Origin of the sequence: Luteimonas saliphila (assembly GCF_016774335.1) — a bacterium.
Lineage (GTDB): Bacteria > Pseudomonadota > Gammaproteobacteria > Xanthomonadales > Xanthomonadaceae > Luteimonas > Luteimonas saliphila.
In genome coordinates this window covers 1-55,391 of the sequence record NZ_JAETWA010000018.1, presented here as the reverse complement: position 1 = coordinate 55,391, position 55,391 = coordinate 1, and the positions used below count along the sequence as shown (strand labels likewise).

At 68.8% G+C, this 55,391-nt stretch carries 54 protein-coding genes and 4 tRNA genes; 26 read left to right on the top strand and 32 right to left on the bottom strand.

Annotated features, from left to right (window positions below; genetic code table 11):
- Window positions 1-573: 573 nt before the first annotated feature.
- Window positions 574-954 carry a DUF3693 domain-containing protein gene (locus JMO03_RS04815; RefSeq protein WP_202840867.1) on the top strand — a complete coding sequence of 127 codons (381 nt, stop codon included), beginning with the start codon at window positions 574-576 and terminating at the stop codon, window positions 952-954.
- 14 nt (window positions 955-968) lie between these two features.
- Window positions 969-1,262 carry a DUF3653 domain-containing protein gene (locus JMO03_RS21610; RefSeq protein WP_202840858.1) on the top strand — a complete coding sequence of 98 codons (294 nt, stop codon included), beginning with the start codon at window positions 969-971 and terminating at the stop codon, window positions 1,260-1,262.
- 295 nt (window positions 1,263-1,557) lie between these two features.
- Here the strand turns inward: JMO03_RS21610 and JMO03_RS04805 are convergent, their stop codons facing one another.
- From JMO03_RS04805 to JMO03_RS04755, 11 genes are all read right to left on the bottom strand, one after another.
- Window positions 1,558-1,737: a hypothetical protein gene (locus tag JMO03_RS04805; RefSeq protein ID WP_202840857.1), complete on the bottom strand. Its 180-nt coding sequence runs from the start codon at window positions 1,735-1,737 to the stop codon at window positions 1,558-1,560.
- Entirely contained in the window at window positions 1,734-2,396 is a 663-nt protein-coding gene (locus JMO03_RS04800; protein ID WP_202840855.1) for a TraX family protein, read from the bottom strand. The genes JMO03_RS04805 and JMO03_RS04800 overlap by 4 nt, the downstream gene beginning before the upstream one ends.
- Window positions 2,393-3,577 (bottom strand): zonular occludens toxin domain-containing protein, encoded by a 1,185-nt coding sequence (locus tag JMO03_RS04795; protein ID WP_202840854.1) that lies wholly within the window; start codon window positions 3,575-3,577, stop codon window positions 2,393-2,395. Before JMO03_RS04795 ends, JMO03_RS04800 begins: the two co-directional genes overlap by 4 nt.
- Complete coding sequence (locus JMO03_RS04790; protein ID WP_202840847.1) at window positions 3,577-3,879, bottom strand: DUF2523 family protein; 303 nt, start codon at window positions 3,877-3,879, stop codon at window positions 3,577-3,579. Before JMO03_RS04790 ends, JMO03_RS04795 begins: the two co-directional genes overlap by 1 nt.
- A complete protein-coding gene (locus JMO03_RS04785; RefSeq protein WP_202840845.1) occupies window positions 3,879-5,504 on the bottom strand; it encodes a hypothetical protein in 1,626 nt (541 codons plus the stop codon). The genes JMO03_RS04790 and JMO03_RS04785 overlap by 1 nt, the downstream gene beginning before the upstream one ends.
- Before the next feature lie 144 nt (window positions 5,505-5,648).
- Window positions 5,649-5,888, bottom strand: coding sequence for a hypothetical protein (locus tag JMO03_RS04780; protein WP_202840843.1), 240 nt, complete (start codon window positions 5,886-5,888; stop codon window positions 5,649-5,651).
- 279 nt (window positions 5,889-6,167) lie between these two features.
- Window positions 6,168-6,464: a hypothetical protein gene (locus JMO03_RS04775; protein WP_202840836.1), complete on the bottom strand. Its 297-nt coding sequence runs from the start codon at window positions 6,462-6,464 to the stop codon at window positions 6,168-6,170.
- Window positions 6,465-6,590: 126 nt separating this feature from the next.
- Window positions 6,591-7,256, bottom strand: coding sequence for a rolling circle replication-associated protein (locus JMO03_RS04770; RefSeq protein WP_202840834.1), 666 nt, complete (start codon window positions 7,254-7,256; stop codon window positions 6,591-6,593).
- A gap of 3 nt (window positions 7,257-7,259) precedes the next feature.
- Complete coding sequence (locus JMO03_RS04765; RefSeq protein ID WP_202840832.1) at window positions 7,260-7,478, bottom strand: hypothetical protein; 219 nt, start codon at window positions 7,476-7,478, stop codon at window positions 7,260-7,262.
- Entirely contained in the window at window positions 7,475-7,618 is a 144-nt protein-coding gene (locus tag JMO03_RS04760) for a hypothetical protein (RefSeq protein WP_202840830.1), read from the bottom strand. The genes JMO03_RS04765 and JMO03_RS04760 overlap by 4 nt, the downstream gene beginning before the upstream one ends.
- Window positions 7,615-7,773: a hypothetical protein gene (locus JMO03_RS04755; RefSeq protein WP_202840828.1), complete on the bottom strand. Its 159-nt coding sequence runs from the start codon at window positions 7,771-7,773 to the stop codon at window positions 7,615-7,617. The genes JMO03_RS04760 and JMO03_RS04755 overlap by 4 nt, the downstream gene beginning before the upstream one ends.
- 137 nt (window positions 7,774-7,910) lie before the next feature.
- On the opposite strand from JMO03_RS04755, the gene JMO03_RS04750 reads away from it, so the two are divergent.
- From JMO03_RS04750 to JMO03_RS04735, 4 genes are all read left to right on the top strand, one after another.
- Window positions 7,911-8,360 carry a helix-turn-helix domain-containing protein gene (locus JMO03_RS04750; RefSeq protein ID WP_202840826.1) on the top strand — a complete coding sequence of 150 codons (450 nt, stop codon included), beginning with the start codon at window positions 7,911-7,913 and terminating at the stop codon, window positions 8,358-8,360.
- On the top strand, window positions 8,357-8,539 hold the full coding sequence (locus JMO03_RS04745; RefSeq protein WP_202840824.1) for a hypothetical protein: 183 nt from the start codon (window positions 8,357-8,359) through the stop codon (window positions 8,537-8,539). The genes JMO03_RS04750 and JMO03_RS04745 overlap by 4 nt, the downstream gene beginning before the upstream one ends.
- 2 nt (window positions 8,540-8,541) lie before the next feature.
- On the top strand, window positions 8,542-9,108 hold the full coding sequence (locus JMO03_RS04740; RefSeq protein WP_337926361.1) for a cysteine hydrolase family protein: 567 nt from the start codon (window positions 8,542-8,544) through the stop codon (window positions 9,106-9,108).
- 229 nt (window positions 9,109-9,337) lie between these two features.
- Window positions 9,338-9,511 (top strand): hypothetical protein, encoded by a 174-nt coding sequence (locus tag JMO03_RS04735; protein ID WP_202840820.1) that lies wholly within the window; start codon window positions 9,338-9,340, stop codon window positions 9,509-9,511.
- A gap of 12 nt (window positions 9,512-9,523) precedes the next feature.
- On the opposite strand, the gene JMO03_RS04730 is transcribed toward JMO03_RS04735, so the two are convergent.
- The 5 genes from JMO03_RS04730 to JMO03_RS04710 all read right to left on the bottom strand — a co-directional run bounded on the left by JMO03_RS04730 (window position 9,524) and on the right by JMO03_RS04710 (window position 19,558).
- Window positions 9,524-10,132: a M15 family metallopeptidase gene (locus JMO03_RS04730; RefSeq protein WP_425491776.1), complete on the bottom strand. Its 609-nt coding sequence runs from the start codon at window positions 10,130-10,132 to the stop codon at window positions 9,524-9,526.
- A 115-nt stretch (window positions 10,133-10,247) separates the two neighbouring features.
- Window positions 10,248-11,777 (bottom strand): serine hydrolase, encoded by a 1,530-nt coding sequence (locus tag JMO03_RS04725; RefSeq protein ID WP_202840817.1) that lies wholly within the window; start codon window positions 11,775-11,777, stop codon window positions 10,248-10,250.
- 113 nt (window positions 11,778-11,890) lie between these two features.
- Window positions 11,891-14,782, bottom strand: coding sequence for a TonB-dependent receptor domain-containing protein (locus tag JMO03_RS04720; RefSeq protein WP_337926360.1), 2,892 nt, complete (start codon window positions 14,780-14,782; stop codon window positions 11,891-11,893).
- A gap of 270 nt (window positions 14,783-15,052) precedes the next feature.
- A complete protein-coding gene (locus JMO03_RS04715) occupies window positions 15,053-18,094 on the bottom strand; it encodes a TonB-dependent receptor (RefSeq protein WP_202840809.1) in 3,042 nt (1,013 codons plus the stop codon).
- Window positions 18,095-18,133: 39 nt separating this feature from the next.
- Window positions 18,134-19,558: a transglutaminase-like domain-containing protein gene (locus JMO03_RS04710; protein WP_238345898.1), complete on the bottom strand. Its 1,425-nt coding sequence runs from the start codon at window positions 19,556-19,558 to the stop codon at window positions 18,134-18,136.
- A 287-nt stretch (window positions 19,559-19,845) separates the two neighbouring features.
- Here JMO03_RS04710 and JMO03_RS04705 point away from each other — a divergent pair, with 287 nt between their 5' ends.
- The 4 genes from JMO03_RS04705 (at window position 19,846) to JMO03_RS04690 (ending at window position 24,709) form a co-directional block, all read left to right on the top strand.
- Window positions 19,846-21,243, top strand: a complete 1,398-nt coding sequence (locus tag JMO03_RS04705) for a C40 family peptidase (protein ID WP_202840807.1) — start codon at window positions 19,846-19,848, stop codon at window positions 21,241-21,243.
- Between the two features lie 43 nt (window positions 21,244-21,286).
- On the top strand, window positions 21,287-22,384 hold the full coding sequence (locus JMO03_RS04700; protein ID WP_202840805.1) for a dipeptide epimerase: 1,098 nt from the start codon (window positions 21,287-21,289) through the stop codon (window positions 22,382-22,384).
- Window positions 22,385-22,394: 10 nt separating this feature from the next.
- Window positions 22,395-23,237, top strand: coding sequence for a MurR/RpiR family transcriptional regulator (locus tag JMO03_RS04695; protein WP_202840803.1), 843 nt, complete (start codon window positions 22,395-22,397; stop codon window positions 23,235-23,237).
- A gap of 173 nt (window positions 23,238-23,410) precedes the next feature.
- Window positions 23,411-24,709, top strand: a complete 1,299-nt coding sequence (locus JMO03_RS04690; RefSeq protein WP_337926359.1) for a dicarboxylate/amino acid:cation symporter — start codon at window positions 23,411-23,413, stop codon at window positions 24,707-24,709.
- On the opposite strand, the gene JMO03_RS04685 is transcribed toward JMO03_RS04690, so the two are convergent.
- The 14 genes from JMO03_RS04685 to JMO03_RS04620 all read right to left on the bottom strand — a co-directional run bounded on the left by JMO03_RS04685 (window position 24,706) and on the right by JMO03_RS04620 (window position 38,319).
- Window positions 24,706-26,328: an FMN-binding glutamate synthase family protein gene (locus JMO03_RS04685; RefSeq protein ID WP_202840801.1), complete on the bottom strand. Its 1,623-nt coding sequence runs from the start codon at window positions 26,326-26,328 to the stop codon at window positions 24,706-24,708. The genes JMO03_RS04690 and JMO03_RS04685 overlap by 4 nt on opposite strands.
- Before the next feature lie 23 nt (window positions 26,329-26,351).
- A tRNA-Leu gene (locus JMO03_RS04680) sits at window positions 26,352-26,435 on the bottom strand.
- A 38-nt stretch (window positions 26,436-26,473) separates the two neighbouring features.
- Window positions 26,474-26,547 (bottom strand) — tRNA-Cys (locus tag JMO03_RS04675).
- A gap of 79 nt (window positions 26,548-26,626) precedes the next feature.
- Window positions 26,627-26,702, bottom strand: a tRNA-Gly gene (locus tag JMO03_RS04670).
- On the bottom strand, window positions 26,693-27,343 hold the full coding sequence (pgsA, locus tag JMO03_RS04665) for a CDP-diacylglycerol--glycerol-3-phosphate 3-phosphatidyltransferase (protein ID WP_202840800.1): 651 nt from the start codon (window positions 27,341-27,343) through the stop codon (window positions 26,693-26,695). The genes JMO03_RS04670 and pgsA overlap by 10 nt, the downstream gene beginning before the upstream one ends.
- Entirely contained in the window at window positions 27,340-29,307 is a 1,968-nt protein-coding gene (gene uvrC, locus JMO03_RS04660) for an excinuclease ABC subunit UvrC (RefSeq protein ID WP_202840797.1), read from the bottom strand. Before uvrC ends, pgsA begins: the two co-directional genes overlap by 4 nt.
- Window positions 29,304-30,728, bottom strand: coding sequence for a thioredoxin-like domain-containing protein (locus JMO03_RS04655; RefSeq protein ID WP_202840795.1), 1,425 nt, complete (start codon window positions 30,726-30,728; stop codon window positions 29,304-29,306). The genes uvrC and JMO03_RS04655 overlap by 4 nt, the downstream gene beginning before the upstream one ends.
- Before the next feature lie 9 nt (window positions 30,729-30,737).
- A complete protein-coding gene (locus JMO03_RS04650; RefSeq protein WP_202840880.1) occupies window positions 30,738-31,220 on the bottom strand; it encodes a low molecular weight protein-tyrosine-phosphatase in 483 nt (160 codons plus the stop codon).
- 4 nt (window positions 31,221-31,224) lie between these two features.
- Window positions 31,225-31,995, bottom strand: coding sequence for a 3-deoxy-manno-octulosonate cytidylyltransferase (kdsB, locus tag JMO03_RS04645; protein ID WP_202840791.1), 771 nt, complete (start codon window positions 31,993-31,995; stop codon window positions 31,225-31,227).
- Complete coding sequence (gene lpxK, locus JMO03_RS04640) at window positions 31,992-33,008, bottom strand: tetraacyldisaccharide 4'-kinase (protein ID WP_202840789.1); 1,017 nt, start codon at window positions 33,006-33,008, stop codon at window positions 31,992-31,994. Before lpxK ends, kdsB begins: the two co-directional genes overlap by 4 nt.
- Window positions 33,005-34,780, bottom strand: coding sequence for a lipid A export permease/ATP-binding protein MsbA (gene msbA / locus JMO03_RS04635; protein WP_202840787.1), 1,776 nt, complete (start codon window positions 34,778-34,780; stop codon window positions 33,005-33,007). Before msbA ends, lpxK begins: the two co-directional genes overlap by 4 nt.
- 7 nt (window positions 34,781-34,787) lie before the next feature.
- Window positions 34,788-35,222: an ExbD/TolR family protein gene (locus JMO03_RS04630; protein ID WP_202840785.1), complete on the bottom strand. Its 435-nt coding sequence runs from the start codon at window positions 35,220-35,222 to the stop codon at window positions 34,788-34,790.
- Window positions 35,223-35,226: 4 nt separating this feature from the next.
- Window positions 35,227-35,889, bottom strand: a complete 663-nt coding sequence (locus JMO03_RS04625) for a MotA/TolQ/ExbB proton channel family protein (protein ID WP_202840783.1) — start codon at window positions 35,887-35,889, stop codon at window positions 35,227-35,229.
- A 75-nt stretch (window positions 35,890-35,964) separates the two neighbouring features.
- On the bottom strand, window positions 35,965-38,319 hold the full coding sequence (locus JMO03_RS04620; RefSeq protein WP_202840781.1) for a DNA internalization-related competence protein ComEC/Rec2: 2,355 nt from the start codon (window positions 38,317-38,319) through the stop codon (window positions 35,965-35,967).
- 170 nt (window positions 38,320-38,489) lie between these two features.
- On the opposite strand from JMO03_RS04620, the gene JMO03_RS04615 reads away from it, so the two are divergent.
- Together JMO03_RS04615 and JMO03_RS04610 are read left to right on the top strand one after the other, a co-directional pair.
- A complete protein-coding gene (locus JMO03_RS04615) occupies window positions 38,490-38,942 on the top strand; it encodes a PaaI family thioesterase (RefSeq protein WP_202840774.1) in 453 nt (150 codons plus the stop codon).
- Between the two features lie 241 nt (window positions 38,943-39,183).
- Window positions 39,184-40,308, top strand: a complete 1,125-nt coding sequence (locus JMO03_RS04610; protein ID WP_337926358.1) for an NAD(P)/FAD-dependent oxidoreductase — start codon at window positions 39,184-39,186, stop codon at window positions 40,306-40,308.
- Window positions 40,309-40,466: 158 nt separating this feature from the next.
- On the opposite strand, the gene JMO03_RS04605 is transcribed toward JMO03_RS04610, so the two are convergent.
- Window positions 40,467-41,264 (bottom strand): amidohydrolase, encoded by a 798-nt coding sequence (locus JMO03_RS04605; protein WP_202840772.1) that lies wholly within the window; start codon window positions 41,262-41,264, stop codon window positions 40,467-40,469.
- Between the two features lie 119 nt (window positions 41,265-41,383).
- Entirely contained in the window at window positions 41,384-42,529 is a 1,146-nt protein-coding gene (locus JMO03_RS04600) for a pyridoxal phosphate-dependent aminotransferase (protein WP_202840770.1), read from the bottom strand.
- A 151-nt stretch (window positions 42,530-42,680) separates the two neighbouring features.
- Here JMO03_RS04600 and JMO03_RS04595 point away from each other — a divergent pair, with 151 nt between their 5' ends.
- The 14 genes from JMO03_RS04595 to JMO03_RS04530 all read left to right on the top strand — a co-directional run bounded on the left by JMO03_RS04595 (window position 42,681) and on the right by JMO03_RS04530 (window position 53,936).
- Window positions 42,681-43,166 (top strand): DUF3293 domain-containing protein, encoded by a 486-nt coding sequence (locus JMO03_RS04595; protein WP_202840768.1) that lies wholly within the window; start codon window positions 42,681-42,683, stop codon window positions 43,164-43,166.
- Between the two features lie 34 nt (window positions 43,167-43,200).
- Window positions 43,201-43,863 carry a heme ABC exporter ATP-binding protein CcmA gene (gene ccmA, locus JMO03_RS04590; RefSeq protein ID WP_202840766.1) on the top strand — a complete coding sequence of 221 codons (663 nt, stop codon included), beginning with the start codon at window positions 43,201-43,203 and terminating at the stop codon, window positions 43,861-43,863.
- Window positions 43,860-44,555 carry a heme exporter protein CcmB gene (gene ccmB, locus JMO03_RS04585; RefSeq protein WP_202840764.1) on the top strand — a complete coding sequence of 232 codons (696 nt, stop codon included), beginning with the start codon at window positions 43,860-43,862 and terminating at the stop codon, window positions 44,553-44,555. Before ccmA ends, ccmB begins: the two co-directional genes overlap by 4 nt.
- A 631-nt stretch (window positions 44,556-45,186) precedes the next feature.
- Complete coding sequence (gene ccmC / locus JMO03_RS04580) at window positions 45,187-45,936, top strand: heme ABC transporter permease CcmC (protein WP_202840877.1); 750 nt, start codon at window positions 45,187-45,189, stop codon at window positions 45,934-45,936.
- Window positions 45,933-46,106: a heme exporter protein CcmD gene (gene ccmD / locus JMO03_RS04575; protein WP_202840763.1), complete on the top strand. Its 174-nt coding sequence runs from the start codon at window positions 45,933-45,935 to the stop codon at window positions 46,104-46,106. Before ccmC ends, ccmD begins: the two co-directional genes overlap by 4 nt.
- The gene (gene ccmE / locus JMO03_RS04570) at window positions 46,103-46,585 is read left to right on the top strand and encodes a cytochrome c maturation protein CcmE (RefSeq protein WP_202840761.1); all 483 of its coding nucleotides are present in this window, start codon (window positions 46,103-46,105) and stop codon (window positions 46,583-46,585) included. Before ccmD ends, ccmE begins: the two co-directional genes overlap by 4 nt.
- 406 nt (window positions 46,586-46,991) lie before the next feature.
- A complete protein-coding gene (locus tag JMO03_RS04565) occupies window positions 46,992-49,001 on the top strand; it encodes a heme lyase CcmF/NrfE family subunit (protein ID WP_202840758.1) in 2,010 nt (669 codons plus the stop codon).
- Window positions 49,001-49,558, top strand: coding sequence for a DsbE family thiol:disulfide interchange protein (locus JMO03_RS04560; protein WP_202840756.1), 558 nt, complete (start codon window positions 49,001-49,003; stop codon window positions 49,556-49,558). Before JMO03_RS04565 ends, JMO03_RS04560 begins: the two co-directional genes overlap by 1 nt.
- Window positions 49,559-49,611: 53 nt before the next feature.
- A complete protein-coding gene (locus JMO03_RS04555; protein WP_425491777.1) occupies window positions 49,612-50,049 on the top strand; it encodes a cytochrome c-type biogenesis protein in 438 nt (145 codons plus the stop codon).
- Entirely contained in the window at window positions 50,043-51,110 is a 1,068-nt protein-coding gene (locus JMO03_RS04550; protein WP_202840754.1) for a tetratricopeptide repeat protein, read from the top strand. The genes JMO03_RS04555 and JMO03_RS04550 overlap by 7 nt, the downstream gene beginning before the upstream one ends.
- Window positions 51,111-51,486: 376 nt before the next feature.
- Complete coding sequence (metX, locus tag JMO03_RS04545) at window positions 51,487-52,599, top strand: homoserine O-acetyltransferase MetX (RefSeq protein ID WP_202840752.1); 1,113 nt, start codon at window positions 51,487-51,489, stop codon at window positions 52,597-52,599.
- Between the two features lie 106 nt (window positions 52,600-52,705).
- Window positions 52,706-53,299, top strand: a complete 594-nt coding sequence (locus tag JMO03_RS04540) for a cysteine dioxygenase family protein (protein WP_202840750.1) — start codon at window positions 52,706-52,708, stop codon at window positions 53,297-53,299.
- A 49-nt stretch (window positions 53,300-53,348) separates the two neighbouring features.
- The gene (locus tag JMO03_RS04535) at window positions 53,349-53,807 is read left to right on the top strand and encodes a DUF2214 family protein (RefSeq protein ID WP_202840748.1); all 459 of its coding nucleotides are present in this window, start codon (window positions 53,349-53,351) and stop codon (window positions 53,805-53,807) included.
- A gap of 42 nt (window positions 53,808-53,849) precedes the next feature.
- Window positions 53,850-53,936, top strand: a tRNA-Leu gene (locus JMO03_RS04530).
- Window positions 53,937-55,391 lie beyond the last annotated feature (1,455 nt).

The window sequence follows — 55,391 nt, the reverse complement described above, 5'->3', positions numbered from 1 at the left end:
CGCACGGGGGGTGCGGCTGTTGCCTCGAGCTCGAACTGCCGCAGGGGGTGCGGCAAGCCGCGATCGCGAGACTGCCGCAGGGTCAGCGATGTAGGCATCCGCCGCGGCAACTGCCGCACGCCCTTCCGGCGTGGGCTTGATCGTCTTGCCGTTGAGGCACCAGATCGAAGAAGCACCGCTCGCACCTGGTACTACTGCCGCACCCAACTTGATCAGCGCGAGCGCGACACGATCCGAGAACTGCTCAGGCCGCCAGCCGATGGTGGAGGTTCCCGCCTGGCACAACTGCCGCAGCCCCTTGCGCTGCGGGACGGACAGGTTGCGCCACTTGATGGCGCTCACGACCAGTGATCCCCGGTCGGAATGTCGCCGGCAGCCATGTGTGCCTCGGCGACCAGGTGGCAGAGCCACCAGAGGTCTGAATCTCGTTCCATTGCCCTACTCCCCGCCCCTGCCCCTAACGCCCGCGAGCCGGAGGGGTGGCCGGCGCCGGGGGCGAGTCCTCAATCCGAGGACTGCCGCCGTTGTACGCTGGGTGAGGACTGCGGTCAACACCCCGAGGACTCGATGGACGTGAATTCACTGTTGGATGCCTGCAAGCAGGCGATCAACGCGACGAAAGACTCAGAGCTGGCGGCTGCCTTGGGCGTGTCGAAACAGGCGCTCTCCAGCTACCGGAATGGGCATCGGCTGCCCGATCCGGTGCAGTGCGCGACGATCGCCGGGCTCAGCGGCATACCGCTGGCCCGGGTTCTGGGGATCGTCGGAGAAGCGAGGGCGATCAGCCGCGAAGAGAAGGCCGTCTGGCGCAAGCTGGCGGCGACCGCTGCCCTCCTAGCGGTCGTGTTCCTTGGCGCCGCTCCTGCGCCCTCTCAGGCCGTACACGGGCACGATGAGGGGCGCGGTTCTATACATTATGCGAAATCTGCGCAGCCTTCGCGACTGGCTGGCTAGGCTAGCCTGCCCGCATGGAGGCCCTCGCCATGGAGCGTCCGCCTTGCTGGCCTGATGGCCAGCCCTGCCCAAACGCCTGCGCCGGGGCGCTGTACGAGCGCCTGGTCTACAACCGGCACCACCTTCCGGATCCATGGCATGGCTGGCGTTTCGCCGGCCGCGTGCTGGTGTCGCCCGATGGGGACCGGATCGCAGCTGGGCGCCTACGCGGTCTGCTGTGGCGCGAGAGCCTTGAAAAGCGGGTCTGCAGGGGTGCGGTGTCGAGCGGGCGGATTGTGCCTATCCACAATCGACAGGACAGGCGCTGACCAATCGCACCGAATCACGAGCGTATCCGTAGGGGCGCTGCCCCTACACCCCGTAGACTCCGCCCCAGGTCACCTGGGGAAAGACCGTGCGCAACATCGCGTGGAGAGGTATCGCCGTGGTGCTCGCGGCGGTTGTGAGCTGGCTGCTATGGACGCGGCCGTCGACAGAGCCGGCGCCGGTTGAGTTCGCACTAGAACCGGATTGCGCCGCTGTCTTGATCGAGCGCGCGGATGGCCGCTTCGAATGCTGGACCAACGGTCGCCACGTCATCACAGAGCGGCCACGCCGGCCGGACTACTCGGGGGAACGCGTCTTGTGAATCTCCGCCATCGCGGTGCGGAGCACCTCGCACACCGCATCCAGCACCGCGAGTTGTTCGGGCGTCGCGTTGACACGCAGCGCGATCAACTCATGCTTCGCCCGTTGCATCACATTGCCCGCTTCCAAGGGGACAGCGTAGGTTGGAACGTTCATAGGTAACTCCTGATCAGGGCGAGCACCACCAAGTGCAGAGGATAGCCGACGTAGAACAGCCATTTCAGGCGAGGCGCCGGACCGTCGAGGCACAACGCGACATAGCCGAGCAGCACAGCCAGGAGCGACCACCAGGAGTCGTTGAACGGCACGACCAACACGGCTACCACGAGCAGCCGTCCGTAACCAAAGCCGCGCTGCGTCATCCACCAGGCGGCGACCACGGCAACAACGCCAAACCATGCGTAGTCGACCACCGCGCCGCCGACCAGGAATACCGGCAGGGCGAACACCGGTTGCCCTCGCCGAAGGAATAGCGCCACCGCCGCAGCAATCGCGAACGTCGCCAGCACGTTGAGCGGGATCACCGAGCCTTGCAGGTAGACGTAGGGCACCGACGCCACTACGCCGACGATAACCAGGCGCCACAGCACCCGAGGCAGCGCCGCATCCGGTGCCCGCGCTAAGTTGATTCCCAGTACCACGGCGAACACCGGGAACACCACCCGACCCAGCGTGTCGTGGAAGCCAAGCGCGCCGTCGAGCAGCAGCCAGTCGACGTGATCGAGCACCATCGCGGCGAACGCAACCAGCTTCAGGAACAGCAGGCCGGCATCGCTGATTTCGGCACGCGAGATCCGCGCGTGTGAAATGCTCATGGCGTCCCCCGGGTGATCGTGCCGAATGAGGCGTCCACCATCGGCGCAGGCGCCGTTCCGACACTGCCGCCGATCGTCTCCCCTGCCCTCGCTGGCGCCGGCCCACCAGCCGGCACTGCAGGCCCAGGAGGCGCCGTCTGCGCCTGGACATGCTCAGCACGACGGAAGGGGTTGTAGGCCTCGCCCTGGCGCGCAACGAGCGTCGCTTGCGCCTCGGTGAGCACCACCCGCGTACCTTGCTCTGTCAAGCACGTGAAGCCGCCCGACTTGTACTCCCCTTGCGCGTCGAGGCCCTCCCCGCCGGTCATACAGAACAGCCGCGGATCCGACACCGCTGCACGGTCATCGAAGATCGGCCGCGACCAGGGAAGCATCGGCTCCCGTGGCTGGAGGTTGGCGAAATACTCTTGCTTGGCGAACGCTTCGTGCTTCTCGACGGCGCTCAACTTCGGTTCTTCCTTGGCCCGGCCCGCAGGCGCGGCCGCGCTGGAGCGCGACCCCGCCTCCGAGCCGGACGAAGCGTCGTCCTTAGAAGGTGCGGCGTCCCGTGTCACAAACGCGATCACCCCGCCGAACAGTACCGCTGCCGCCCCAGCCATCACCATGCCTCGCTTCATCCGCGCGGACATCACCTTCTTGACCGTATGCACCTCAGCGGACTGGTAACAGTCGTACAGATCGGCGGGGTACTCCCAAACTTCCGAGTCGTACGCCGAGCGGGCTTTCTTAGACCGGACGTTATCCATCACTTCGTTATGGCGGAAGATCTGCACCTTGTTGCCACCGCCCTCGCGCAGCAGATGCTCATGCAAGCCCACCAGTCCGCGCAGGTGCGTGTCGAGGTAATCTGGCTGTTGCGTGGTCAGGATCAGCCGAACACCGTCATGGCGGATCGTCTCCATGTCGGTCAGGTAGCGCGGCGGCTCACCGCTACGGCGTGCCCGGAAAAACTTCTGCGCCTCGTCGACGATCAGCACCGAACCGGGCGGCAAATCGCGCCACTCGCGCGGATCCTCGAACGGCACATGTGGCAGTTTCAAGCCGTTGAGGTTAGACACGAAAATCACTTCGCCTTCCTCAAGGGCTTGCTTGATGTAGTGCACGACACGCAGCGTCTTACCACTACCGGGAAGCCCGGTCAGCAGGGTGATACTCGCCGTTTTACCCAGCGCGTTGGTCATTACGCCTTCCTCAGGAACAGGCGCTTCACTCCCCATAGGAGGTAAGCGCTGATGATGATCGAGGCGCACTCGTAGGCGCCCAGGTACCGCAGCCAAATCCCCAGCTCTGGCGGGATCGCGTTCCAGTACTGATCCGCAAGCGTGATCGCCGGCTGTAACACGAACTCGTATGTGCCCCAGGCGATGCCAAGCGTCACGAACAGGCGAGTAACCATCGCCGCGCCATAGGCCAGGAAGAACCATCGCAAGACCTGCGACAGCAACGCCGCGACACCACCAGCAGCAAGAAGCGGAAGCGGCATCACTCACCCCCGACAATGCGAATCGCTTGGATGGTGACCAAGGCGAGGAACAGAAAGCGAAGTGCGGCAAGCGCGCTGCATAGCCACGTCACGTCGACCTCGCCAACCTCTGGAATCACGAAAGCCGAGATTGCCGGGCACGTGCCACCACCCGAGCCAAAGCGGGTCGTCGACAGGCTCGCGCCGTCGCCTTCTCCGGAGAACACCGAATCGCCCTCGCTGGGTTCCAGCGCGTCAGCAGCAGCACCAAAGATCCCTGCATCAGACTCTCGCTCGCCGCGTTCCTGCGCAGCACGTCCCTCGGCGCCACAGATCTGCGCTCGCAAGCCCCGTAGTTGCTCAGCGTTCGCGTTCGTGCCGTCTACCGTAAAGGGCTGCTGACAATCGCCAATGTCCCCCGTGACTGCTGCAGCATTGCCGGCTTCAACGGCGCAACGCGTTGCCCATGCTTGGGTCGCGACCATCTCCAACGCGGGATCACTGACAATCGGCGGCGTGTCGCAGTTGCCGCCGCCACTCGCTGATGTGCCGTCGTCACCATCGCTACCAGGGCGGCCCGAACCGTCGTCGGGTTCGTCGTCGTCATCCCCGGCACCGGCATCGGTACCGTTCTGGGTCTCGTAATTCTGTGTCGTGGTCACAATCACGACTGTTCCGGCGCCGCCAGTGCTAGTTGTGTTGGTGCTAACCGTAGTTACCGAGTTCCCAGCAGGAACCAACGTATCGCCGCCGTGCGTGTTCAACGACCCTGGTGGCTTGGGTTCTGTCCCGGCACCGCGCGTTTGCATCGTGTTATCGGCGGTCTGCTCGCCGGTCTGCGTCGGCTTCCAACAGAACTGACGGCCAGTACGCGCCGAGCTTGCGCATTGATCGCCGTTTGGCTTCACGCAGAACGTCTGCCCTGCCCCCGCAGGCTTGCACGTCTGAGGCGGCTCCGTAGGCGGCTCCGGCGCTTCCGGATCCTCAGGGCCCTCAGGCGCGGGAGGCGATGCGGAACACGACGCGCCAGTGTACAGATACTCACCGCTGCACAGCATCGCGCCACCACCAACACCGCCGATCGACGTACACCAACCGCTGGTCATCGACAACGCACAACCACCCACACACCGCGACTTGAAATCACGCGTGACCGTGCCCTGCATCGAAGGCGAACCCGGCTCTCCGTTCAAATCACCGCACGACTTGCACGACCCATCGGGTTGCGCCACAGAACCGGACTCGCATTCGCAGTTGTTGGTTGATTCATTGAACGTCTGCCCCGCCGGACACTGCTGCGCCCAACTAATAATTGAGAAGTTGTTGCCCGTATAAGCCGGATTCGCGCATATCGTTGCCACGCTGTAACCCTGCCAATAGCCCGTTATCGAGTGCGGAGGGTTCCCCACACCACCGCGAAATGAGTTACAGCCCCAACCCAAGTAGCCGTATGGCGCCGGCGTTACTTCCGATGCCTTTGCGTACGCTTCGTCTTGGTACTGGCAACTCCAATTGAAGCCCTCTGTGTTAACGCATGCGGCGCGCGCTTCATTGCACCCGAAGAACGCGGCGACCGCGAGCATCACGAACAGCCAGAAGCGCGCGGCGCGGGCATAGCGCGTGATCTTCCAGAACAGACGGCCCATGTCAGCGCCTCCGCATCACGGCGATCAACGCCAAGCACAACAGTACGAAGAAAACCAACACGACAAGCCCTTCCACGGTTCACCCCCCAGAAATAAAAGGGGCCTGCATCACACAGGCCCCATTGACACGACTCCGCCGCCCGCTCAGCCCCGCTTGGTCAGCAGACCCATGGCACGCAGCGACCACACTGCGAGCGCCCAGCCACCGCCCAGGGCGACGCCATAGCCGGTGTAGGTCACGAACTTGAGCAGGATCGCGGCGGGGTCGAAATCGTCACCGCCGCCGGCGAAAGCCGGGCCAGCGAGCAGCGCCAGCGCCAGCAGAAACACCATGCCGCTGACCTTGGAACCGGCTGCGGCGCCGGCGACCTGTACGTTCTTCATGGGGAAACTCCCGTTGATCGCTGCGACGTTGCAGCGGTCAGCACACACGCATGCGCTCACCGCTAGAACGTCAGTCGTCGCTATCGCGAGGCGGTAGCAGCAGGCCGGTTGCCATCACCAACGCCACCGCTACGAGCATTCCGCTCCCGACCGCCGTTGCTTGATCGACGGTCGGGAGCATGTGCACCCACACCGGTCCCACGACCCACTCTTCGACAAGGCACGATTGCGTGACCTCATCCCAATTGGCGTCCTGGCAAACCAGCGTGCGCATTGGCGTCAGCTACCCCGTGCCGAAGCGGCAACCAGCGGACGAAGGGTCATGCGCCGCGCAAGGTCGACGCTGCTGTACTGGCCCGGGATCAGATCGGCAATCGCGTCCCACTCGAACCGCTCACCGACCTTGTAGGCCACGTCCGGGCTATCGATATCCATATCGACACGGGTGCGGAACTGTTCGCACTCGACCTCGACCTGCTGGAAAAACACCTTGCGCGTGCCGTTCTTCGTGGCCTGGTCGCGGCTCTTGCCTTCGCTCAGGATCTTGACGGTGGGAAGCTTCGCGTTGCTGCTCATTTTCGTTCTCTCTCTGTGGTGGTGGTGGCTATCGTTTCTGCGAATTTCAGGCGGACTGGTAGGGTCAAGCTAAGGAACACCGTGCGGTGGCCCCCTCTTGGTGCCCTACCCTGCGCGATGCTTGCATCAGTCCGCGGGTGCCGGATCAGTGGTGCGCGACCCCGGCAGGTCGCTTTGCTGCGGTCTTACGCTGTAGTCGGGACGCGGCGGTTCCCACGCTCCGAAGTTCTTGGAGAAGTCGACTTCGCCGTCTTTGGCGACGTACTTGCTGACGTAGGCCGCGACCTCGTACTGCGATCGCGGTTGCTCGATTTGGTTACGCCCGAACTCGCGGTACCACCACTCATGCCAGGCGTAGCGAGAGACAAGGTGGTTAAGGTCAGCAGTGGGCGCTGATAGCAACGCGTGGAAGTGCAATCGGCCGTCTTTGTGGAACTCTTGGCCGCGCGCCCACTGGATGCCGCCGTGCCATCGCGTCGACCACTTGGGGCCGTAGATCTCGCGATTGATGCAGCTGACGAAGTAGCGAAACCCTTTGTCGGCGGCTTCCGGATGCATACCACCACCGGCCCCCGTTCGATTGACAGCGCGCACCTGTCCGGTGTGCTTGTCGGTGAACCACTTCTCACGTCGAAAAGTGAGAGTTGCGAACACGTGTGCGGGGTAGCGCCGCAGAAGACCAGCCCAGGCGTCAGCTGCGCGCGTATCCGGCTGACCGTACAGCTCCGGCTGATCCGGAAGGGCGACGTGACCGTCTCGGGCTTGGACGTGCGACGGGTCATGTGTGCGCATGCCTCACTGCGTGCCGTCCAACACCGCGGCGCCGCGCATGCGGAACTCCATCTCGCGTTCGAACTGCCCGGCTTGCACCGCGCGGACATCCAACGCAACGCCCCATAGGACAAAGACACCGCACGCGCCGAAGAACATTGCGACCGGCCCGAGGAACAGCAGCAAGCACGCAGATAGATCCATCCAGAACGGCAGCGTCTCGAAGAACACGTCGCGGCTCATGACCAGTGATCCCCTGTCGGAATGCTGTTCACTGTCGGATGCGTCGCATCGCAGGCTTCCAACGCCAGTTCGAACAGCTGATCGACCTCCGCGTCCGTCGCAAGCGCCAGCCAGCGCATGCGGATATCGAGTTCGCTCATGTCCGCGCCTCCGCGAAGGCGATGCGGGCGAACTGCTCCGCGTCGTCGGCCTCGTCAGCCGCTGTGTTCAAGTCGCCGTTTTCCAGCGCGATGCGCTCGGCGATTAGCGCGGCCTCGCACGCGCGGCCGCAAGCTGCGATCACTTCCCGATCCATGCCCTATCCCCTGCCCCAGCGCCCTAGATGACGCCCCTACCGGCTAGGGCACCGGGTCGGGGCGGCCAATCCAAGCGGGTTAGATCGGCTGCGTGATCTAATGGGCTTGGATTCCGAATGTCAAGGGGCTTAGATCCGTGGACGTGAACAAGCTGCTAGACCAAGCGAAGGACGCTGCCGGCGTATCAACTGACAAGGGGCTGTCCGAGCACCTAGGGCTAAGCCACGGCGCGGTGTCGAACTGGCGAAAAGGCCGGGCGTTGCCCGACGTCGTGACTTGCGAAAAACTGGCTGTTTTGTGCGGTATTCCAGCGATTCACGTAATTGCGGGAATCAACGAAGCGCGTGCGATTTCGGCGGCCGAGAAGAAGGTTTGGCGGCGCTTGGCCGCGGCAATCGCACTGTCAGTCCTGCTGACCCCGGCGGCTTACGCGTCAGCAACTCTGACGCGCGGTTTCGGCTCGATCGAGCCTACCGGCCTATACATTATGCGAAATGATGGATGGCCTGCTTCCAGGGTCACGCCGACGCGACGCCGCTTGCGCTATCCCTCCGCTCATTCGCACCTGCGGAGGAACTGGACATGACCCGTGACCGGAAGGATCTTCCGAAATCGCCCGCCGCGCCTGCGGCGGTGCCGGAATCGGCGTACGAGCGGTCTGCGCGCAAGGACAAGGAAAGCCGCAACCAGGACGAGGCGCTCGAGGAAACCTTTCCCGCCAGCGATCCGGTGTCTCCGTTCATCCCGGCCAAGCGGCCCGATTGATCGTGGGCCGGTCGCAGGCGCCCGCGGCGCTCCTGATCATCGACATGGTGAATCTGCTGGACTTTCCGGACGCCGGGCGCATGGCGCCGTCGGCAGTCGCGGCCGCGCGCAGGATCAAGGCGTTGCGCGAAGGGTTCCATGCGCGCGACTGGCCGGTGGTGTTCGCCAACGACAATTTCGCCCGGTGGCGATCGGATTTCCGCGAGCTGGTGGCGCTGGCCGCCAACAGCGAAGGCGCGCCGCGTGAGATCGCGGGGTTGCTGGCGCCGGATTCGCGGGATTACTTCATCCTCAAGCCCAAGCATTCCGCGTTCCTGGCCACGCCGTTGCCGGTCCTGCTGGCGAAGCTCGGCGTGCGGCGGCTCCTGTTGAGCGGCATGGCGCTGGAGAGCTGCGTCCTTGCGACGGCGACCGACGCCAATGCACGCGAGTTCGAGGTGGCAATCGTGCGCGACGCGGTCGCCGGCTTGCCCGGACTCCGGCAGAGCGCGCTCAAGGCGCTGTCCGGATCTGGTGCAGCAAGACTGGTCGCCAGCCACGATGCGCTGGCGTGGGCAGAAGCCGACTGATCCCGGTACCCGATGCCGCACCGACAATGGCTGCGCGGCGTGCGCGGCGTGCGCGGCGACGTTCATTTCCTGTCCGCTGCTGTCGCATCTCAGTGGTTCGAGAGATCGGAAGCATACGTCCGATCGTCGTCTCTAAAGAAGGCTGCGCGCCCCGCTCCACCGCCGATTTGACGTTTTCTTACAGTGGCCCCGCTATGCTGCACCGGATATCCGTTACGCAAGAAGTCCAATGCCGCCCAGCAAAAGCAATAACACCGTCCTCCGCAAGTCCGGCAAGTCCGGCGGCAAGCAGTCCGCCAACCTCACCCGCGAACAGCTCGAAGACCATCTCGCGGCTTTCCGCAAGGCCGGCGGCAAGATCGAGAAGCTCGGCAACACCAACACCTTCAAGAAGATCGGCTGACGCGCGATCCGCTCAGCGGATCGGCATGTCGTGGAAGGTGTCCGGCGGTGGCTGCAGCCGGAACGTGTAGTGCCACCATTCCATCGGGTAGTTCTCGAAGCCATGGCGGGCCATGGCGTCGCGTAGCCGGGTACGGTTGGCCCGCTGCGCATCGTCCAGGTCCGGGTGGTCGGTGTTCGCCCGCGGGTCGAAGAAGTCGAAGGGCGTGCCCATGTCCAGCGCCTCGCAGCGCGCCGGCGACGTGTCCTCGCAACGCAGCAGCGTCAGGTCGATCGTCGCGCCCTTGCTGTGGCCGGAACGATCTGCGATGTAGCCGGGTACCAGGCTCGCCTTCTCCAGCGCCGGATAATAGGCCGGCTTGGTGCGCTGGTCGTGCGGATCGGCCGCCCAGCGCACGAATTGCCGCACCGCGCGTGCCGGGCGGTAGCAATCGAAGATGCGCAGCCGCAGTCCCTGGGTGCGGAGCTCCCGCTCCAGCGTGGCCAACGCCTCGGCCGCGGGGCGCAGCAGGTAGCATTTCGCCGCGTCGTAGCCTTCCACGCGTGTGCCGGTGAAATTGTCGTAGCCGGCGTAACGGATGTCGGTCTCGATGTCCGGCACCAGTTGGCGGATGTCGACCATGCCCGCGGATTCCGGTGTCGACGGGTCCGCTCCGGCGCTCCGGCTCGAAGACGATAGCGAGGATGCGCAGGCGGCGCAGAGCAGCGATACCAGCGCTGCAGTCGCCAGTCGAAGGTCACTGCGCGGCACAGTCGCCGATCCGTTCGAAGGCGAGATCTTCGTAGTCGTAGCTGAAATCGGCATCGGGATCCACTTTCGCCATCGTCAGCCGGGCGGGTCCGGCAACGGGCGTCTCGAAACGCAGCCAGGCTTCCGCGTCGACATCCGGATCGTGCCAGTCGACCAGCAGGCGCGCCTCGCTGCGCATGACGGCGCCGCTCAGCTTGGGCGATCTTGCGGAACGGAACGCCACGCCCTGTCCTTCCGCACAGATCGACACCTCCCCGAACCAGGGATCGAGATAGCGGCCGGTGAATGTCGCGACTTGGGCTGGCGTTGCCGCGTCGCGTGTCTGCGCAGTCACGTGCGACGCATCCGCCGGGCGCGATTCGCGTTCCGCCGCCAGCAGCGCGGCGTAGTGGCCGACGCTCAGGGAGGTGTCGGCTGGCCGGGTGAAACGTTTGACCAGCACCTGGGTGAGCACGGTGCGCAGCTCGTCGGCGTTGCCGTTGACCAGGATCACGAAGCCGGCATCGAGCTGCGGCAGCAGCGTCAGCGCCGAGTACATGCCCGAGAGCGTGCCGGTGTGCGACACCTTCCAGGTGCCGTCGACATCGGTGAGGCGCCAGCCATAGCCGTATGCGGAGAAATGGCTGTCGTCCCAGTCGCGCATGCGTCCCGACAGCGGCATCGGCATGTGCGTCTTCCACATCTCCTCGCGCTGGCGCGGCGACAGCCAGGGCCGGCCTTCCGCATCGAGGCCGAACCGGTCGGGCTGCAGCCACATGCGGGTCCAGGCCAGCATGTCGTCGAGGCTGCAGCGGATGCCGCCGGCCGCCATCATCGGCACGTCCGCGACGACTTCCCCGTCCTCGCGGATCGCGACCGGAGCGCCGTCTTCGCCGCGCATGTGCGGCTGCGCGATGTTGCCGACGTCGTCCCGCCGCCATTCGCCGACCTGGCAGCGGCCCATGCCGAGCGGCTCGAACAGTTCGCGCCGCATCAGCACGTCGTATGGCGCCCCACCCGCCGCGGCCGCCACTTCACCGGCGACGATGTAGAGCGTGTTGTCGTATGCGTAGCGCGAACGGAAGCTGTAGACGGGCTCGAGGTGGCGCAGGCCCCGGATCACGTCGTCGCGCGTGAACAGGTTCGGTTCCGGCCACAGCATCAGGTCCCCTGCCCCGGCACCGAGCCCGCTGTTATGGATCAGCAGGTCGCGCACCTGCATCTCGCGCGTCACCCAGTCGTCGTGCATGCGGAAATCCGGCAGGTGCCTGACCACCGGATCGGACCAGTCCAGCCGCCCCTGGTCGACCAGGCGGGCCAGCAGCGCGGCCGTCATCGCCTTGCTGTTGGAGGCGATCTTGAACAGGGTCTCGCCGTCGATGCCCTCCCCTCCCCCGGCCACCAGTTCGCCGCGGGTGCGCGAGAACACCACCTCGCCGTCGACGACGATGCCGACGGCGAGTCCGGGCGGGCGGTAGCGTTCGAAGGCGTCGTCGAAGGCGGCACCGAGCGACGCTGCCAGTAAGTCAGCATCCATTGCCGGAGCGGCTGATGTGCCGCCCGCCACGATCATCGCGACCAGGCCGGTAGCGGCCACAAGCAGTCGCCGCTTGTCGACGTGGCGAGAAACGCCAGACCGAGTGGCAAGATTCACCAGAACGTGTACTCGAGAAGCACGTTGAATGAGCGTCCGCGCGGATCCGCGACGCGCGCCTCCCACCCGGCGCCGTCTCCGTCATCGAGGTAGCGGAGGGTGAACGGCGGATCCTCGTTCAGCAGATTGCGGATGCCGAAGGTCGCCTTCAGGTTGTTCACTCCCGTCCAGCTGACACTGTAGTTGTACGTGACGTACTCATCCACGTCCGCCTGGAACTGCGGTGGCTCGTAGGTACCGTTGCGCAGTCCCGGCGGCAGGTAATCCTGGTAGCCGTCGCGGTAGACCTGGGTCAGCGTGTGCGCCCAGTCACCCTTTTGCCACCCAAAGCTGAGCGTGTGCTTCCATTCGATCGGCAGGTTGAAGTAACGCTCGTACCTGCCGACCAGGTTGTCCCCGAACGGGAGGTCGGTGAAGTTCTTGATCTTGAACAGGTCGAGGTAGCTGCCATTGAGGTTGACCCGCCACTGCCCTCCCGCGAGTTCGCCATACAGGTTCGCGTCCAGCTCGACGCCGCGGCTGAGAGTGCCGCCGGTGTTGATGAAGCGCTGGTCGATCGCCACGATCGTGCCGCTGTCGTCGCGGATGAAATTCCTTTCGTACAGGTCGTAGTCCTCCCGCATGTCCTCAAGGCTGAAGCCGCTGCGGATGGTGTTGAGTCGCTCGATTTCCCACCAGTCGATGCTGACGTTGAATCGCTCGTTGGGGGCGAGAACGATGCCCAGGCTCTTCTGCTCCGCCTCCTCGGGTTGCAGGTTGGGGTTTCCGCCGGTGATGATGTCGGGGCGGATCTGCACGTTGCAACCAGCCACGTTCGGGTTGTAGACCCCACCCGGGCAGGTCGCCGGATCGGCGAGATCCAGGCCCGTATACAGCGTCTGGGTGATGCCGCGGAACAGTTTCGCGAAATCGGGGACCTTGAATCCGGTGCTGTAGGCGCCGCGGATCGCCAGCCATTCCACTGGCTGATACTTGAACGAGTACTTCGGGTTAGTCGTCGAACCGAAGCCGTCGTAGCGGTCGTAGCGTCCGGCCAGGGTGAATTCGAGCGAGTCCAGTACGGGCAGGTAGACCTCCGCGAACACCGCCTTGACGTTGCGGGTCTGGCGCGGCATGTAGTTCGCCGCATCGCCGGGTGGACCGAAGACGTAGGCGTTCCCGTCCGCCCACTCGGCCGGGCCACCGAACTCGTATTCTTCGCGGCGCAGGTCCGTGCCAGCCGCTGCCTGCACTTCCCCGCCGGGAAGGCTGAATCCCAATCCACCCGAGAAGCTCGCGTCTAGGATGGTCGTCGTGGTTACGCCGTGGTAGAGCTCGATACCGCGCGCAGAAGCGGCTTGCAAGCCGGCCATCGCCTCCGCGCTTTGCGCCTGCCCTGGCAGGAGGAACGGATTGAGTTGGCCGCTGCCGAGCAGGGCCTTCAGTTCTGGAGTGAAGTAATAGCCATTGCCCAGTACCGTCCGTGCCCGGCTCGCTGCGCGCGAAATGCCTGTGTTGTAGTCCCATCTGCCGATCGTGCCCTCCAGGCCGAGCAACAGCCGGAACGAGCGCGTGGTCGTCTCGAGTTCGCGCGGCCCGCAGGCGATGCAGCGCCAGCGATACGGGATCGGCGCCCCATAGGTGAGGCCATCCTCGCCGAAGTAACCCGCCAGCGCGTCGTACACGGTGTCATACGTGGTACGGGTGAGGTCGTTGAGGGGATACCACGTCGACAGATCGAACTGGGCTGCCGTCCCGGCGGGATAGGCCGCGGAGCTGATCTGCTGGGCTTCGAACTCGCGTCTGGATTCGACTTCCGAACCCATCGCCTCGACGTACAGCTGGTGGTCCTCGCCCAGCTTGAACGTGGCGCGCCCGATCGCCTGGACGGTGTCGACCGGCTGCTGGATCACCCGCGCACGCCCATAATCCCACGCGCATGCGTAACGCGAACTGGCCGAGCTCCAGATCCGGTCGTCGTATGGCCCCATCAGGTCACCGCCGGCTTCGCAGCCTTGCCCTCCTGGCAGGTCGAGGATGTTGATTGCGACCATGGTGGTGCCGTCCGCCGGATCGACCAGACCCCTGCCGATGAGCCCGGGCGCGCCGCCGATGCGCGCGTGGTTGACGTTGAATACCGTCGCGAAGGGCGTACCGCGCGTGTCCGGCGACAGGCCACGTTCGGGTTGGAAGCTGTTGGCGAAATCGCGGTCCACGCCGCGGAGGATTCTGTTGCGCTTCCAGCTCAGCGCCGCCCACGCGTTCCAGCGGTCAGTATCGAGATCGCCCGCACCGCCGAGCAGGCTTCCCTGGTAGATCTCACCGCCACCATCATGGGTCGCGTCGGCACCCAGCGTGGCAGACAGCCCCTGGTAGTCGTTCCGGGTGATGAAGTTGACCACGCCTCCGATCGCATCCGTCCCGTAGACGGCCGACGCGCCGTCTCTCAGTACCTCGACGCGGTCGATCGCCATGAACGGAATCGAGTTCAGGTCCGCCACCATCCCCGCGAGCCCATGTGTCGCCACCCGGCGTCCGTTGAGCAGAACCAGGGTCGCGTCGGCACCCTGTCCGCGCAAGTTCGCACCGGAAACGCCATTGTTGCCGCGGGTTCCGGGCGGCGCGATGCCGCTGTTCGCGGCCAGGCTATCCGGGCCGTTGCTGGCGACATTCAGGAACTGCATCAGCTGTTCGGCCGAGGTGATGCCCTGCGCGTTGATCTCCTCGCGCCGGATGATCGTGACGGGGAGCGCGGTCTCGATGTCCGTACGCTTGATGCGCGAGCCGGTCACGCTGATGCGGTCGAGCGTGCGCGTCGCCTCGCTGCCCTGCGGGTCGATGGCTGGAGCTTCCTGCGCCGCGGCGGTCCCTGCCAATGCCAATGCTATTGCAATGGCGATTGCCAGCACCGATCCAGGTGCCGGGTGGTTGCGCGTGCGGACTGCTGCCATGTGATTTCCCCGAAGTGTTGTCGATGCGGCCGCGGAAGCGTGTCTGTCGCGTCGCCTCCTGCATGCGCCGCCGGTGTCCCCCTTCCGTGCTGCTTAACATGCGTCCGGGAAAACTGTCAATTTGCGGCTGCCCGTTTCCGCCTCTCGCAGCGCCCGGAACTCGGACGTGCAGGCAAAAAGACGGCCACCGTGCGGTGGCCGCCAAGGCGGGGAGGCGCCGTGTCTGCTTCAGAAATTCCAAGTCACGACCAGTTGCGCGTAGCGGGGCGACTGCCACCGTGTACCGGTGCCGTGCAGCCCGCGCGTCACGCCCGGTCCGAGTTCGTAGCGCTGGCGGACATTGATCACTTCCTGATCGTTGAGCAGGTTGAACACCGAGAAACGCGCCTTGAGGTCGACGCCTTCGACCGGCAAGGTCCAGGTCACGTTGGCACCGAGGTTGTAGGTCCAAGGCAGGCGCCCGCCCGAACCACGCGGTGCATACTCGTAGATGCGGTCGGCGACGGCGCCAGCGCAGTTCTGCACGCAGTGCCAGAACGACCCGCCGCCCGAGCCTTCAGTCACGAAGCTGGCTGCGCCGGTGCTGTCGTTCGGCCAGCTCACCCCGAACTCGTTGATCGGGCCGCCCGACAGTGCGGTCAGCATGGCGCCGAACGACCATTGCTCGTTCAATGCGTAGCTGCCACGCAGCTTGATCTGGTGGCGGCGGTCGTTGAACAGCGGGCCATAGTCCTGGTTGTTCGCCGGGTGGTCCCAGTGCTGGACCATGCCGGTATCCCCGTAGTTGGTATCGGAGTTCACCGGACCTTCGTGGTTGCCGTCCGACTTGGACCAGATGTAGGAGGCGTTGAATGCCCACTTTCCGTCCCATGCGCGGTCGATCTGCAGTTCGACCGACTTGTAGCTGCGCTTGGGTTCGGAATAGCCGACCACCTGGCCGCTGCCGCCCATCCGGTAGCCGTCCTGCGACGTGTCGATGGTGATCCAGCCCTCGGTTTCGCAGCCGATGCTCTCGTCGCCCCAGATGGTCAGCGGCTTGCCCGGGTTGGCGATCGGCCAGAGGTTGAAGCCGACCGGACCGCAAGGCGTGTGGTTGATGCGCACGTCGTCCAGCGCGTTCTTCATGCGGCGGTAGGTCGCGTTCACCCCCCATGACCATGCCTGGCTGAGCATGGCCTGGTAGCCGAGGATCGCTTCGTCCTGGTAGACGGCGTCGAGGTCGCGGTCCACGCTCTGGCGCAGATCGTTCACCGACACGTTGTAGCTGGTGTCGACCGGTCCGATCTGCGCGCCGATGACCGGCTCCATGTAGGGCGCGCCAGTCACCGGGTTGGTCGCCTGGCGCCAGCCGTCGAGCGCGTAGAACGTGCGTTCGTCGGTGAGACCGCCAGCGAAGGTGTAGTTGATGTTGTTGGTGACCGGCAGGTAGTAACGGCCGAGGTTGCCGAACAGCTTGCTGCCGCCGTCGCCCTTCATGTCCCAGGAGAAACCCAGGCGCGGCGACACCAAGTCGTCCATCTTGATGAAGCTGCCGCCGGCTGCGGTCTTGTTCTCGAAGCCGTCGACGCGCACGCCCAGATTGAGCAGGAAGGTCGGGGTGACGCTCCAGGTATCTTCGAGGTAATACGCGCTGGCCTCGGTCTCGAACAGGCCACCGTCGATACGCCGTCGCGCCATCAGGATCGCGTCGACGCCCGGCGGGACCACGCTGCCGTTGTCCAGTTCGGCCCCTGGTGCCACCGTATAGGCCGTGTAACGCATGCCCGTGGGGCCCGGGTAGAAGCTGGTGCGGTCCGTGGTCATCACCTCTCGGTCGATGCCGAAACGCAACTGGTGGTCGCCGAGCGTCCACTCGAAGTCGAGGCGTGCCGCTTCGCGCTCGTCTTCATGCGCAACGATCATGGCCGAGGTGGGATGACACCCGAGCGCCGGGGAGCCCATCGCCTCGTAGGTCGGCCGGTAAGAGGCATCGAAGAAGATCTGCTCGCAAGGCCCGTCGGCAGGCGAGGCGGAGAAGCTGCGGCTCTGGTTGATGCCGTACATGGCCTTGGCGACGAAGCTCTCGCCGAAGTAACCGGTGTAGGTCAGCGAACCGCTCTTGCCGCCGCCCCGTACGTTGTTGTCGCCGGCGCGATCCCCGATCTCGCCGCTGTCCCAGTCGTAGGCGAACGTACTGGTGTCGGTCTCGGCCTCGTCGGAGAACGCGAGCAGTTCCAGCAGGTGGTTGTCGGTGATCCGCCAGTCGAGCTTGGTACCCCAGAACCCGTCGCTGGCTTCGCCCCTGAACCACTCTCCCCCGCCACTGCTGCTGTACTTAGAATTGCTGTCGCGTGCCTCGTACATGGCGAAGAAGAACAACCGGTCCTTGACGATCGGCCCCGATGCCCAGACGTTGGCCTTCGTAAAGCTGCTGCTGTCGCGGCTGGCGCGGAAGATGGCGGTCGAGGTGGTGCCGTTCGAATTGGTGCCTTCGAACTCATGATCGTCCGCGCGCGCCTTCCATGCCGCAGGCTCGAACGTGATCTCCACGCCGCCGTCGAATTCGTTGCTGCCCGACCGCGTCACCGCATTGATGACACCGCCCGTGGCGCGGCCGAACTCGACCGAGTAGCCGCCGGTCTTGACCTGGAATTCCCTGAAGAAGGCGAACGGTGCGGTCGAGAAGCTCTGCCTGCGATAGAAGTCGGTGACGTTCAGGCCGTTGATGAAGACCGAGTTCTCTGCCACCGAGGATCCGCCGAACGAGATGCCGCCGAACGACGAGTTGCCGCCGATCACGCCCGGTGCCAGCAACGCCACCGAACTCAGGCTCTGGGCGACCGGCAGGCGCGCCCACTCCTCGCGGGTGATGTTGGTGGCCGATTCGGTGGAGCGTACGTCGACCCGGTTGATCACGCGCGAGCCGATGACCTGAACCGCATCGAGGTTCACAAGAGCACCGTCGCCGCCGATGTTGACCGTGGTGGTTCCGCCCAGGGCGACATTGACCTGGATCGGCTGCCCCACCGGCTGTCCGTCACGGGTGATCGTCAACGTGTAGTCGCCGACGGGGAGTTGCGTCAGGCGATAGACGCCGTCCGCGCCCACCGATACTGCGCGTGTGAGGCCGGTGCCGGCGTTAGTCGCCGTGATCTGGTCGCCTGCGCTGGCGCGGCCCGCTACCGCGCCGGTGGCGCTTTGCGCGAACACCGTCGGCGTGGTGGCGGCGATGCAGGCGCCCAGGGCGATGCACAGGGCGGCGCGTCGGAATCTCGTATGGCTGGCCTTCATTGCTGTTTCTCCCCGAAACGGTGGCTGTGGTGGCGTTGGTCAGGTGCGGGACGGCGACGGAAGCGGCAGCAGTTCCCACTCGAAGTCGTAATCCCACTGGTCGAAGTAGAGGTTCCCGCCGTCCCACTCGGCTTCTCCGCGCTGGAGGTCGACCGTCTCCGAGCGGAAATGGGTCTTGGCCGGGACGAAGTCGCGGCCGTAGTCGTCGTTGAAGGCGATGCGGTAGGCGTCGAAGCCGCCGAGGTAGAAGCCGGCGAGGTCCGGATCGTCGCCGGTCAGGCGGCCGAAGGTGACGTCCATCGGCAGCCAGCCGTAGGGCGCCAGGTACAACCAGCCCCAGTCGTGCATGTTGTCGTAGCCGGCATCGGAGAAGATCCATCCCGACTGCCAGCGCGCGGGAATGCCGTTGAGCCGCAGCAGCGTGATCAGCAGCAGGGTTTGCTGGCCGCAGTCGGCGTGGCCGGCCCTGAGCGCATGCTCGCCGATGTTGGTGATGGTCGAGTACTCGAGCGCGCCGGCCCAGGGAATGCGATCAACGGCATCGAACAGCTTGCGCGCGATCCGGTAGGGGTTGGTTTCCTCGCCCACGACCTGCGCGGAGAACAGCCGCATCGCATCGGTGAACACCACGTGCGGCGCGCGCTCGGCCAGGTGCGGTGCCAGTTCGGGGGTCGACTCGACCGGCACCACCTTCTCCGGGTCGACCGCCACGTACTGGCCGTACACGGTGAGTTCGTAGCTGACCGAGAACCGCGTGGGTTCGCCGGCGCGTGCGGGCTGCTCGAAGTAGGCGGTGCGCTGCATCGCCGATTCCGGCGCCAGCACGTGGGTCGAGGGTCGGGTGGACAGCAGGCGCAGGTCTTCCTGCTGGCCCGGGATCGCACGTGGATAGGGAATCCAGGCGCGGATCGTTTCGCCGGCCGGCACCGTGTCGGCGTCGACGGTCAGCGACTGGGTGACGCGCACGCGCCGGGGCGCCACGCTGCGGCGCGACTGTGCGACCGCCTGGTCGCGCACTTCGGCGTGGTGCGGATGCTGGCGCTCCAGCGGACTGTCGCGGAACGGCTTCGGCTCGGCGCGGCGCGCCCTGGCCTCCGCGCTCAGCCGGAACAGGTTGTGGGGCGCGCGGTTGAAGTAGCGCACCTCGCCATCGACGACCCGCGATTCGAGCAGGCCGGCGCGGCGCCAGCGTTCGAACTCGTCGTCGCGCAGGTCGGGGATCTGGCGACGCACCGCCGCCCGGGTCTGCGCGCCGTCGAGGCTGAAATCGAGCAGGATGCGGCGCATGCGCTCGCGCTGGAACTCGAGCGACCGTTGCGATTCCGAACCGGCCGGCAACGCGGCCTGGGTGGCATCGATCAGCGCATGCGCCTCGGCGAAACGGCCGTCGTCGATCAGTTCGACCGCCTGCGCCACCGCGGGCGTCGTCGCGTCCCCGGCCCGGGCACCCTCCCCCGTTGCCATCGCGACCATCGTCGCGGCCACGAGACAGGCGGTCCGGTGCCGCCAGGAAAGCCTGTTCGGCGCGCGCGCCGGTCGGTACGCTCGGCTGAGCGTCGTTCCAGGCTTCGATCGGATGTCGGTCCCCACGGCGCGCAGCCACCGGCAAAGAGGTGTTTCCGGCTGTGTAACATGACGGCAAGGCAACGTCAATAAATTATTCTTGACATGGTAGCATTCTGAATGATGTATTCCTTCCTCGCCGATCGGCGACATCACCCTGGAGGAGCGTCTTGAACGAGCGGCAGCGGATGTCCGCACGACACCTGGGCACCGCGGGCCTGCTGGCGATGCTGATCGCGGCATTGGCCGTGCCCGTCCTTGCGCAGGCGCCGGATGCCGGGCGCGAAGTCGTGCCCGGCGTGGTCGAGACGCAACTGGCGCCGCAGTTCTGGATCGACCGCCTGCGCGATGCCGATCGCGTGATCCTCGATGCGGACGCCATCGCCGCCCACAACGCGCAGATGCAGCGCCTCGAGCCGTCCCTGCACGATATCGAGCAGTTGCCTGTGACGCTGGAGGCCGAGCAGGTGCGCGCATGGATCGAGCAGGCGTCGCCGCGCCCCACGCGCACGCTCTACGACGAGAGCGGCAAGGAAGGCAGCGAGCGCGCGCTCGACAGGCTGGTCGCCGCGCTCGACCTCAAGGGCATCCCGCAGACCCAGGTCACGCGCTACGGCATGGTGGTCCGCCGCGCCGACCTGCGCACGTTCCCGACCCACCTGCACGTGTTCAGCTCGCCGGACGATCGCGACATCGACCGCTTCCAGGAGAGCGCGCTGTTCCCGGGGACGCCGGTGGCCGTGGTCCACGAAAGCCGCGACCGTCGCTGGCTGTTCGTGCTCAGCCAGACCTACGCCGCCTGGATCGAGGCCGACAAGGTCGCCTTCGGCGACAAGGCGGAGATCTTCGCCTACACGCGCCGCATTCCCTTCGTGGTGGCGACGGGGGCGAAGGTGGAGACGGTGTACACGCCCGAGCGCCCGGCGGTGTCGAACGTGCGACTCGACATGGGCGTGCGCGTGCCGCTGGCGCAGTGGCCGCCGGACGAGCCGCTCAACGGCCAGCATCCGGGCTTCGGCCACGTGGTGGAACTGCCGGTGCGCGGCGAGGATGGCACGCTCGAATTCGCCCCCGCGCTGATCCCGCGCTCGGCGGACGTGTCTCCCGACTACCTGCCGCTGACCAAGGCCAACCTGATCCGCCAGGCGTTCAAGTTCCTGGGAGAGCGCTACGGCTGGGGCCACCGCTACGACGCCCGCGACTGCAGCGGATTCGTGTCCGAGGTCTACCGCAGCTTCGGCGTGCTGCTGCCGCGCAACACCAGCGCGCAGTCGGTGAGTCCCGGTCTGGCGGGCGTCGCGCTCGATGGCGGCACCGGCCACGACCAGCGCCTGGAGCTGTTGCGCCGGGCCGAGGTCGGGGATCTGCTGTACATCCCCGGACACGTGATGATGCTGCTGGGGCGCGTGGACGGGGAAACCTACGTGATCCACGACACCAGCGGCATGTCGTTGCTCGGCGAGGACGGGACGTTGCGCCGCTACCGGCTCAACGGGGTGGTGGTCACGCCGCTGCTGCCGATGATGTCCGACGCCACCACGGCCACGATCGACCGCATCACCAGCATCCAGCGCATCCGTCCGTGACCGGAACAGGGAAGGCGGCCGCACGCGCCGCAGGGGAAACCGAATGAAGATCACCGATGTCCGCCTCGGCATGGTCCGGGTGCCGTTGAAGACGCCGTTCAAGACCGCGCTGCGCACGGTGGACACGGTCGAGGACCTCATCGTCTCGATCCACACCGACAGCGGCCACGTCGGCTACGGCGAGGCCGCGGCGACCGCGGTCATCACCGGCGACACCCACGGCTCGATGATCGAGGCGATCGGCAAGGTGATCGCGCCGCGTCTGGTCGGCGAGGACGTCGCCAACCTCAACCGCATCGTGCGCCTGGTTCAGACCGCGCTGGAACGCAACACCAGCGCCAAGGCCGCGGTCGAGATCGCGGTTTACGACCTGTGGGGGCAGCTGTACGAGGCGCCGTTGTACCGCATGCTCGGCGGCGGCGAGCCGGTGATCACCACCGACATCACCATCAGCGTCGACCACATCGACAAGATGGTCTCCGATTCGATCTCGGCGGTGGACCGCGGCTTCGCGTCGCTGAAGATCAAGGTCGGCAAGGACATCGGCCTGGACGTGGAGCGGGTCAAGGCGATCCACGCGGCGGTCGAGGGCCGCGCCCTGCTCCGCCTCGACGCCAACCAGGGCTGGACCGCGAAGCAGGCGGTGCACGCGATGCACGCGCTCGAAGACGCCGGCGTGCACCTGGAACTGCTGGAGCAACCGGTGCGCGCGCGCGACATCGCTGGGCTCAAGTACGTCAGCGACCGGGTCAAGACCCCGGTGATGGCCGACGAGAGCGTGTTCGGGCCGCTGGAGGTGATCGAGCTGATCGAACAGCGCGCCGCCGACATCATCAACATCAAGCTGATGAAGACCGGCGGCATCTCCAACGCCATCCGCATCGCCGACATCGCCGCGCTGTACGGCGTCGAGTGCATGATTGGCTGCATGATCGAGACCAGCATCAGCGTCGCCGCCGCGGTGCACCTGGCGATCGCCAAGTCGGACGTGATCACCAAGGTCGACCTCGACGGGCCGTCGCTGTGCGCATTCGATCCGGTCGACGGCGGCGTGACCTTCAACGAATCCGAGATATCGGTGTCCGAGGCGCCCGGGCTCGGCATCCGCGCGATCCGCGGCTACAAGCCGATCGGCGTCTGACGCGACGGCCATGCAGCCGCTGCTGATCATCCGTTCCGAACGCGGCCAGATGTCGGCGATCGAGCGCCGCATCGCCGACTTCATCCTCGAGAACGCGCACCTGCTGCGCGACTATTCCTCGCAGCAGCTGGCCAACGCGCTCGGCATCAGCCAGTCGAGCGTGGTGAAGTTCAGCCAGAAGCTGGGCTTCAAGGGATATCCGGACCTCAAGTACTCGATCGGCGAGGCGGTCGCGCGCAACGGCGACGGCGTGCAGCCGGTGGCGAGCGGCACGGACGACCATCGCCAGGGCGTGCTCGCGCGCGAACTGTGGCAGGCCAAGTCGCGCGCCGAGGAGGAGACCCGGCTGCTGAACCCGCCCGAGCGCGCCGAGGCCGTGGCCGGCATGGTGCGTGGCGCGGGCAAGATCTTCGTCGTCGGCATCGGCGAGGACAGCGTGATGGCACGCGCGTTCGCGATCCGGCTGTCGCTGCTCGGATTCCTCGCCATCCACCATTTCGACCCGGTGCTGGTGCCGGCCGAAGTCACGACCTCGAAGCCCGACGACGTGCTGCTGCTGTTCTCCGAGCGCGGCCAGGCCGCGACCCTGTGCCAGCTGGCGCGGCTGTTCCGCTCGCGCGGCGGCAAGGTCGTCTCGGTCACGCGGCACACCGCCAACCCGCTGCGCGCGCATGCCGACCTGTCGCTGCTGGTATCGGCCCACGACGAGGCCGCGCATGTCGAACCGCTGCTCTACCAGGCCGCGCTGCAGCAACTGCTGGACGTGGTGTTCCTGCTGTTGTGCGGCGACGAGTCGCGCCGGCGTCAGCTGGCCGACTACCATGAGCACGTGCGCTCCCTGCTCGAGACCTGATCGATCGCCGATGCCATGACCCCGGTCCCGCGTGACCCGACCGCCCGGCGCTGGCCGTCGCATCCATGCGCGTCGGCGGCGCGCTGGCGAAGCTCCGCGGCCCGATCCCGTCGATGCGCGGCGCCGCTTCGTGCTATCCAGTCCCCTGCCCCTTCCCGGAACCCCGCCCCTCCATGACTTCCGATGCCGCCGGCAAGCGTCCCGGCCTGTCCACTCCCGCGCGCGTGCTGATCGCCCTGCTCCTGGGTGCCGCGGTCGGCCTGCTGCTCGCCGCCTTCGATCCCGCGCGCGCCACCCAGGTGGCGGACGCGGTGCAACCGATCGGCCGGCTCTGGCTCAACGCGTTGCAGATGACCGTCGTGCCGCTGGTCGCGGCGCTGGTGGTGGTGGGCATCAATTCGGCGGCCGATGCCGCGGCTTCGGGACGCACGGCGCGCACCGCGATCGTGGTGTTCCTGGTGCTGCTGGCGCTGTCGGGCACGTTCGCGGCCATCGCGGCCCCGACCTTCCTGTCGCTGGTGCCGCGAGACGAGGCGCTGATCGCCTCGTTCCGCGCCGCGATCCAGGCGCCCGAGAACCTGCCCGAGACGGCCGGCATCGGCGCTTGGCTGGCCAACATCATCCCCAGCAACGCGATCGCGGCGGCGGCCAACAGCGCGATGCTGCCGCTGGTGGTGTTCGCGATGTTCTTCGGCTTCGGCCTGACCCGGATCGAGCCCGAGCGCCGCGCGCGCATGCTCGAGATGGTGCGCACCCTCGGCGACACCATGATCGTGGTCGTGCGCTGGGTGCTGTGGGCGGCTCCGCTGGGGGTGTTCGCACTGGTCCTGGCGGTGTGTGCGCGGGTCGGCATCGACATGCTCAGCGCGCTGGGCTACTACATCCTCACCCAGTGCGTGCTGTACATCTCGATCACGCTGCTGCTCTACGTGGTGGCGGTGGTCGCGGCCGGAGAGCGGCCGGCGCGCTTCGCGCGCGCCCTGCTGCCCGTACAGGCGATCGCCGCGAGCACGCAGTCCTCGCTCGCCTCGTTGCCGGTGATGGTCGACAGCGCGCGCATGCGCCTGGGCTATCCGCTCGCGGTCACCTCGCTGGTGCTGCCGATGGCGGTGTCGCTGTTCCGCATCGCCAGCCCGCCGCAGTACATCGTGGTGGCCTGCTTCATCGCGTGGATGTACGGGGTCGATCTGACCGCGGTACAACTGGGGACCGCGGTGGCGCTGAGCATCGTGGTCAGCATGGGCTCGGTGGGGCTGCCGGGCCAGGTCAGTTTCATGACCACCAACATGCCGGTCACCCAGTCGATGGGGTTGCCGGTGGAGCCGCTGGGCGTGCTGCTGGCGGTGGACACGATTCCCGACGTGTTCGCGACGGTCGCCAACACCTCGGCGGACGTCACCGCGACCGGGATCGTCGCCAGGCGCAGCGGCGCGGCCGATGCGAGTCCCGATGCGGACCCCGGTTCGGCCTAGAGCAGCTTGCTGCGCCGCATCTCCATCACCCGCTCCGGGGGTGCGAACGTGTCCGCGCTGGCCATCTGCCAGAACGCGCGGAACACCGCGTGCTCGGGGACCCGGTCGAGCAGTTCGCCGGGCTCGAGGAAGCGGTAGAGCGCCGAGAGCGAACGCACCTCGGTCGGCGAGACCCGTCGCAGGATGTGCTCCGGGCCCAGCTGCGAGGGGTGCTCCAGTCCGGCCGCGCCGATGAGATCGCGCAATGCGCGCAACGTATTGCCGTGGAAGTTGGCCACGCGCGCGGCCTTGTCCTCCACGTCCAGGGTGCGCCACCGGCGCGGGTCCTGCGTGGCGACCCCGGTCGGGCAATGGTCGCTGTGGCAGGTGCGCGACTGGATGCAGCCCAGCGCGAACATGAACCCGCGCCCGGCGTTGCACCAGTCCGCGCCCATGGCGATGGTACGCGCGATGTCGAACGCGCTCGCGATCCGTCCCGCCCCGGCCAGGCGCACCCGGTCGCGCAGGCCGAGGCCGACCAGGGTGTTGTGCACCAGCATCAGCGCCTCGTGCATCGGCAGGCCGACGTGGTTGATGAATTCCGATGGCGAGGCGCCGGTGCCGCCTTCGGCGCCATCGACCACGATGAAGTCCGGCAGCACCCCGGTCTCCTGCATCGCCTTGGCCACGCTGAACCATTCCCAGGGATGGCCGATGGCGAGCTTGAACCCGGTCGGCTTGCCGCCGGAGAGTTCGCGCAGCCGGGCGATGAATTCGAGCAGGCCCACGGGCGTCGAGAACGCCGGGTGCGCCGCCGGCGACACGCAGTCCACGCCCTGGGGCACGCCACGCGCGGCGGCGATTTCGGCCGTGACCTTGGCCGCCGGCAGCATCCCGCCATGGCCGGGCTTGGCGCCCTGCGAGAGCTTGAGCTCGATCATCCGCACCTGCGGGTCGCGGGCGTTGACGACGAAGCGCTCCTCGCTGAAGCGGCCCGCCTCGTCGCGGCAGCCGAAGTAGCCCGAACCGATTTCCCAGACCAGGTCGCCGCCGTGTTCGCGGTGGTAGGTCGAGATCGATCCCTCTCCGGTGTCGTGGTAGAAGCCGCCGCGGCGGGCGCCGGCATTCAGGGCGCGGATCGCGTTCGCCGACAGCGAGCCGAAGCTCATCGCGGAAATGTTGAATACGCTCGCATCGTAGGGCGCCGATCCGTTGCCGCCCACCAGCACCCGGAAGTCGTGCGAATCCACGTGCACCGGCACCAGCGAATGGTTGATCCACTCGTAGTGCACGCTGTAAGGGTCGTGCTCGCTGCCGAACGGCACCGTGTCGCGCTCGTTCTTGGCGCGCTGGTACACCAGCGCCCGCTTCTCGCGCGAGAACGGCACCTCGGCCAGGTTGTCCTCGATGAAGTACTGGCGGATCTCGGGCCGGATCGATTCGAGCCCATAGCGGAAATGCGCGAGCAGCGGATAGTTGCGGCGCAGCGTCGAGCGGCGCTGCAGCAGGTCGAGCGTGCCCAGCGCCGCGAGCGCGCCGAAGACCGCCACGCCCCACCACCAGCCGGACGTGCGCAATCCCAGCGCAAGCGATAGCACGGCGAGGACGACGCAGGCGATATACGCGGAGTAGCGACTCATCGGGCTCCCTGGTATGCGTGGCGTGCCCGGAGTCGGGATCGAACCGACATGGCCTTGCGGCCGAGGGATTTTAAGTCCCTTGCGTCTACCAGTTTCGCCATCCGGGCGTGGCCATGGCACCAGCGCGCACGCCGGCGGCGACGGATGGAGGCCTGGGTCGGAATTGAACCGGCGTACGCGGATTTGCAGTCCGCTGCATAACCACTCTGCCACCAGGCCGGTGACGGTCGCCCCGGAACGATACACGCTCGCGGCGCCGATAAACAAAACCCCGGCATCGCCGGGGCCTGCAGGAATCTGGAGCGGGAAACGAGACTCGAACTCGCGACCTCAACCTTGGCAAGGTTGCGCTCTACCAACTGAGCTATTCCCGCGTGGAGCCGCGCATTTTACCGCCTGCCTTGGAACTGTCAACAGCCGACCGCTCGGCCGCGCGCAGTACCGGCCAGGCCGCCCACAGGTAGGCCAGACCGGACCACAGCGTGAGCAATGCGGCGGCGCCCAGCAGCCAGTCGCCGATGTGGAACACCAGCCTGCCCATCCAGATATCGGTGCCCGGCTGCAGCGGGAAACGCGGGTTGATCGAGTACAGCAGGCACGACAACGCGACCATCTGGCCGATGGTCTTGATCTTGCCGATCGCCGCGACCTTGACCGTCGCCCGCTGGCCGAGTTCGGCCATCCATTCGCGCAGCGCCGAGACCGCGATCTCGCGGCCCACGATCACCGCCGCCCAGAACGCCATCCACGGCGTCGGATGGCCCTGCACGATCAGGAACAGCGCCACCGCCACCATCAGCTTGTCCGCGACCGGGTCGAGGAACGCGCCGAACGCGGAATACTGGTGGTAGCGGCGCGCGATCCAGCCGTCCAGCCAGTCGGTGACCGCGGCCAGGATGAACACGAACGCGGACGCGAAATTGGTCCACTGCGACGGCATGTAGAAGACGGCCACCAGCACCGGGATCAGCAGGATCCGCAGCAACGTCAGCCAGGTGGGGATGGTCAACTTCATTTCGACGGGGGAATCGGGCCGGCGGGGGCGGCGTCCTGCAATCCGTGAAGGGTCGCATAGATCCGGCTGGCCAGCGCCTCGCTCACGCCTTCGACCTTGGCGATTTCCTCGGCGCCGGCCGCCTTGAGGCCGCCGAGGCCGCCGAAATGTTTGAGCAGGCTGGCGCGGCGACGTGGGCCGATCCCGGGGATGTCCTCGAGCCGGCTGATGCTGCGCGCCTTCTGCCGGCGGCCGCGGTGGCCGGTGATCGCGAACCGGTGCGCCTCGTCGCGCACCTGCTGGATCAGCTGCAGGCCGGGCGAGTCGATCCCCGGACGCAATTCGCGACCGTCGGGCAGCAGCAGCCGTTCATGCCCCGCGCGGCGCTCCTCGCCCTTGGCCACGCCCACGACCAGGATCCGGCCGTCGTCGAGCCCGTATCCGGCCAGCACGGCGCGCGCCTGCGCCACCTGCCCCGCCCCGCCGTCGATCAGCAGCAGGTCCGGCAGCACCGCGTCGTTCCTGGCCTCCCGGGCCGGGGCTGGGCGTTCGCCGCCCGGAGCCGGACCTTGCGGACTCGCCTCGCCACCTTCGACCGCGCGGCGGAACCGGCGCTGCAGCGCCTGCTGCATGGCGGCGTAGTCGTCGCCCGGCTCGATCCCGGCGATGTTGTAGCGCCGGTACTGGCTGCGCACTGCGCCCTCGGCGTCGAACACCACGCAGGACGCGACGGTCGCCTCGCCCATGGTGTGGCTGATGTCGAAGCACTCGATCCGTGTGGGCGCCGCGTCCAGCCCCAGCAGCGTGCGCAGCGATTCGAGCCGCGCCTGCTGCGCGGCCTGGCTGCCGAGTTCGGTCGCCAGCGAGAGCTCGGCATTGCGGCGCGCGAGGTCGACGTAACCGGCGCGCTCGCCGCGCACGCTGTGGCGCAGTTGCACCTTGCGCCCGGCGGCGGCGCTGAAGGCCTCCTCCAGCAGCGGGATGTCCTCGATGCCGCGGTCGAGCACGATCTCCCGCGGCGGCGGCTGTTCGGCGTAGTACTGCGACACGAACGCGGCCAGCACTTCGGCCGGACTGTCGCTGCCGTTGGTCTTCGGGAAGAACGCGCGGGTGCCGAGGTTGCGACCGTCGCGGAACGCCAGCAGCAGCACGCAGGCCTGGGTGCCCTGCATCGCCACCGCCAGCACGTCGAGTTCGGCGGCGCTGCCGTCCACGTATTGCCGCGCCTGCAGCGAACGCACGCCGGTGAGCAGGTCGCGCAGGCGCGCGGCTTCCTCGAAGTCGAGGCGTTCGCTCGCGCCTTCCATCGCCTCGCCCAGCTCGCGCGCCAGATCGTCGCTGCGGCCCTCGAGGAACAGGGTGGCGCGGCGCACGGCGTCGGCATACTCGCGCGCCGGGACCAGTCCCACGCAGGGTGCGGTGCAGCGGCCGATCTGGTGCTGCAGGCAGGGCCGCGAGCGGTTGCGGAACACGCTGTCCTCGCAGCTGCGCAGCTGGAACAGCTTGTGCATCATGTTGAGCGTCTCGCGCACCGCGGTCACGCCCGGGTACGGGCCGAAGTAGCGCCCGGGGACGTTGCGCGGCCCGCGGTGCAGCGCCAGCCGCGGCCAGGGCTCCTGGGTGACCAACACGTAGGGATAGCTCTTGTCGTCGCGCAGCAGCACGTTGTAGCGCGGCTTGAGCGACTTGATCAGCTGGTTCTCCAGCAGCAGCGCCTCGCCCTCGGTGCGGGTGACCGTGACCTCCATGCGCGCGACCTGGGCGAGCATGGTCATCGTGCGCGCTGGCTTGGGCACATTGCTGAAATAGCTGGCGACCCGCTTCTTCAGCGCGCCCGCCTTGCCGACGTAGAGCGCGCTGCCGTCGGCGGCGATCATGCGGTAAACGCCCGGCGCGGTGCTGAGGCCGCGGGCGAAGGCCTTGCCGTCGAAGGGCGCGGCCTCGGGTGTCGCGGAACCGCCGGGACCAGTTGCTGCCGCGGTCATTCGCCGATGGGTACGTGGCGCAGGGCGCCGGTGCGCGGATCGAAGCGAAGCACGGCGTGGGCGTCGGTATCGGCGATCCAGACCGTACCCGCGCCTACCGCCAGCCCGGCCGATCCGTGCAGGCGCTGCGGCAGCGCCACCGTGCTGACCTCGCCCCCGCCCAGCCGCAGGCAGCGCAACGCGTCGTTGCCGCTGTCGGCGATCCACAACAGCGGCGAATCGGGGTCCAGCGCGATCGCCAGCGGCTGCTGCAGGCGCGCGTCGGTGCGCACGCCGTCGGCGTCGCCGTAGTGCCACTGGTCCTGCCCGACCAGGGTGGACACCGCGCCGGTGCGCACGTTGACGCTGCGGATCGCCGAGCCGGCCGCGTCGCACACGTACAGCACCTGCTGCACCGCCGCCAGCGATACCGGTTCGGCGAACGAAGCACCGACGCCGCCGCCGTCGGCCACCGCCAGGCGGCCCGAACCGGCCACCAGTTCGATGCCGGGAGCGCCCAGGTCGTACTTCCAGATGCAGTTGTCGCCGGTGGTGGCGATGAACAGCGAGCTGCCGCTGAGCGCGACCGCGCGCGGCTGGTCGAGCGCGATCGAACGCGGATCGGCGATCGCCCCTTCCCGCGGCCTGCCCGAGCGACCGGCGCCGCACAGGGTGTCGATGTCGCCGCCGCGCAGTTCGATGCGGCGCACGGCATGGCTGCCGCTGTCGGCCACGTACAGCACGTCGCGCCACAGGCACATGCCGTGCGGGCGGTGGAAGGCGGCCAGCTCCATCGGGCCGTCGATGAAGCCCGGATCGCCGCTGCCGAACTGGCGCAGCACGCGTCCGGCCTGGTCGCACTCGAGCACCCGGTGGTGCTCGCTGTCGGCCACGTACAGGTAGTTGCCGGAGACCACCAGCCCGGTCGGGAAGCGCAGCGGCAGCGGCGGTTCGCCCCCGCGGCGCATCTCGATCGGATCGGCGTTGGGCAGGGTCGGCACCAGTTCGCCGGCCAGTGCGCTGACGCGCGCGTCGAGCTCGCGGATCGGGCCGTCGCCGACGATGCGGTCGCGGATCCGGCCCTCGCCGTCGATCAGCACCACGGTCGGCCAGGCCTCGATGCCGTAGTGCTGCCAGAGGGTCCAGTCCGGATCGTGCCCGATCGGGAAGTCGTAGCGCTGCCGGTTCAGGCGCTTGCCGATCCGGCGGCCGTCGCGCTCGCTGTCGAACTTGGGCACGTGCACGGCGACCACGTTGACCCGTTCGCCGTGACGCGCGCGCAGGCGCGCGAGCTCGGCCAGCCGGTGCTGGCACCAAGCTGAGCCCGCATTGACGAACGCCAGCGCGCAGACCTTGCCGCGCAGCTGTCCGATCCGAAGCGGCGCCAGCAGGTTCAGCCACTCGATGCTGGGGGGAAACTCGGGGGCGATGGTCGCGTCCATGTGGATCGATTATGCGTCAATCGCCCGCCTGCGGTCGGCCAGGTCGGAGACGATGGCGCGCGCTGCGCGGTCCACCAGCGTCCAGACGTGCTCGAACGCCTCGGGCCCGCCGGTATAGGGGTCTGGGATCTCGGCGCCCTGCCCCAGTCCCGCCCATTCCAGCAGCAGCGCGCTGCGGGCTGTGGCGTTGCCGGGTGCGCGGTTGCGCACGTCCTCGAGGTTGGCCCGGTCCGCGCACAGCAGCCAGTGGAAATCACGGTAGTCCGACGCGCGCAGCTGGCGGGCGCGCAGCGCGGCGATGTCGACGCCATGCGCCGCCGCGTTCGCGATCGTGCGCCGGTCGGGTGGCTCGCCGGCGTGCCAGCCACCGGTGCCGGCGGAGTCGACGACCACGCGGTGCCCGAGCCGGGCCTGCTCGATGCGCTGCCGCAGCACGCCTTCCGCCAGCGGCGAGCGGCAGATGTTGCCGAGGCAGACGACCAGCAGCCGCATCGGTTCAGGCACGCAGGCCCCCAAGGAGCGCTTCGGCCCGGGCCAGGTCTTCCGGGGTGTCGACGCCCTGCGGGAACGGCTCGGGCGCGAGCGCCACCATGATCGGCAACCCGGCCTCGAGCACGCGCAACTGCTCCAGCGACTCGATCCGCTCCAGCCGCCCCGGCGGCATCGCCGAGAAACGGCGCAGGAAGCCCGCGCGGTAGGCGTAGATGCCGATGTGCCGCAGCCATTCGCCCGGCACCCGGATGTCGCCCTCGCGCGAGAACGCATCGCGGTGCCAGGGGATCGGCGCGCGGCTGAAGTACAGTGCGTGGCCGGTGTCGGCCACCACCACCTTCACCGTGTTCGGGTCGAACAGTACTGGCGGCTGGGTGATGTGCTCGGCCAGGGTCGCCATCCCGGCGCCGCCCTGTGCGAGCAGGGCCGCGACGCGGCGGATGCCCGAGGCCGGGGCGAAGGGTTCGTCGCCCTGCAGGTTGACGACGATGGTGTCGTCGCTCCAGCCGGCGATGTCGGCGCACTCGGCCAGGCGGTCGGTGCCGGACTGGTGGGTCGACCGCGTCATCGCTACGTGCACGCCGCTACCCTCGAGCGCGCGCGCGATGCGTTCGTCGTCGGCCGCGACCCAGACTTCGCGCGCGCCGGCCGCCAGCGCCCGCCGCGCGACATGCAGCACCAGCGGCTCGCCGCCGAGCAGCCGCAGCGGCTTGCCGGGCAGACGCGTGGCGTCGTGGCGCGCCGGCACGGCGACGACGAAATCCGATGCGCTCATGGCGCGACGACCCGCCTGGCGTGCGTCGACAGCCGGTCGAGCAGCGCGACCCAGAACGCTTCCGGCAGGTGCGCGTCGATGCCGACGCTGAAATAACGGTCGTTGGCGAGAGCCGCGCACTTCACCGCGTCCTTCTCGGTCATCAGCACGGGCAGGTCGCTGCCGAAGCGCAGGTCCTCGACGTCGTAGCGGTGATGGTCGGGGAAGGCGTGCGGTACCACGGCCATGCCCTGCGAGCGCAGCATCGCGAAGAAGCGCTCGGGATCGCCGATGCCCGCGACCGCATGCACGCGCTGGCCGGAGAACGCCGCCAGCGGCTTCGGCCTGCCGCCGGTCATCGGCCTCGCCGCCCCGGGCTCGAACCACATCGGCCACTCGCCGAAGCCGGCGGCGAGATCGGTCGCGTCGCCGACGTTGAGCACGCGGAAATCGCAGCCCTCGCCGCGCCCCGGCGGCTCGCGCAGCGGTCCGGCCGGCAGCAGGCGGCCGTTGCCGTAGCGGCGATGGCCGTCGATCACCTCGATCTCCAGATCGCGCGCCAGCCGGTAGTGCTGCAGGCCGTCGTCGCAGACCACCACGTCGCAACCTTCGGCGACCAGCGCCCGCGCCGCGGCGACGCGGTCGCCGTCCACGCGCACGCGCGCGCCGGTGCGCGCCGCGACGAGAACCGGTTCGTCGCCGCCGAGGCCCGGATCGGTGCCGGCTTCCACCCAGCGCGGCGTCTTCGGATCGGCGCGTCCGTAGCCGCGACTGGCGACGCCCGGCGTCCAGCCGGCGGCCTGCAGGCGCTGGACCAGCGCGATCGTGAGCGGGGTCTTGCCGCTGCCGCCGGCCACCAGGTTGCCGACCACCACGACCGGACGATCGATGCGCTGGCGTCGCAGCAGTCCCCTGAGATAGAGGTCGCGGCGGACGCCGGTGAGCGCGCCGTAGAGTCCGGATAGTCCGCGCGCGAACAGCGGCGCCGGCGCGTCGCCGTACCAATAGCGCGGCGCATGGCCCGGGCGACTCATGCCTCGCCGCCCTCGCGGAACTGCATCCGGTGCAGGTGCGCGTACAGGCCGCCTTGCGCCAGCAACTGCGTATGGGTGCCCTGCTCCACCAGCCGGCCCTGGTCGAGCACCAGCACCTGGTCGGCATGCTCGATGGTCGAGAGGCGGTGGGCGATGACCAGGGTGGTGCGGTCGGGCATCAGCCGGTTCAGCGCTTCCTGCACCAGGCGTTCGGACTCGGTGTCGAGCGCGGCGGTGGCCTCGTCCAGGATCAGGATCGGCGCGTCGCGCAGGATCGCGCGCGCGATCGCCAGGCGCTGGCGCTGGCCGCCGGAGAGCATCGAACCGTTCTCGCCGATCGGCGTGTCCATGCCGCGCGGCAGGCGCTCGATGAACTCCCAGGCGTTCGCGGCCTCGGCGGCGGCGCGCAGCGCGACCGGATCGGCCTCCGAGGCGTAGGCGATGTTGGCCGCGACGCTGTCGTCGAACAGCATCACCCGTTGCCCCACCAGTGCGATCTGCCGGCGCAGGTCGGCCAGGCGGTAGTCGTCGAGCGGCACGCCGTCGAGTGTGATCTTGCCCGCGCTGGGCTCGTAGAAGCGCGGCACCAGCCGCACCAGGCTGGTCTTGCCGCTGCCCGAGCGGCCGACGATCGCGGTCACCGTGCCGGGCGAGGCGCTGAAGCTGATGTCCTCGAGCGCGTGGCGGGTGTCGTCGTCGCGCGCGTAGCGCAGCGACACCCGGTCGAACACCAGTTCGCCACGCGCGCGCCCGAGCGCGATGCGGCCGCTGTCCTTTTCCTCTTCCGAATCGAGCACCATGAACAGGCGCTCGGCCGCCGCCACGCCACGGCCGATCACGCTCTGCACATTGGTGATCCGGCGCAGCGAGGGGATGATGCCCATCATCGCCGTCATCAGTTGCACGAACTGCCCCGGGTTGAGCCGCCCCTCGAGCGCCTCGTGCACCGATACCCAGACGATCGCCGCCAGCGCCAGCGCGGCCAGGATCTGCACCAGCGCAGAGGACATCGCGCGGGTGGTCTCGACCTTCATGTTCAGCCGCAGGATGCGGTTGGCGAAATCCGAATAGCGCATGCGTTCGAATTCCTGCGCGCCGTGCACCTTCACGTCCTGCTGCGCCGCCAGCGATTGCTCGGCGCTGGCGGCGAGCGCGCCCATGCCGTCCTGGATGCCGCGGCTGATGCGACGGTAGCGGCCGCCCACGTACCACACCAGCACCCCGATCAGCGGCGCGATCAGGATCATCGCCAGCGTCACCTTGACGCTGGTGTACAGCATCAGGCCCAGCAGGAAGGCGATGGTCAGGCCATCGGTGAGGATCGCCTTGAGCGCATCGGAGCTCGCCTGGGTCACCTGTTCGGTGTCGAAGTTGAGCCGGCTCACCATCGCCGGTACCGCCTCGGTGTCGAAGCGCACGCTCGGCAGGCGCAGGTACTTGGCGAGCACCAGTTCGCGAAGGTCGCGCACCACGCTGCGGCCGACCCGCGCCATGCCGTAGTCGGTGGCGAACGTGGCCAGGCCGCGCAAAACGAACAGGCCGATGATCGCCAACGGAAGCACCACCGCCATGTCCGGCTTGGGATCGACGAAGCCGTCGTTGGTCAGCGGCTCCATCAGCCACACGAAGGCCGCGCCCGCGATCGCCTCGATCACCATCGCCACCATCGCCACCAGCAGGAACGGCCAGTAGACCCAGGCGTGTCCGAGCAGGCGCCGGTAGACCGGCCAGGCGCCCTGCAGTTCCGCGTCGTTCGCGGTGGCCTCGCTCATCGGCGGCTCACTGCGCCGCCGGGGCGGGCGCTTCGGGCGCGGTCGCGTTGGCGATGCGGGTGAAGCCGAGCTGGCCCAGCGCCTCGTACGCGGTCACCACCGCCTGCCAGGGCGTGCGTGCGTCCGCGCGCAGCAGCACGGTGCGTTCGCGGTCGTCGCCGACGACCTCGACGATCGTGCGCTTGAGTGATTCGACGTCGGTGCGCAGCGCCTCGCGATCGTCGACGAAGTAGCGGCCGTCGGCGTTGATCAGCAGGCTCAGCGAGTTCGACTGGGCGTCGTTGGGCTGGCCGGCGGCGCGCGGCAGTTCGAGCTTGAGCACCGAGCGCGCGTCGAAGGTGGTGGTGATCACGAAGAAGATGATCAGCACCAGGATCACGTCGATCAGCGGCACCAGGTTGATCTCGGGCACGTCCTCGGCGCGGCGGTCGCGGATTCGCATGCGCTCAACCCTGCGCGGGCTGCGGATCGGACGGGAACGCGGCCACCGCGGCGGCCGCGCGGCGCGCGCGCGGGTCGATCACGTCCATCAGCTGGATCGCCTCGTGCTCCATGTCGACGATGTAGCCGTCGACGCGGGCACGGAAATGGCGGTGGAAGATCAGCGCCGGTACCGCCACGATCATGCCGGCCGCGGCGCAGACCAGCGCCTTGCCGATGCCGCCGGCGAGCTGGTTGACGTCGCCCACGCCATGGTCCATCACCCCGAGGAACATCTGGATCATGCCGACCACGGTCCCGAACAGGCCCAGCAGCGGTCCGGCCCCGGCGATCGTGCCGAGCGCGTTGAGGAAGCGTTCCATGCGGTGGGCGACATGGCGGCCGACATCCTCCACCCGTTCGCGGATCTCCTCGCGCGGGCGATGGCGCACGTCGAGTGCGGCCGCCAGCAGCGCGCCCAATGGCGAATTCCTGCGCAGCGAGTCGATGTGCATCGGGTCGAGCTTGCCGCGCGCGGCCCAGGCGCGCACTTCCTGCCCCAGGCCCGGCGGCAGCACGGCCTTGCGGCGCAGCGCCCAGAAGCGCTCGACGATGATCGCCAGCCCGATCGCCGACAGCAGCAGCAGCGGGATCATCGGCCAGCCGCCGGCCTTCACCAGTTCGAACACGCACTCCCCTCCAGGCCGAAGGCCCACACTGACTGGGCGATAGGATAGCCCAGCGCCCGGGCCGTGCCCGGCGCTTCAGCGCACGGTTTCACGCAGCCGCGCCGCGTCCCATAATCGGGGCTGCGCGCGCCGTCGCGGTTCCAGGCGCAGGCCGTCGCGGCGCAGGCGCACCACCACGGCGCCGTCGCGCGCGGTCGACGCATCCACGGCGCCGCGTCCTGTCCAGCGCTGCATGACCGCGGGCTGCGGGTGTCCGAAGCGGTTGCCGTGCCCGGCCGACACCAGCGCGACCCGCGCGCCGGTCGCGGCAACGAACGCCGGATCCGAGGAGCCGCCGCTGCCGTGGTGCGCCACCAGCACCACGTCGCTGCGCAGCCTGCCGGTGTGGTCGTGCACCAGCATGCGCTCGACCACCTCGCCGATGTCCCCGGCCAGCAGCGCGCTGCCGTGCGCCGACTCGATCCGCAGCACGCAGCTCGACTCGTTGCCCATCGACGGGAAGTGCAGGTCCGGGTGCAGGAACCGGAACGCCACGCCGTCGGCCTCCCAGCGCGAACCCGCCAGGCAGGGGGCCGTCTCCCCGATCCCGGCGTCGCGTGCCGCGAACACCGGCCCGGTGTCGAAGCGGCGGCGCAGCGAGGCGAAGCCGCCTGCATGGTCGGCGTCGCCGTGGCTGACGATCGTGGCATCGAGCCGGCGGACCCCGAGCGCATGCAGTGCCGGCACGACCACACGTTCCCCCGCGTCGAAGCCTTCCGGTACCGCGGGGCCCGCATCGTAGAGGAAGGCGTGGCGCGCGGTGCGCACCAGCAGCGCGCCGCCCTGGCCCACGTCCAGCATCACCAGGTCGACCTCGCCGTGCCGCGGCAGGTTCCGATCCGGCCACAGCAACGGCAGCAACAGCAGCGTCGCCAGCGCCTTCCCCGCAACCCCGCGCGGCAGCAGCAGCCAGAACGCGCCCAGCAGCGCCAGCGGCAGCGCGAACCAGCGCGACTCGGGCAGCCACCACAACGCGGCGCGACCGGCCGCCAGCCATTCGAACAGCAGCCACGACAGTTCGAAGCAACGCGCGGCCAGCCGCCAGGCCGGCCCGCCCCAGCCTGCATGCAGCGCTTCGAGGCCGGTGCCGATCAGCGCCAGCGGCACCACCACCAGGCTCCACCACGGAATCGCCACCAGGTTCGCCAGCGGACCCGCCAGCGAGGCCTGCCCGAACAGGACCGCGGTCAGCGGCAGCAGCCCGAGCGTGGCCACCCACTGCGCCGCCAGGAACCCGCGGACCACCGGCTGCGCACCGACCCGCGGCAGGCACCACACCAGCCAGGCCACGCCGGCGAAGCTGAGCCAGAATCCCGCCGCCAGCACCGACAGCGGATCGACCAGCAGCAGCGCGATCGCAGCCAGCGCCAGCGAATCGGCCACGCCCATCGGGCGGCGCCACAGCCGCGCCAGCACCACCACCGCCACCATCAGCACCGTGCGCACGGTCGGCAGCGCGAAGCCCGCCACGGCGGCATAGCCGACCGCGCCCAGCAGCGCGCCGGCCGCGGCGGCCTGCGGACGCGGCACCCGCCGGCCCAGCGCCGGCACGAGCCACCACAGCCCGGCGACGGCGAGCGCGGCGAAGCCGGCGACCAGGCCGACGTGGAAGCCGGAGATGGCCACCAGATGGGTGAGTCCGGTCGCGCGCAGGGTTTCCCAGTCGACGTCGTCGAGCGCGCGCGTGTCGCCCAGCGCGAGCGCGCGCACGAAGCGAGAAGCGGGTCGCCCCACCGCCGTATCGATCCGCCCGGCGATGCGCTCGCGCCAGCCGTCGATGCCGGCACCGCCGTGCAGCCGTTCGATGGGCTCGGCGTCGCGCACGTAGCCGGTCGCGGCGATCCGCCCGGCCAGCATGTGTTTCTCGCTGTCGTACCAGCCCGGGTTGCGCAGTCCGCGTGGCGCGCGCAGCCGCGCGGTGAACCGCCAGCGGCTGCCGGCCTCGATCGTGTAGCGTCGCGAGTCCGCCGATGCCCGGTCGTCGTACCAGGACAGCCGCAGCAGGCGTCCGCGCAGGGCGGGCGGCGTCGCATGGTCGCGGTCGACCCGGAGCAGGAACCGCGTGCGCCGCGACTCGTGTTCCGGCAACTGCACCACCCGACCGCCGATCGCGAAATCGCCGCGTTCCAGCTCGGGCGGCAACTGCAGCGACAGCGCCCACGCCACGTGCAGTCCGAACAGCGCGAACCCCGCCAGCAGTGCGCCACCCGGCCGCCGCCAGTCCTCGAACCGCCACCAGGCGCATGCACCCAGTCCCAGCACGACGACCAGGAACGCGACCGGTGGCAGGGCCGGCAGCCGCGAACCGGCCAGCACGCCCAGCACGAACGCGAGCGCCGTGCCGGCGCCGAACGGGGGACGGGCGATACGTCCTGCTCGCGGACCTTCCATGGCCTCACTCGTCGGGTCGGAAAACCGGGCGCCCAGTGTCGCGGCAGCCCGGACCGGGCGCGATCGGGCCCGGCGGCGCCATCCTGTAGGGATAGTCCGAATGCCCGCCGGCGTCACTGCAGCCGTGCGAGGCCATTGACGGGCGCCGGTCGCTTTCGCAAGCTCGGCCGATGTCCGCCGGTCCGCCCGATCTGTCCGCCCTGATCCGCGACCGGCTGCCGCCGGCGTTGCGCGGGCTGGTGCCGCCACCCTGCCTGCTCGAGATGCAGGGCGAGTGCGTCGGGTACGAGGAAGGCCGGCGCCTGTGCATGCGCTTCCCGGTGCTGCCGCGCTACCGCAATCCGCTGGGGAACATGCAGGGCGGGTTCATCGTCGCCGCGCTGGACAACACCATCGGCCCGTTCTCGTTCCTGATCGCGCCGCCGAGCGCGACCGCCAGCCTGAACACCCAGTACCTGCGCCCGGTGACCCCGGACGACACGTCCATCACCTGCGCCGCCTGGCTGGTCGAGCGCACCCGCAACACCCTGCACATCCACGCCGAGGCGCGCAACGACGCCGGCAGGCTCGTCGTGCTCTGCCAGTCGGTGAACCAGATCCTGCCTCCGCCGAAGCTGGACTGAGGACGTCCGGCGGCAGCGCGTCGTCGTCGCGCCGACCGCGCACGAGGCGTCCGACAACGAGCGCCGACCCGCGTGACGAATACGGGCTCGCGCCGTGCCCCGCTCGCCCAGGCGACGACGGCGCGTTCCGCCCGCCGTTCATGCGACGCCGGACACTTCACTCCCGCTTCATCGACCGCCCATCGCCGGAACATGCGGGCGGCGCACGCTGCCAGCATCCCGGCAGACGCAAGGCGGCACGGTGGCGGATCCAGCACGAACACGATGGGACCTGGTGGTGGTCGGCGCGAGTTTCGCGGGCGCGGCCTGCGCGCTGGCGGCGCGACGCGGCGGACTGCGCGTGTGCGTGCTCGAGCGCAAGCGCGATCCAGGCATCCGCCTGCATACCACCGGCATCATCGTGCGCGAGGCCGCCGAGGGTACGGCGCTCGCGGGCCTGCCTGCCGCGCTGGTGCGCCGGATCGACGGCGTGCGCCTGTACGCGCCCAACCTGCGCAGCATGGGCCTGAACAGGCACGACTACTACTTCCTCGCCACCGATACCCCCGGCGTGATGCGCTGGCTGGCGTCGGAGCTCGAACGCAGCGGCGTGGAGCTGCGGCTGATGCAGTCGTTCACCGATGCGCGCCGCACCACCGGCGGCTGGCAGGTCGACGGTCTCGGCAGTTGTCGCTGGCTGGTGGGGGCGGACGGGGCGAAATCGCGGGTCGCGATGCGCGCCGGGCTCGGACGCGTGCGCGAGTTCCTGTACGGCGTCGAACACGAGTTCGAAGGCGCCGCGCTGTGCGAGCCCGAGCGGCTGCACTGTTTCATCGATCGTGGCCTGGCGCCGGGCTACATCGGCTGGGCGGCGCAGAATCCGCGTGGCATGCAGCTCGGACTGGCGTTCCGGCATCGCCAGAACCGCGCCGGCGTGCCCGACATCGAGCGATTGCGCAGGCGGGTCGGCGAGCGCCTGGGACTGGATCCCGCGGTGTCGCCCAGCGCGACCCGCGCGGGACTGATTCCCTGCGGCGGCCCGGTCCGGCCGCTGGCCGCGCCGGGCGTGATCCTCACCGGCGATGCCGCAGGGATCGTCTCCCCGGTGACCGCCGGCGGCATCCACTCGGCGTGGCGGCACGGCGAGGCGGTGGGTACCGCGATCGCGCTGCACCTGCGCAGCGGAGGCCCCGACCCCGCCATCGCCGCCGAACGCGCCGCGCCGCGCTTCCGCGGCAAGCGCCTGCTGCGCGAGGCCTTCGATCGGCTGCAGTGCGACTGGCCGTTCGATGCGCTGATCGGCACGCCGCCGCTGCGCTGGGCCGCGGAGCGGATCTATTTCCATGCCCGTGGCGCCGGCGGAGGTCCTGCCGGCCGGGCGCCGTGACGTGGTCGCTGTGGCCTGCGGCGCCGGTCGCGCTGCGCGGTGCGCCTACGGTTCGCGCCTCGACCTCGAACAAGGACCGTCGCAGGACATGGCGCAGCGCTCGATGGAGCCGGCAGCCCGACGCGTGCCTTCGCCTGCGACGGCCGACGCCGCGGCACTCAGCGCAGTTCGAAGGCGTCGGCGTCCAGCATCGCGGGAAAACGTTCGCGGTGCGCGGCGAGTTTGTCGGCGAGCAGCGTGGTGGTGACCACCACTTCCTCGTCGGTGCACTCGCTGGCGGCATGGCCGAGGAAGTCGACCACCGCGCTGTCGCCGTCGTACTGCAGGCCGTTGCCGTCGCTGCCGACCCGGTTGAGCCCGGCGACATAGCACAGGTTCTCGATCGCGCGCGCGCGCAGCAGGGTCTTCCAGGCGTGGGCGCGCGCGGCCGGCCAGTTGGCGATGTAGAGCAGCAGGTCGTAGTCGAGCGCCCGCGGACGCTCGACGTCGTAACGGTTGCGCGAGTACACCGGGAAGCGCAGGTCGTAGCAGACCAGGGGGCAGATGCGCCAACCCTTCCATTCCACCGTCAGGCGCTCGCGGCCGGCGGTGTAGCGCTCGTGCTCGCGCGCGTAGCGGAACAGATGGCGCTTGTCGTAGTGCCGCAGGTCGCCGTCGGGCGTGATCCACAGCAGGCGGTTGAACACCGAACCGTCGACGCGCAGCTGGACGCTGCCGCACAACGCCGCCCCGAGACGCGCGGCCTGTTCCCGCATCCATGCGACGCTGGGCCCATCCATGGTCTCGGCCTCGCCGATCGCATCGTTGGAGAAGCCGCTGGTGAAGGTTTCCGGCAGCAGCACCACGTCGGTGATGCCGCGCAGCGGGGCGATCAGGTCGCCGTAGTAGTCGCGGTTGCCGGCAGGGTCGTGCCAGCGCGTGGCGCCCTGGACCAGGGAGATGCGGAGGTTGTCCATGGCAAGGAAGCCTAGACCATGCCCGCAGCCGTGGGTAGGAGCGCCTTCAGGCGCGACCGGCGCCACGCCTGCTTGCGAGGCGGCTGGTGCCGGGCCCGCGGTCGCGCCTGAAGGCGCTCCTACAGGTGGCGCAGGCGTTCGATCGCTGCGTCCAGCGTGCTTTCGTGCTTGGCGAAGCACAGCCGCGCCAGCCGCTGGCCTTGCGGCGGGCTCTCGTAGAACGGCGACAGCGGGATCGCCGCGACGCCCTTTTCGACGGTGAGCCAGCGGCAGAACGCGGCGTCGTCGAGGTCGCTCACCGCCGAGTAGTCGACCAGTTGGAAATAGCCGCCGGGGACAGGCAGCGGACGCAGCCGCGTACCCGACAACTGGTCGCGGAAGCGGTCGCGCTTGGCCTGGTAGAACGCGCCGAGTTGCTCGTAGTGCGCCGGCTCGGCCTCGAGCATGGCGGCGAAGGCATGCTGCCCCGGGGTGAACGTCGAGAACACGTTGTACTGGTGCACCTTGCGGAACTCGGCGCTCAACGCCGGCGGCGCGATGCAGTAGCCGATCTTCCAGCCGGTGCAGTGGTAGGTCTTGCCGAAGCTCGACACCACGAACGCGCGCTCGCGCAGTTCCGGATAGCGCAGCACGGATTCGTGCCGCACGCCATCGAACACGATGTGCTCGTAGACCTCGTCCGACAGCAGGAAGATCCCGGTCTGCTCGACGATCGAGGCGATCTCGCCCATGTCCGCAGCCGAAAGCATGGCCCCCGACGGGTTGTGCGGGCTGTTGACCATCAGCAGGCGCGTGCGCGGCGTGATCGCCTCGCGCACGCGCTGCCAGTCGGGGGCGAAGCTGGCGGGATCGAGCGGCACGTGCACCGCGCGCGCGCCGGCCAGCTCGATCGCCGGTTCGTAGCAGTCGTAGCAGGGGTCGAGCACGATCACTTCGTCGCCCGCGCGCACCAGGGCGTGGATCGCGTTGAAGATCGCCTCGGTGGCGCCGCTGGTGACGGTGACCTCGGTGTCGGCATCGGGCCGATGGCCGTAGACGCGTGCGGTCTTGGCGGCGATCGCCTGCCGCAGCGCCGGCACGCCGGTCATCGGTGCGTACTGGTTGTGGCCGGCGCGCATCGCCGCGTCCAGTTCCTCGACCAGTCGTTGCGGCACCGGGAAGTCCGGGAAGCCCTGCCCGAGGTTGACCGCGCCGTGCTCCTGCGCCAGCTGCGACATCACGGTGAAGATGGTGGTGCCGACCTTCGGCAGCTTGGTCTGGATCATCGTCGGCTCGGCACTGCGCTGGCGGAACCGCGCAGTTTACGATCCGGGCCGGATCGGTTAAACCTATCGGCTGTTCACGCACGAGGGGATACGCATGGCTTTCCCCTGCCCTCCGGCAGACGCCCGGCCCGCTCCCTACTGACCGGGCCCGATGGCGACCCCCCTTCCCCCGCTCGGCGAGGCGCGCGTCTCGGAACTGCTCCACGCCTTCCTCGCCGCCGAGTACCGCTGGCAGCACGAGGGCGGCTGGCACGACATCATCATCGGCCTGCCCACGCCCGGGCTGGAGCTGGCGTATCCGGAGGCGACCTCGTTCGGCCTGCTCTCGGCCTGGAACCCGCTCTCGGTCGAGCGCAGCAGCCAGGAGAACCGGCGCGCCGACGACGCCCTGCACGAGGCCCTGCTCGCCGGTGGTCATCCGTTTCGCCCGGCGTTCGCCTCCGCGCGCAACCGCACCTGGCGCGAGCCCAGTTGGCTGGTGATGGGCATGGAGCCCGAGGCGTTCGATGCGCTCTCGCGCCGGTTCGGGCAGCTCGGCACGCTGTGGTGGCGGCCGGGCGATGCGGTGAGGCTGCGCATGGATGCCCCCCGCCCCACGGACGAGGCCGGCGACACCGACGTCGACTGGCTAGAATGACGGCGATGGCCGACTTCCGGCCGAAGCGCCCGTGATGCCCGACATCCTCCCTGCCACCGCGCCGCTGATCGCCGTGCGCGGCCTTGGCTTCGCCCGCAACGACCTGCCGGTGTTCGGCCCTCTCGATTTCAGCGTCGAGGCGGGCGAAGCCCTGCTGATCCAGGGCGACAACGGTGCCGGCAAGACCACCCTGCTGCGGGTGCTGGCCGGTCTGCTCGATGGCGAGCGCGGGCAGGTGCTGCTGTCCGGCGTGGCGGCGGGCCCTGCCGCGCGCGCCGGCCACATCGGCTACCTCGGCCACCTCCCGGGCCTGAAGGCCGACCTCAGCGCGATCGAGAACCTCGACTGGCTGTGCGGGCTGCTGGGCCGGCGCGCGTCGATCGGGATCGAGCAGGCGCTGGCCATCGTCGGCCTGGCCGGGTTCGAGGATGCGCCGGCGCGCAGCCTCTCGGCCGGGCAGCGCAAGCGGCTCTCGCTGGCGCGGCTGTGGCTGTCGCCGGCGCCGCTGTGGCTGCTCGACGAGCCCTATGCCAACCTCGACCTGCCCGGGATCGAACTGGTCAATCGCATGGTCCGCGCGCACCTGGACGACGGCGGCGGCGCGCTGGTCACCACCCACGGCGCCTATGCCGCGCCGCCGGTGCGCACGCGGCTGCTGCATCTCGGGCCGGCCGGACACGAGGCGCCCGGCGCATGACGCGGTCGGTCGCCACTCCGACCCTGTGGTCCTCCGCGCGCGCCCTGGTGGCGCGCGACCTGCGTCTGCTCTGGCGTCGCCGCGGCGATGCGTTCCAGCCGGCGCTGTTCGCGATGCTGGTGGTGGTGCTGTTCGCGCTGGCGATGGGCAGCGAACGCGAGCTGCTGTCGCGTGCGGCGCCGGGCGTGCTGTGGGTGGCGGTGCTGCTGTCCGGGCTGCTGGCGCTGGACACGCTGTTCCGCGGCGACGCCGAGGACGGTTCGCTGGAACAGTGGCGGCTGGCGCCGGTGCCGCTGGCCTGGTTGGTGCTGGTGCGTACGCTGATGCACTGGCTGACCACCGCGGTGCCGCTGTTGCTGGCGGTGCCGCTGCTGGCCGAGCTGCTGTACCTGCCGCGGTCGCTGTGGCCGGTGCTGCTGGCGGCGCTGGCGCTGGGCACGCCGTTGCTGAGCCTGATCGGCGCGGTGGTTTCCGCACTCACCGTGGGCATGCGCCGCGCCGGCGTGCTACTGGCGCTGCTGGCCTTGCCGCTGTACGTGCCTGTGCTGGTGTTCGGCGCCGGCAGCGTCGCCGCCGCGGCGCAGGGGCACGATCCTTCCGGCGGCCTGCTGCTGCTCGGTGCGGGCCTGCTGCTGGCGCTGGTGCTGGCGCCGGTGGCGGCGGCCGCGGCGATCCGGATCGCGTCGCAGTAGGACGCGTGGCAAGGACGAACCCGGATGTGCTGCGCTTATCCGGGCTACGGACCGGCACGGGCGCGACGCGAGGTGTAGCCCGGATAAGCGAAGCGCATCCGGGACCCCGCGAAGTTCCCCGTGCTGCGATCACCACGGTCGTCGCGCGCCACGACGACAGGCCACGTCCCCCGGGTCCCGGTCATCGAAACGACCACCTCCCACACGCCCGGCTGGCGATTCGCAGCGATCCGCTGCCCACACCTTGGGCTGGGCTTCACCGCCAACCGCCTGCACACGTGTTGCCGGGGAGTCGCCGCGATCCGCCAGCCACCGGGCTGCCTGGTGACACAGCAAGATCCGCCTGCCACGCCGCTCGGCGCTCATCGCGATCCGCCCGTCCGTTCAGCCCCGTCATCACCTGGAGGCGAGTGTCGGGACCGGGACCCGCCGCCAGCGGTCCAGCCGCGCTGCAAATCACGCCTTTCCGTACCCTGAGGCGCTCCCTGGGGCATCCTGTCCACCCGCAAGGCTTGGCCGCACCGGTCGAGTCTGAAAAAATAGACACTTAGCCATGGAGGCCGGCGGCCAGCCCCCGGTCTCCAGCCGCTCCCGCGGCCCCTCCCAGCGAGCAGACAGCCCGATGTCCAACATGAACCCGGTGGCGCGCTGGTTCCACCAGCTCGGGTCTCCGCCGTATTTCGACCGCTTCGCCGCGCGCTGGGCGCCGTGGGCGTTCGCGGCCGGGCTGCTGGCGATGGGCGTGGGGCTGTACGGCGCGCTGTTCGTGGTCCCGGCCGACTACCAGCAGGGCGACAGCTTCCGGATCCTCTACATCCACGTGCCCAGCGCCTGGATGAGCATGGCGATGTTCGCGCTGATGGCGTTCTACGGCGCGATCGCGCTGGTGTGGCGGATCAAGCTGTGCGAGATCCTGGCGATGGCCTGCGCGCCGATCGGCGCCGCCTTCACCGTCGTCACCCTGGCCACCGGCAGCATCTGGGGCAAGCCGATGTGGGGCACCTGGTGGGACTGGGATCCGCGCCTGACCTCGCAACTGGTGCTGCTGTTCCTGTACTTCGGCGTGATCGGCCTGTACGCGGCGATCGAGGACCGCCGCGCCGCGGCGCGCGCCGCCTCGCTGCTGGCGATCGTGGGCGTGGTGATGCTGCCGGTGATCCGCTACTCGGTGGTGTGGTGGAACTCGCTGCACCAGGGCCAGACGATCCGCGTCTTCGGCGAATCGTCGATGGATGCCAGCATGCTGCCGCCGCTGCTGTGGATGGTGGTAGGCACCAAGTTCTGGGCGATCGGCTCGCTGCTGGCACGGGCGCGTGCCGACAACCTGCAGCGCGAAGCCGGCAAGGATTGGGTGCGCAGGCTCGCCGGGGCCATGCCATGAGCTACGCCAGTTACGTCATCGCCGCCTACGCGGTGTTCGCGGTGGTGCTGCTGTGGGACTTCGTGGCGCCACGCATCCGCATCGCGCAGGTGCTGCGGAGCGTGCGGCTGCTGGCGCGCCGTGGCGCCGCTCGCGCCGACGCCACAGCCACCCCGGAGTTGAAGCGATGAACCCCACCCGACGTCGCCGCCTGTGGTTCGTGCTCGCCCTGCTGGCCGCCGCCGGCCTGGCCGCGACTCTGGTCGCGTTCGCGCTCCAGCGCAACATCGCCTACCTCTATACCCCGAACGAGATCCTGTCCGGCGCCGCGGGCGCGGCGGTGAGTTCGGGCGAGGCGCGCTTCCGGCTCGGCGGCATGGTCGAGAAGGATTCGTTCCGCCGCGAGCAGGGCTCGCTGGTCTCGCACTTCCGCGTCACCGATGGCGATGCGCAGCTCGAGGTGGAATACGACAAGATCCTTCCCGACCTGTTCCGCGAGGGCCAGGCGGTGGTCGCCACCGGACGCATGCGTGACGGCCGCTTCGTCGCCGAGGACGTGCTGGCCAAGCACGACGAAACCTACGTGCCGAAGGAAGTCGCCGACAAGATGGGCCTGGCCCACAGCAAGCACGACGTCGAGACCGGGCCGAAGGTCGAGGCGGGAAACTGATGGCGCGCTGCGAAGTCGACCCGTCGTCACCGGCGCTGTCCCGGACGTCGTTCCGGACCTCGCTCCGGACGTCGCTCCGAACTTCTTCCCCTACGTCTTCGCGGGCGCTGTTCCCGGTACCGATGCATAGCGCCCGTCATCCCGGTAGCGCCTGTCATCTCGAACGCAGTGAGAGATCTGCTACTTCCGGGGCAGGATTTCTCACTGCGTTCGAAATGACAGACGTCGCATTCGAGATGTCAGACGCCACTTTCCAAATGTCAGACGCCGCGTTCCAAATGTCAGACGTTGCGTTCGAAATGGCAGACGTCGCATTGGAAAGGGTAGACGTCGCGTTCGAAACGACAGGCTGGGCGTTCGAACCGACAGCCGGGGCGTTCAGGACGACCGCCGGGGCGCAGCGCTAGTGCTGCCCGAGCTCGGCCAGGTCGCGCTGCTGCTGGCGCTGCTCGCGGCGCTGCTGCAGTCGGTGCTGCCGCTGGCCGGCGCCGCCGGTGGCCGCCCGGCGTGGATGGCGGTGGCGCGTCCGTCCGCCTACGCGCAACTGGCGCTGCTGCTGTTCGCCTACGTCGCGCTGACCGCCGCGTTCGTGCAGCAGGACTTCTCGGTGAAGTACGTCGCCGACAACTCCAACTCGCTGCTACCGATGGTGTACCGCTACACCGCGGTGTGGGGGTCGCACGAGGGCTCGCTGCTGCTTTGGGTGCTGATGCTTGGCGTGTGGAACGCGGCGGTGGCGCTGTGGTCGCGGCAGTTGCCGGAGGTGGTGGTCGCGCGCGTGCTCGGGGTGATCGGGCTGGTGGCCATCGGCTTCCTGTCGTTCATGATCTTCACCTCCAATCCGTTCGAACGGCTGCTGCCGGCAGCGCCGGAAGGGCACGACCTCAATCCCCTGCTGCAGGACCCGGGGATGATCATCCACCCGCCGATGCTGTACGTGGGCTACATCGGCTTCGTGGTGCCGTTCGCGTTCGCGATCGCGGCCCTGCTCGACGGCAACGTCGACGCGCGCTGGCTGCGCTGGACGCGGCCGTGGACCAACGTCGCCTGGGGCTTCCTGACCATCGGCATCGCGCTGGGTTCGTGGTGGGCGTATTACGAACTGGGCTGGGGCGGCTGGTGGTTCTGGGATCCGGTGGAGAACGCCAGCTTCATGCCATGGCTGGCGGGCGCCGCGCTGATCCATTCGCAGGCGGTGACCGAGAAGCGCGGCAGCTTCGCCGGCTGGACCCTGTTGCTGGCGATCGCGACGTTCTCGCTGTCGCTGCTCGGCGCGTTCCTGGTGCGCTCGGGCGTGTTGACCAGCGTGCATTCGTTCGCCGCCGATCCTTCGCGCGGCCTGTTCATCCTCGCCTTCCTCGCCGCGGTGATCGGCGGCGCGCTGACCCTGTACGTGCTGCGCGCGCCGCGGCTGCCGGAAGGACGCCCGTTCGCGCCGGCCTCGCGCGAGACCCTGCTGCTGCTCAACAACCTGCTGCTGGCCGCGGCCTGCGCGATGGTGCTGCTGGGCACGCTGTACCCGCTGCTGGCCGATGCGCTGGACCTGGGCAAGGTCTCGGTCGGGCCGCCCTACTTCGGCACCCTGTTCGTGCTGCTGATGGCGCCGCTGGTGCTGCTGGTGCCGTTCGGGCCGCTGACGCGCTGGCAGCAGGAGCAGGCGTCGAGACCGGTCGCGATGCTGTTGCCGTGGCTGGCGCTGGCAGTGGTGCTGGGCGGCGTGGCCTGGTTCCTGGCGCCGCAGGGTGCTCTCAAGACGGCGGCCGGCGTGTTCGCCGCGGCGTGGATCGCGCTGGGCACATTGCGCTTCGTCTGGAGCCGCCTGCGCGCCAGCGGCCGCGCGTTCACCCCCGAGATGCTGGGCATGACCCTGGCCCACGGCGGCATCGCCGTGTTCCTGATCGGCGCGCTGCTGGTGGAAGCGCAGGGCATGCAGCGGGAGATCGCGATGAAGCCGGGACAGACCGCCGCGATCGGCCGCTACGCATTCCGGTTCGACGGCGTCGAGCGCGTGCAGGGCCCGAACTACGTGGCCGACCGCGGCCTGGTGCAGGCCTTCCGCAACGATGCGCCGCTGGTGCTGCTGCATCCGGAAAAGCGCGCCTACGCCAGCGGCGGCCAGGTGATGACCGATGCCGGCATCCACGCCGGCCTGTTCGCCGACGTGTTCGTCGCGCTCGGCGAGCCGCTCGGCGACGGCGCCTGGGCGGTGCGCATGCAGGTCAAGCCGTTCGTGCGTTGGGTCTGGGCCGGCGCGTTCCTGATGGCGCTGGGCGGATTCGTCACGGCCGCCGACCGGCGTTTCCGGCGCGTGTCGGGCAAGGGCCGCGACAGTGCCCGCCACGGAGCGCGCGACGAGCCGGCAGAACCGCTGCCGGGCGATGACGACGGTGACACGACCCCGCGAGGCGCAGGCTGATGGCAACTTCGCGCAATCTCACTGCGATCGTCATCGGGGTCGTGTTCCTCGGCCTGGTCGGGCTGCTGCTGTACGGCGTGCTGGTGTCCGGCCGCGCCGACCGGGAGGCCCTGCCCTCGCCGCTGATCGGCAAGCCGGCGCCGGAGTTCTCGTTGCCGGTGCTGCACGAGCCGGGGCGCCTGGTGTCTTCGACCGAACTGCGCGGCCAGCCGTACCTGCTCAATGTCTGGGGCAGCTGGTGCCCGGGCTGCCGTGTCGAGCACCCGGTGATCACCCGCATCGCCGAGACCCGGCGCGTGCGCGTGATCGGCTACAACTGGAAAGACGAACACGCCGACGCGCTGCGCTGGCTTGAGCAGTTCGGCAACCCGTACTGGCTGGTGCTGGTGGACTACGACGGGCGCAAGGCGATCGACTGGGGGATCTACGGCGCGCCGGAGACGTTCCTGGTCGATGCGCAGGGCATCGTGCGCTGGAAGCACGTGGGGCCGGTGGACGATGCGACGGTCTCGGCCAGCCTGTTGCCGGCGCTGGATGCGATCGGGGTGCCGGAGTGAGTCGCGTGGCCGCGATCGCGGGCGTGGCCGTGGCGAACGGGTGGCGGGCGCGGATCCGCCCTGCGCTGGTGTGTCTGCTGTTGCTCGCGGGCTTCGCCGGCGCGGCGCAGGCGCAGGCGGTGCGCGATGCGACTCCGCTGGAGTTCCGCGACGTGGCCGAGGAACGCCGCTTCCACGGCCTGGTCGCGGAACTGCGCTGCGTGATGTGCCAGAACCAGTCGCTGGCCGATTCCAACGCGCAGATCGCGCACGACCTGCGCCGCGAGGTGTTCGACCTGATGCGCGAGGGACGCAGCGACGACGAGATCCGCGAGTTCCTGGTCGCGCGCTACGGCGAGTTCGTGCTCTATCGCCCGCGCTTCGGTGGACATACCTGGGCGCTGTGGCTGGCGCCGGGCCTGCTGCTGCTGGTAGGCGGCGTGGTGATCGTGCGCATCGTGCGTGCGCGCGGGCGCCAGCCGATCCCGCCGGAGGAGGAGCAGGAATGGTGAGCGGCACGCTGCTGCATGTCGTGCTGGTGGTCGCAGCGCTCGTGGTGGCCGCGCTGGTGGCCCTGCCGCTGCGCAAGGCATCGCCACGCCTGTTCGGCGCGATCGTGGTGGTGGTGCCGGTGCTTGCGTTCGCGCTGTACCGGATCGTCGGCACCCCCGCTGCGCTCGATCCTTCCACCGCGATCGCGGCTTCCACCGCGGAGGACGCGCCGTCGATGGAGGAAGCCATCGTCGAGCTCGAAGCCGCGCTGGCGCGCGATCCAGCGCAGCCCGAAGGCTGGCGCCTGCTGGCGCGCGCGCACGCCGCGCTCGGCAACCGGACCCGGGCGCGCGACGCGTTCATGACCGCGCTCGAGCACATCCCCGACGATCCCGAACTGCTGCTCGAGGCCGCGCAGGCCAGCGCCCAGGCTGCGCCCGGCAACCGCTTCGACGACGAGGCGCTGGCGTTGCTGCGCAGGGCGTTGGCCCTCGATCCGGGCAACCAGCGGGCGCAATGGTTCATCGGCGTAGTACAGCGTCAGCGTGGCGAGGACGCCGCCGCGGTCGCCACCTGGGAAGCGCTGCTGCCCGCGCTCGACGAGGCGACGGCGAAAGCGCTGCGCACCCAGATCGACGAAGCGCGACAGGCCGCAGGCCTGCCGCCTCGCGCGGCAAGCGGCGCGAATGCCAGCGGCGCCGGGGCACCCGTGGCGGAGGACGTGCCTGCAACGAGCCTGCGCGTGCGCGTGTCGCTCGACCCCGACTTCGCCGCGCGCGTCCGCCTGCGCGGGGATGCCGTGGTCTTCGTGATCGCGCGTGCTGCAGGCGGACCGCCGATGCCGGTCGCGGTCGAACGCCATGCCCTGCAGGACCTGCCGCTCGACATCGTGCTCGACGACGGCGACGGCCCGATGCCGACGGCCAGGCTCTCGGCGCAGCGCGAGGTGGAAGTGATCGCCCGCCTGTCTGCCAGCGGCAGCGCAAGCCGTGGCGAAGGCGACATCGAATCCGCGCCGGTGCGGGTGACGCTGCCGGCGTCCGCGCCGATCGACCTGGTGCTCGGCACGCAGGCGCCCTGAGACGCGGATCCACCTGAAAAGCCAAGAGTGCCTGGCGAAAGTCCGACGCGGCACAGCTGCAAAGCCGCATAGACGCCCAGTCGCCCAGTCGCCCGGCGTCGAGGCGTCGCGACATCACCACCGCGCTCCCACACCACATCGCCTCCCGTGCCTCTACCATCTGTCATCCCGAGCGAAGCGAGGGATCTAGGCATCGGGCGCGAGATCCCTCGCTTCGCTCGGGATGTCAGTGCGTAGCAGACGGGAGTTCGACAGGAACGAGAGTCCCGCGGGACGAGAATCCGCGCCGGATGGGGTCGATCGTTGTGACACAGGCCACGATGTCCTGGCACCGCCCGACGCCCGGCACACCGGACGATCCCGCTAGAATCCCACGATGACCGAATTCATCCCGCCCGGCACCCGCTGGGCCGAACTGCCCTCGCCCTTTCCGATGAAGCGCGGCGGTGCGCTGCACGGCGCGCGCATCGCCTACGAGACCTGGGGCAGGCTCGACGAGGCGCGCGACAACGCGATCCTGATCGTCACCGGCCTGTCCCCCGACGCCCATGCCGCCAGCAGCGCGCAGGACCCGATCCCCGGCTGGTGGCAGGAGATGCTCGGCCCGGGCAAGCCGATCGACACCGACCGCTGGTTCGTGGTCTGCGTGAACTCGCTGGGCAGTTGCAAGGGCTCTACCGGCCCGGCATCGGTCGATCCCGCCACGGGAGAGCTCTACCGCCTGAGCTTCCCGGACGTGTCGATCGAGGACATCGCCGATGCCGCCGCCCACGCGGTGCGCGGCCTGGGCATCGCGCGCCTGGCCTGCGTGATCGGCAACTCGATGGGCGGCATGACCGCGCTGGCCCTGCTCCATCGTTGCCCGGGCATCAGTCGCGCGCACATCAACATCTCCGGCAGTGCGCGCGCGCTGCCGTTCTCGATCGCGGTGCGCTCGCTGCAGCGCGAGGCGATCCGGCTCGATCCGAACTGGAACGAGGGCCGCTACGACGAATCCACCTATCCCGAATCGGGCATGCGCATCGCGCGCAAGCTGGGCGTGATCACCTACCGCTCGGCGCTGGAGTGGGACGGGCGCTTCGGCCGGGTGCGGCTGGAATCGGACCGGCCGGACGAGGAACCATTCGGGCTCGAGTTCCAGGTCGAGAGCTATCTCGAAGGCCATGCCCGCCGCTTCGTGCGCAGGTTCGATCCGAACAGCTACCTCTACCTCAGCCGCTCGATGGACTGGTTCGACCTCGCCGAGTACGCCAACGGCGACGTGCTGGCGGCGCTGGCGCAGGTGCGGGTCGAGCGCGCGCTCGCCATCGGCGCGCGCACCGACATCCTGTTCCCGGTGGAGCAGCAGGAAGAGGTGGCCGAAGGCCTGGCCCGCGGCGGCGCCGAATCGCGCTTCGTCGGCCTGGAATCCCCGCAGGGCCACGATGCGTTCCTGGTGGACATGGCGCGCTTCGGGCCGGCCGTCGGCGGGTTCCTCGAGACCCTTTGAGTCCCCTCGCGCAGGATGCGCCCTGGCCCGCACGCCACGGCCCGTGGCCGCCGCGACCGCCCGCACACGTTGAACGGTTTCATCCGTTACGGTCTAGAATGGCCCCATGAGTCCTGCCGCCCTGCCCGGCATCCCCTTCGAAGGCCGCGAGCGCTTCATCGAGGCGATTGATGCCGCGGTGCGCAGCGGCGACGAACACGCGGTGACCGCACAGTTGCGCAGCACGCTGTGCGCGCTGATCCGCGACTCCGACGTGCACCTGCCCGCCTGCGTGCACGCACCAATCGAAGACCACTACGCGCGGCGCGAGATCTATCGCAGCCCGATATACGGCTACAGCGTGGTCGCGATGACCTGGGGCCCCGGCCAGGGCACGCCGGTGCACGACCATTGCGGCCTTTGGTGCGTGGAAGGCGTGTGGCACGGCGAGCTCGAGATCACCCAGTACGAGATGCTCGAGGCCCACGGCGAGCGCTGCCGCTTCCGCGCGGCCGGCGGCATGCAGGCCGGCACCGGCAGCGCCGGCAGCCTGATCCCGCCGCACGAATACCACAGCATCGCCAACGCCAGCTCCGACCGGATCGCGGTCTCGGTGCACATCTACCAGGCGCCGATCGAGCATTGCTGCAAGTTCGAGCCCGTGGGCGACGACTGGTATCGGCGCATCGACGCCCGCCTGCCGGTGGACGACGCCGCGTAGGCCCGCGCGACGCGCTACGATGCGCGCGCCCCGTTCGCGAGCGACCGCCATGTTCCGCGACTTCCTGCTGGCCTCCGCCCACCACCTGCTGCTGTTCGGCCTGATCGCGATGCTCGCGCTGCAGTCGGCGCTGCTCTCGCGCCCGCTCGACGCCGCCGCCCTGCGCCGCCTGGTCGGCATCGATCGCGGCTACGGAATGACCGCAGGCCTCTTGCTGGTGTTCGGCCTCGCCCGCGTATTCCATGGCGCCAAGGGTGCCGACTTCTACCTGCACAACCCGTGGTTCCACGCGAAGCTGGGCCTGTTCCTGCTCGCCGCCCTGCTGTCACTGTGGCCCACGCTGACTTTCGTGCGCTGGCGCCGCGCCGCGCGCACCCGGCCCGACTGGTTGCCCGACCCCGCGCAGGTCGCGCGCATGCGCACGATCATCCGCCTCGAATTCGCCCTGATCTCCCTGATCCTGGTGCTCGCCGCGGCCATGGCCCGGCACGGCGGACTAGGCCTGTAGCTAGCCGACCCGCCCGAGCGATCCGCTATACTGCGCGCCCGCGCCGGAGTGGCGGAATCGGTAGACGCAGCGGACTCAAAATCCGCCGCCCTTAAAAGCGTGTGGGTTCGAGTCCCACCTCCGGCACCAGGATCACGAGGGCCCGGCCGAAAGGTCGGGCCCTTCCGGTTTCCGAGCAGCGGGATTCGCCCTGGATCGCCGCGCATGCCTTGCCTCCGACCCGTCTCAGGACAAGCTGAACCGTGGGTGCCGATGCAAGTCCGGGCGACGCGCTTATCCACACTCCTTCGGCACTGATTTGCCTGGGCCAACGTGCCGAACCGCGCCGAACGTGTATGCAAGTTCAGGGCAGCGGCGCCAAGTGTTATCAGACGTTTCCGGAGACAGAAAAGATATCCTGCGTTTCCGGGAGCGCGATATCGCTGGCCCATGTTCATCTCGACGGGCAGACCCGCGCAACGCGATGATGTGTATCGGGATTCGCTGATTGACGGAGCAAGCACCGAGGCTGAATACTCGGCGCTATACCCCGCTTTTGGGGTCTACTAAGCGTTAGGCCGCTCGGTCGAGCATCCCATGATCGGTGTGTGGTCAAGGCCGCTGTACCTCGTTCGCGCAAGCCTGCTGCTCCAGCTGGGCGCGCAGCCGCTTCGTTCCCGATCGTCCGCAGGCGCAAGCCGCTGGCTGGCGGCGTTCCAGGGGGCGGCTTATTCCCGAATTGCCTTTGGGCAAGCCCCACGTGGCTACCGGTTGGCGTACAGTTCCGGCAACGGGGCCCGGCAGTTCCGTCGCCGGCGCCCTAACTATTCGTTCAAGCCGAACCCGCTTCGCGGGTCGGCTTAACTCAGGCGTTAGGCCGCAAAGAGCAAAGGCAAGCAGTAGCGCTTGTACCTGCGCTGCCAGCACTTCGCAGAGCATCCTTATGCTCCGGTCGGTCCGTCGCCGCGCGGGACAGATCCGCCGTCCGGTTGCTGGTCTTCGGGTGCTTGGCCGCCGGCCAGGCAGTGGGCTGCCCGGCATCGTCGGGTAAGCCCTGACTTCGGCTAGGTACCTATGGATAGTTCGTCGCCGCGCGCTCACGGTCGTGGCCCTGGGCCCATCCAAAGCAAGGCCTTGCACGCCCCTGCCTGTCGTCGCATGCTGCGGCCTAACAAATCATTCAAGCCGAACCCGCTTCGCGGGTCGGCTTAATTCTGGCGTTAGGCCGCTATGGCAACAGTGTCGCTACTGAAATGGTTATTTCGCTGGGCTGTTGCTGGCCTCGCCGCGGCTGTGGTTCTTCTAGCAATCTTTTCCGTCGCGCCTAGTTCGTGGCATCAGTACCTTGAGGCTTGGTTCGTGTTCCTGTTCCCTCCCTCAATCATTCTTATGGCCGCGGAGGCCTGCCAGAGCTGGTTCACTTGGTGCTCGGCTCAGTACATGCTGCTGGCAAGCCTTCTCAACGTTCTGCTCTACGCTGTGGTCGGAGCCATTCTCTGGTTGCCGGCGCGGATGCTATCGCCGGTTCTTGGTCGCGGGCGCGCGGCCTAACAATTCATTCAAGCCGACGCCGCTTCGCGGCGCGGCTTAATTCAGGCGTTAGGC

What these genes read in the sequence shown, in the direction of transcription:
- JMO03_RS21610 (WP_202840858.1), top strand. Translation starts at nt 969, where the DNA reads ATGGAGGCCCTCGCCATGGAGCGTCCGCCTTGCTGGCCTGATGGCCAG.
- JMO03_RS04805 (WP_202840857.1), bottom strand. Translation starts at nt 1,737, where the DNA reads ATGAACGTTCCAACCTACGCTGTCCCCTTGGAAGCGGGCAATGTGATG.
- JMO03_RS04800 (WP_202840855.1), bottom strand. Translation starts at nt 2,396, where the DNA reads ATGAGCATTTCACACGCGCGGATCTCGCGTGCCGAAATCAGCGATGCC.
- JMO03_RS04795 (WP_202840854.1), bottom strand. Translation starts at nt 3,577, where the DNA reads ATGACCAACGCGCTGGGTAAAACGGCGAGTATCACCCTGCTGACCGGG.
- JMO03_RS04790 (WP_202840847.1), bottom strand. Translation starts at nt 3,879, where the DNA reads ATGCCGCTTCCGCTTCTTGCTGCTGGTGGTGTCGCGGCGTTGCTGTCG.
- JMO03_RS04785 (WP_202840845.1), bottom strand. Translation starts at nt 5,504, where the DNA reads ATGGGCCGTCTGTTCTGGAAGATCACGCGCTATGCCCGCGCCGCGCGC.
- JMO03_RS04780 (WP_202840843.1), bottom strand. Translation starts at nt 5,888, where the DNA reads ATGAAGAACGTACAGGTCGCCGGCGCCGCAGCCGGTTCCAAGGTCAGC.
- JMO03_RS04775 (WP_202840836.1), bottom strand. Translation starts at nt 6,464, where the DNA reads ATGAGCAGCAACGCGAAGCTTCCCACCGTCAAGATCCTGAGCGAAGGC.
- JMO03_RS04770 (WP_202840834.1), bottom strand. Translation starts at nt 7,256, where the DNA reads ATGCGCACACATGACCCGTCGCACGTCCAAGCCCGAGACGGTCACGTC.
- JMO03_RS04765 (WP_202840832.1), bottom strand. Translation starts at nt 7,478, where the DNA reads ATGAGCCGCGACGTGTTCTTCGAGACGCTGCCGTTCTGGATGGATCTA.
- JMO03_RS04760 (WP_202840830.1), bottom strand. Translation starts at nt 7,618, where the DNA reads ATGAGCGAACTCGATATCCGCATGCGCTGGCTGGCGCTTGCGACGGAC.
- JMO03_RS04755 (WP_202840828.1), bottom strand. Translation starts at nt 7,773, where the DNA reads ATGGATCGGGAAGTGATCGCAGCTTGCGGCCGCGCGTGCGAGGCCGCG.
- JMO03_RS04745 (WP_202840824.1), top strand. Translation starts at nt 8,357, where the DNA reads ATGACCCGTGACCGGAAGGATCTTCCGAAATCGCCCGCCGCGCCTGCG.
- JMO03_RS04735 (WP_202840820.1), top strand. Translation starts at nt 9,338, where the DNA reads ATGCCGCCCAGCAAAAGCAATAACACCGTCCTCCGCAAGTCCGGCAAG.
- JMO03_RS04730 (WP_425491776.1), bottom strand. Translation starts at nt 10,132, where the DNA reads ATGGTCGACATCCGCCAACTGGTGCCGGACATCGAGACCGACATCCGT.
- JMO03_RS04725 (WP_202840817.1), bottom strand. Translation starts at nt 11,777, where the DNA reads ATGGATGCTGACTTACTGGCAGCGTCGCTCGGTGCCGCCTTCGACGAC.
- JMO03_RS04715 (WP_202840809.1), bottom strand. Translation starts at nt 18,094, where the DNA reads ATGAAGGCCAGCCATACGAGATTCCGACGCGCCGCCCTGTGCATCGCC.
- JMO03_RS04710 (WP_238345898.1), bottom strand. Translation starts at nt 19,558, where the DNA reads ATGGCAACGGGGGAGGGTGCCCGGGCCGGGGACGCGACGACGCCCGCG.
- JMO03_RS04705 (WP_202840807.1), top strand. Translation starts at nt 19,846, where the DNA reads ATGTCCGCACGACACCTGGGCACCGCGGGCCTGCTGGCGATGCTGATC.
- JMO03_RS04700 (WP_202840805.1), top strand. Translation starts at nt 21,287, where the DNA reads ATGAAGATCACCGATGTCCGCCTCGGCATGGTCCGGGTGCCGTTGAAG.
- JMO03_RS04695 (WP_202840803.1), top strand. Translation starts at nt 22,395, where the DNA reads ATGCAGCCGCTGCTGATCATCCGTTCCGAACGCGGCCAGATGTCGGCG.
- JMO03_RS04690 (WP_337926359.1), top strand. Translation starts at nt 23,411, where the DNA reads ATGACTTCCGATGCCGCCGGCAAGCGTCCCGGCCTGTCCACTCCCGCG.
- JMO03_RS04685 (WP_202840801.1), bottom strand. Translation starts at nt 26,328, where the DNA reads ATGAGTCGCTACTCCGCGTATATCGCCTGCGTCGTCCTCGCCGTGCTA.
- pgsA (WP_202840800.1), bottom strand. Translation starts at nt 27,343, where the DNA reads ATGAAGTTGACCATCCCCACCTGGCTGACGTTGCTGCGGATCCTGCTG.
- uvrC (WP_202840797.1), bottom strand. Translation starts at nt 29,307, where the DNA reads ATGACCGCGGCAGCAACTGGTCCCGGCGGTTCCGCGACACCCGAGGCC.
- JMO03_RS04655 (WP_202840795.1), bottom strand. Translation starts at nt 30,728, where the DNA reads ATGGACGCGACCATCGCCCCCGAGTTTCCCCCCAGCATCGAGTGGCTG.
- JMO03_RS04650 (WP_202840880.1), bottom strand. Translation starts at nt 31,220, where the DNA reads ATGCGGCTGCTGGTCGTCTGCCTCGGCAACATCTGCCGCTCGCCGCTG.
- kdsB (WP_202840791.1), bottom strand. Translation starts at nt 31,995, where the DNA reads ATGAGCGCATCGGATTTCGTCGTCGCCGTGCCGGCGCGCCACGACGCC.
- lpxK (WP_202840789.1), bottom strand. Translation starts at nt 33,008, where the DNA reads ATGAGTCGCCCGGGCCATGCGCCGCGCTATTGGTACGGCGACGCGCCG.
- msbA (WP_202840787.1), bottom strand. Translation starts at nt 34,780, where the DNA reads ATGAGCGAGGCCACCGCGAACGACGCGGAACTGCAGGGCGCCTGGCCG.
- JMO03_RS04630 (WP_202840785.1), bottom strand. Translation starts at nt 35,222, where the DNA reads ATGCGAATCCGCGACCGCCGCGCCGAGGACGTGCCCGAGATCAACCTG.
- JMO03_RS04620 (WP_202840781.1), bottom strand. Translation starts at nt 38,319, where the DNA reads ATGGAAGGTCCGCGAGCAGGACGTATCGCCCGTCCCCCGTTCGGCGCC.
- JMO03_RS04615 (WP_202840774.1), top strand. Translation starts at nt 38,490, where the DNA reads ATGTCCGCCGGTCCGCCCGATCTGTCCGCCCTGATCCGCGACCGGCTG.
- JMO03_RS04605 (WP_202840772.1), bottom strand. Translation starts at nt 41,264, where the DNA reads ATGGACAACCTCCGCATCTCCCTGGTCCAGGGCGCCACGCGCTGGCAC.
- JMO03_RS04600 (WP_202840770.1), bottom strand. Translation starts at nt 42,529, where the DNA reads ATGATCCAGACCAAGCTGCCGAAGGTCGGCACCACCATCTTCACCGTG.
- JMO03_RS04595 (WP_202840768.1), top strand. Translation starts at nt 42,681, where the DNA reads ATGGCGACCCCCCTTCCCCCGCTCGGCGAGGCGCGCGTCTCGGAACTG.
- ccmA (WP_202840766.1), top strand. Translation starts at nt 43,201, where the DNA reads ATGCCCGACATCCTCCCTGCCACCGCGCCGCTGATCGCCGTGCGCGGC.
- ccmB (WP_202840764.1), top strand. Translation starts at nt 43,860, where the DNA reads ATGACGCGGTCGGTCGCCACTCCGACCCTGTGGTCCTCCGCGCGCGCC.
- ccmC (WP_202840877.1), top strand. Translation starts at nt 45,187, where the DNA reads ATGAACCCGGTGGCGCGCTGGTTCCACCAGCTCGGGTCTCCGCCGTAT.
- ccmD (WP_202840763.1), top strand. Translation starts at nt 45,933, where the DNA reads ATGAGCTACGCCAGTTACGTCATCGCCGCCTACGCGGTGTTCGCGGTG.
- ccmE (WP_202840761.1), top strand. Translation starts at nt 46,103, where the DNA reads ATGAACCCCACCCGACGTCGCCGCCTGTGGTTCGTGCTCGCCCTGCTG.
- JMO03_RS04560 (WP_202840756.1), top strand. Translation starts at nt 49,001, where the DNA reads ATGGCAACTTCGCGCAATCTCACTGCGATCGTCATCGGGGTCGTGTTC.
- JMO03_RS04550 (WP_202840754.1), top strand. Translation starts at nt 50,043, where the DNA reads ATGGTGAGCGGCACGCTGCTGCATGTCGTGCTGGTGGTCGCAGCGCTC.
- metX (WP_202840752.1), top strand. Translation starts at nt 51,487, where the DNA reads ATGACCGAATTCATCCCGCCCGGCACCCGCTGGGCCGAACTGCCCTCG.
- JMO03_RS04540 (WP_202840750.1), top strand. Translation starts at nt 52,706, where the DNA reads ATGAGTCCTGCCGCCCTGCCCGGCATCCCCTTCGAAGGCCGCGAGCGC.
- JMO03_RS04535 (WP_202840748.1), top strand. Translation starts at nt 53,349, where the DNA reads ATGTTCCGCGACTTCCTGCTGGCCTCCGCCCACCACCTGCTGCTGTTC.